The organism is Sinorhizobium sp. BJ1, from assembly GCF_002531555.1.
GTDB classification, from domain to species: Bacteria; Pseudomonadota; Alphaproteobacteria; order Rhizobiales; family Rhizobiaceae; genus Sinorhizobium; species Sinorhizobium fredii_B.
Genome location: NZ_NWTH01000013.1, coordinates 1 through 57,671 on the forward strand (window position 1 = coordinate 1; position 57,671 = coordinate 57,671).

51 protein-coding genes (1 of these 51 running past the window's edge) are annotated in these 57,671 nt (G+C 58.5%); 32 read left to right on the top strand and 19 right to left on the bottom strand.

Translation table 11 applies throughout. The features are described from left to right. Positions 1–1,091, top strand: a 1,091-nt coding sequence (gene dinB, locus CO676_RS17765) for a DNA polymerase IV (protein ID WP_144340147.1), incomplete at its 5' end; no start/stop codon positions are given. On the opposite strand, the gene CO676_RS17770 is transcribed toward dinB, so the two are convergent. Continuing rightward, entirely contained in the window at positions 1,088–1,585 is a 498-nt protein-coding gene (locus tag CO676_RS17770; protein ID WP_179875529.1) for an SOS response-associated peptidase, read from the bottom strand. The genes dinB and CO676_RS17770 overlap by 4 nt on opposite strands. Before the next feature lie 57 nt (positions 1,586–1,642). Between CO676_RS17770 and CO676_RS17775 the strand changes: the two genes are divergently transcribed. The 11 genes from CO676_RS17775 (at position 1,643) to CO676_RS17825 (ending at position 10,947) form a co-directional block, all read left to right on the top strand. Beyond that, the gene (locus CO676_RS17775) at positions 1,643–2,233 is read left to right on the top strand and encodes an SOS response-associated peptidase (RefSeq protein WP_097522072.1); all 591 of its coding nucleotides are present in this window, start codon (positions 1,643–1,645) and stop codon (positions 2,231–2,233) included. 348 nt (positions 2,234–2,581) lie between these two features. Then, positions 2,582–3,442, top strand: coding sequence for a hypothetical protein (locus CO676_RS17780; RefSeq protein WP_144340148.1), 861 nt, complete (start codon positions 2,582–2,584; stop codon positions 3,440–3,442). Further along, the gene (gene dbpB, locus CO676_RS17785; protein WP_097522074.1) at positions 3,439–4,560 is read left to right on the top strand and encodes a DGQHR domain-containing protein DpdB; all 1,122 of its coding nucleotides are present in this window, start codon (positions 3,439–3,441) and stop codon (positions 4,558–4,560) included. Before CO676_RS17780 ends, dbpB (CO676_RS17785) begins: the two co-directional genes overlap by 4 nt. Further along, positions 4,557–5,924 (top strand): tRNA-guanine transglycosylase DpdA, encoded by a 1,368-nt coding sequence (dpdA, locus tag CO676_RS17790; protein WP_097522075.1) that lies wholly within the window; start codon positions 4,557–4,559, stop codon positions 5,922–5,924. Before dbpB (CO676_RS17785) ends, dpdA begins: the two co-directional genes overlap by 4 nt. Next, a complete protein-coding gene (gene dbpB, locus CO676_RS17795; protein ID WP_097522076.1) occupies positions 5,842–6,960 on the top strand; it encodes a DGQHR domain-containing protein DpdB in 1,119 nt (372 codons plus the stop codon). Before dpdA ends, dbpB (CO676_RS17795) begins: the two co-directional genes overlap by 83 nt. Continuing rightward, positions 6,957–7,589, top strand: coding sequence for a 7-carboxy-7-deazaguanine synthase (gene queE, locus CO676_RS17800; protein WP_097522077.1), 633 nt, complete (start codon positions 6,957–6,959; stop codon positions 7,587–7,589). Before dbpB (CO676_RS17795) ends, queE begins: the two co-directional genes overlap by 4 nt. Beyond that, positions 7,586–7,942, top strand: a complete 357-nt coding sequence (queD, locus tag CO676_RS17805) for a 6-carboxytetrahydropterin synthase QueD (protein ID WP_097522078.1) — start codon at positions 7,586–7,588, stop codon at positions 7,940–7,942. The genes queE and queD overlap by 4 nt, the downstream gene beginning before the upstream one ends. 14 nt (positions 7,943–7,956) lie before the next feature. Then, the gene (gene queC, locus CO676_RS17810) at positions 7,957–8,658 is read left to right on the top strand and encodes a 7-cyano-7-deazaguanine synthase QueC (RefSeq protein ID WP_097522079.1); all 702 of its coding nucleotides are present in this window, start codon (positions 7,957–7,959) and stop codon (positions 8,656–8,658) included. Positions 8,659–8,673: 15 nt separating this feature from the next. Continuing rightward, a complete protein-coding gene (locus CO676_RS17815; protein WP_097522080.1) occupies positions 8,674–9,237 on the top strand; it encodes a VUT family protein in 564 nt (187 codons plus the stop codon). Next, positions 9,234–10,151 (top strand): hypothetical protein, encoded by a 918-nt coding sequence (locus tag CO676_RS17820; RefSeq protein WP_097522081.1) that lies wholly within the window; start codon positions 9,234–9,236, stop codon positions 10,149–10,151. Before CO676_RS17815 ends, CO676_RS17820 begins: the two co-directional genes overlap by 4 nt. After that, positions 10,105–10,947, top strand: a complete 843-nt coding sequence (locus CO676_RS17825) for an HAD family hydrolase (RefSeq protein WP_097522082.1) — start codon at positions 10,105–10,107, stop codon at positions 10,945–10,947. Before CO676_RS17820 ends, CO676_RS17825 begins: the two co-directional genes overlap by 47 nt. A 2-nt stretch (positions 10,948–10,949) precedes the next feature. On the opposite strand, the gene CO676_RS35285 is transcribed toward CO676_RS17825, so the two are convergent. Continuing rightward, a complete protein-coding gene (locus CO676_RS35285) occupies positions 10,950–11,246 on the bottom strand; it encodes a DUF736 domain-containing protein (protein ID WP_179875531.1) in 297 nt (98 codons plus the stop codon). A gap of 215 nt (positions 11,247–11,461) precedes the next feature. After that, positions 11,462–12,664 (bottom strand): DNA sulfur modification protein DndB, encoded by a 1,203-nt coding sequence (locus CO676_RS17835; RefSeq protein ID WP_097522084.1) that lies wholly within the window; start codon positions 12,662–12,664, stop codon positions 11,462–11,464. A gap of 385 nt (positions 12,665–13,049) precedes the next feature. On the opposite strand from CO676_RS17835, the gene CO676_RS35710 reads away from it, so the two are divergent. Both CO676_RS35710 and CO676_RS17840 read left to right on the top strand, forming a co-directional pair. Then, positions 13,050–15,383 carry a hypothetical protein gene (locus CO676_RS35710; RefSeq protein ID WP_144340150.1) on the top strand — a complete coding sequence of 778 codons (2,334 nt, stop codon included), beginning with the start codon at positions 13,050–13,052 and terminating at the stop codon, positions 15,381–15,383. Next, positions 15,380–21,715, top strand: a complete 6,336-nt coding sequence (locus CO676_RS17840) for an AAA domain-containing protein (protein WP_210202621.1) — start codon at positions 15,380–15,382, stop codon at positions 21,713–21,715. The genes CO676_RS35710 and CO676_RS17840 overlap by 4 nt, the downstream gene beginning before the upstream one ends. 4 nt (positions 21,716–21,719) lie before the next feature. On the opposite strand, the gene CO676_RS17845 is transcribed toward CO676_RS17840, so the two are convergent. The 4 genes from CO676_RS17845 to CO676_RS17860 are packed head-to-tail and all read right to left on the bottom strand — an operon-like array spanning position 21,720 to position 29,092. Continuing rightward, complete coding sequence (locus CO676_RS17845; RefSeq protein ID WP_097522086.1) at positions 21,720–22,418, bottom strand: hypothetical protein; 699 nt, start codon at positions 22,416–22,418, stop codon at positions 21,720–21,722. After that, positions 22,411–25,680: an ATP-binding protein gene (locus tag CO676_RS17850; protein ID WP_144340152.1), complete on the bottom strand. Its 3,270-nt coding sequence runs from the start codon at positions 25,678–25,680 to the stop codon at positions 22,411–22,413. The genes CO676_RS17845 and CO676_RS17850 overlap by 8 nt, the downstream gene beginning before the upstream one ends. After that, positions 25,677–26,573: a hypothetical protein gene (locus CO676_RS17855; RefSeq protein ID WP_097522088.1), complete on the bottom strand. Its 897-nt coding sequence runs from the start codon at positions 26,571–26,573 to the stop codon at positions 25,677–25,679. Before CO676_RS17855 ends, CO676_RS17850 begins: the two co-directional genes overlap by 4 nt. Further along, on the bottom strand, positions 26,570–29,092 hold the full coding sequence (locus CO676_RS17860; protein ID WP_097522089.1) for a DEAD/DEAH box helicase: 2,523 nt from the start codon (positions 29,090–29,092) through the stop codon (positions 26,570–26,572). The genes CO676_RS17855 and CO676_RS17860 overlap by 4 nt, the downstream gene beginning before the upstream one ends. Before the next feature lie 247 nt (positions 29,093–29,339). On the opposite strand from CO676_RS17860, the gene CO676_RS17865 reads away from it, so the two are divergent. Beyond that, positions 29,340–30,302 carry an FRG domain-containing protein gene (locus CO676_RS17865; protein ID WP_097522090.1) on the top strand — a complete coding sequence of 321 codons (963 nt, stop codon included), beginning with the start codon at positions 29,340–29,342 and terminating at the stop codon, positions 30,300–30,302. A 127-nt stretch (positions 30,303–30,429) separates the two neighbouring features. Here the strand turns inward: CO676_RS17865 and CO676_RS17870 are convergent, their stop codons facing one another. Then, the gene (locus CO676_RS17870; RefSeq protein ID WP_097522091.1) at positions 30,430–31,569 is read right to left on the bottom strand and encodes an RHE_PE00001 family protein; all 1,140 of its coding nucleotides are present in this window, start codon (positions 31,567–31,569) and stop codon (positions 30,430–30,432) included. A 198-nt stretch (positions 31,570–31,767) separates the two neighbouring features. On the opposite strand from CO676_RS17870, the gene CO676_RS17875 reads away from it, so the two are divergent. Next, positions 31,768–32,919, top strand: coding sequence for a site-specific integrase (locus tag CO676_RS17875; protein ID WP_245424346.1), 1,152 nt, complete (start codon positions 31,768–31,770; stop codon positions 32,917–32,919). A 92-nt stretch (positions 32,920–33,011) separates the two neighbouring features. Here CO676_RS17875 and CO676_RS17880 read toward each other — a convergent pair whose 3' ends face one another. From CO676_RS17880 to repA, 5 genes are all read right to left on the bottom strand, one after another. Then, positions 33,012–33,686, bottom strand: coding sequence for a hypothetical protein (locus CO676_RS17880; RefSeq protein WP_097522093.1), 675 nt, complete (start codon positions 33,684–33,686; stop codon positions 33,012–33,014). A 4-nt stretch (positions 33,687–33,690) separates the two neighbouring features. Further along, a complete protein-coding gene (locus CO676_RS17885; RefSeq protein ID WP_097522094.1) occupies positions 33,691–35,844 on the bottom strand; it encodes a DNA/RNA non-specific endonuclease in 2,154 nt (717 codons plus the stop codon). A 699-nt stretch (positions 35,845–36,543) separates the two neighbouring features. Then, positions 36,544–37,758 (bottom strand): plasmid replication protein RepC, encoded by a 1,215-nt coding sequence (repC, locus tag CO676_RS17895; protein WP_097522096.1) that lies wholly within the window; start codon positions 37,756–37,758, stop codon positions 36,544–36,546. A gap of 202 nt (positions 37,759–37,960) precedes the next feature. Next, entirely contained in the window at positions 37,961–38,983 is a 1,023-nt protein-coding gene (repB, locus tag CO676_RS17900) for a plasmid partitioning protein RepB (RefSeq protein ID WP_179875532.1), read from the bottom strand. Then, the gene (gene repA, locus CO676_RS17905; protein WP_097522097.1) at positions 38,980–40,263 is read right to left on the bottom strand and encodes a plasmid partitioning protein RepA; all 1,284 of its coding nucleotides are present in this window, start codon (positions 40,261–40,263) and stop codon (positions 38,980–38,982) included. The genes repB and repA overlap by 4 nt, the downstream gene beginning before the upstream one ends. 291 nt (positions 40,264–40,554) lie before the next feature. Between repA and CO676_RS17910 the strand changes: the two genes are divergently transcribed. The 13 genes from CO676_RS17910 to CO676_RS17970 all read left to right on the top strand — a co-directional run bounded on the left by CO676_RS17910 (position 40,555) and on the right by CO676_RS17970 (position 51,728). Next, positions 40,555–41,178, top strand: a complete 624-nt coding sequence (locus tag CO676_RS17910; protein WP_097522098.1) for an acyl-homoserine-lactone synthase — start codon at positions 40,555–40,557, stop codon at positions 41,176–41,178. 10 nt (positions 41,179–41,188) lie between these two features. Continuing rightward, positions 41,189–42,166 carry a P-type conjugative transfer ATPase TrbB gene (gene trbB, locus CO676_RS17915; RefSeq protein ID WP_097522099.1) on the top strand — a complete coding sequence of 326 codons (978 nt, stop codon included), beginning with the start codon at positions 41,189–41,191 and terminating at the stop codon, positions 42,164–42,166. Further along, the gene (locus CO676_RS17920; protein ID WP_097522100.1) at positions 42,156–42,545 is read left to right on the top strand and encodes a TrbC/VirB2 family protein; all 390 of its coding nucleotides are present in this window, start codon (positions 42,156–42,158) and stop codon (positions 42,543–42,545) included. Before trbB ends, CO676_RS17920 begins: the two co-directional genes overlap by 11 nt. Continuing rightward, complete coding sequence (locus tag CO676_RS17925; protein WP_097522101.1) at positions 42,538–42,837, top strand: conjugal transfer protein TrbD; 300 nt, start codon at positions 42,538–42,540, stop codon at positions 42,835–42,837. The genes CO676_RS17920 and CO676_RS17925 overlap by 8 nt, the downstream gene beginning before the upstream one ends. 10 nt (positions 42,838–42,847) lie before the next feature. Next, the gene (locus CO676_RS17930; protein WP_097522102.1) at positions 42,848–45,301 is read left to right on the top strand and encodes a conjugal transfer protein TrbE; all 2,454 of its coding nucleotides are present in this window, start codon (positions 42,848–42,850) and stop codon (positions 45,299–45,301) included. Positions 45,302–45,329: 28 nt separating this feature from the next. Continuing rightward, positions 45,330–46,076 carry a P-type conjugative transfer protein TrbJ gene (gene trbJ / locus CO676_RS17935; protein ID WP_245424352.1) on the top strand — a complete coding sequence of 249 codons (747 nt, stop codon included), beginning with the start codon at positions 45,330–45,332 and terminating at the stop codon, positions 46,074–46,076. Further along, entirely contained in the window at positions 46,073–46,273 is a 201-nt protein-coding gene (trbK, locus tag CO676_RS17940) for an entry exclusion protein TrbK (RefSeq protein ID WP_097522104.1), read from the top strand. The genes trbJ and trbK overlap by 4 nt, the downstream gene beginning before the upstream one ends. Next, entirely contained in the window at positions 46,267–47,442 is a 1,176-nt protein-coding gene (gene trbL, locus CO676_RS17945) for a P-type conjugative transfer protein TrbL (protein ID WP_097522105.1), read from the top strand. The genes trbK and trbL overlap by 7 nt, the downstream gene beginning before the upstream one ends. A 23-nt stretch (positions 47,443–47,465) precedes the next feature. Further along, positions 47,466–48,128, top strand: coding sequence for a conjugal transfer protein TrbF (locus CO676_RS17950; protein ID WP_097522106.1), 663 nt, complete (start codon positions 47,466–47,468; stop codon positions 48,126–48,128). A gap of 17 nt (positions 48,129–48,145) precedes the next feature. Continuing rightward, complete coding sequence (gene trbG / locus CO676_RS17955) at positions 48,146–48,958, top strand: P-type conjugative transfer protein TrbG (RefSeq protein WP_097522107.1); 813 nt, start codon at positions 48,146–48,148, stop codon at positions 48,956–48,958. A 3-nt stretch (positions 48,959–48,961) separates the two neighbouring features. Beyond that, entirely contained in the window at positions 48,962–49,399 is a 438-nt protein-coding gene (trbH, locus tag CO676_RS17960) for a conjugal transfer protein TrbH (RefSeq protein ID WP_097522108.1), read from the top strand. Positions 49,400–49,411: 12 nt separating this feature from the next. Beyond that, the gene (trbI, locus tag CO676_RS17965) at positions 49,412–50,710 is read left to right on the top strand and encodes an IncP-type conjugal transfer protein TrbI (RefSeq protein WP_097522109.1); all 1,299 of its coding nucleotides are present in this window, start codon (positions 49,412–49,414) and stop codon (positions 50,708–50,710) included. A 313-nt stretch (positions 50,711–51,023) separates the two neighbouring features. Then, positions 51,024–51,728, top strand: a complete 705-nt coding sequence (locus CO676_RS17970) for an autoinducer binding domain-containing protein (protein ID WP_179875533.1) — start codon at positions 51,024–51,026, stop codon at positions 51,726–51,728. 3 nt (positions 51,729–51,731) lie between these two features. On the opposite strand, the gene CO676_RS17975 is transcribed toward CO676_RS17970, so the two are convergent. After that, positions 51,732–52,049 carry a transcriptional repressor TraM gene (locus CO676_RS17975; protein ID WP_097522167.1) on the bottom strand — a complete coding sequence of 106 codons (318 nt, stop codon included), beginning with the start codon at positions 52,047–52,049 and terminating at the stop codon, positions 51,732–51,734. Between the two features lie 204 nt (positions 52,050–52,253). Between CO676_RS17975 and CO676_RS17980 the strand changes: the two genes are divergently transcribed. After that, positions 52,254–52,472 (top strand): helix-turn-helix transcriptional regulator, encoded by a 219-nt coding sequence (locus tag CO676_RS17980; protein WP_097522111.1) that lies wholly within the window; start codon positions 52,254–52,256, stop codon positions 52,470–52,472. 30 nt (positions 52,473–52,502) lie between these two features. On the opposite strand, the gene CO676_RS17985 is transcribed toward CO676_RS17980, so the two are convergent. Together CO676_RS17985 and CO676_RS17990 are read right to left on the bottom strand one after the other, a co-directional pair. Continuing rightward, the gene (locus CO676_RS17985; protein ID WP_097522112.1) at positions 52,503–53,612 is read right to left on the bottom strand and encodes a nucleotidyl transferase AbiEii/AbiGii toxin family protein; all 1,110 of its coding nucleotides are present in this window, start codon (positions 53,610–53,612) and stop codon (positions 52,503–52,505) included. Then, the gene (locus CO676_RS17990; RefSeq protein ID WP_097522113.1) at positions 53,593–54,309 is read right to left on the bottom strand and encodes a DUF6088 family protein; all 717 of its coding nucleotides are present in this window, start codon (positions 54,307–54,309) and stop codon (positions 53,593–53,595) included. Before CO676_RS17990 ends, CO676_RS17985 begins: the two co-directional genes overlap by 20 nt. A gap of 249 nt (positions 54,310–54,558) precedes the next feature. Between CO676_RS17990 and CO676_RS17995 the strand changes: the two genes are divergently transcribed. Beyond that, complete coding sequence (locus CO676_RS17995) at positions 54,559–55,188, top strand: DUF433 domain-containing protein (protein WP_097522114.1); 630 nt, start codon at positions 54,559–54,561, stop codon at positions 55,186–55,188. Then, positions 55,185–55,559 carry a DUF5615 family PIN-like protein gene (locus tag CO676_RS18000; protein WP_097522115.1) on the top strand — a complete coding sequence of 125 codons (375 nt, stop codon included), beginning with the start codon at positions 55,185–55,187 and terminating at the stop codon, positions 55,557–55,559. The genes CO676_RS17995 and CO676_RS18000 overlap by 4 nt, the downstream gene beginning before the upstream one ends. Positions 55,560–55,565: 6 nt before the next feature. Here the strand turns inward: CO676_RS18000 and CO676_RS18005 are convergent, their stop codons facing one another. The 3 genes in view from CO676_RS18005 to traF are tightly spaced (at most 16 nt apart) and all read right to left on the bottom strand, a layout consistent with a single transcriptional unit that may run on beyond the window. After that, on the bottom strand, positions 55,566–56,174 hold the full coding sequence (locus CO676_RS18005) for a TraH family protein (protein WP_097522116.1): 609 nt from the start codon (positions 56,172–56,174) through the stop codon (positions 55,566–55,568). A gap of 16 nt (positions 56,175–56,190) precedes the next feature. Continuing rightward, positions 56,191–57,354, bottom strand: coding sequence for a conjugal transfer protein TraB (locus CO676_RS18010; protein ID WP_097522117.1), 1,164 nt, complete (start codon positions 57,352–57,354; stop codon positions 56,191–56,193). Next, on the bottom strand, positions 57,344–57,671 hold the 3' portion of the coding sequence (traF, locus tag CO676_RS18015; protein WP_097522118.1) for a conjugative transfer signal peptidase TraF. The gene runs 239 nt beyond the window's last position; only the last 328 of its 567 coding nucleotides appear in the window; the start codon falls outside the window, past its right edge — the gene reads right to left on this strand; the stop codon is at positions 57,344–57,346. The genes CO676_RS18010 and traF overlap by 11 nt, the downstream gene beginning before the upstream one ends.

Consider the following 57,671-nt stretch of genomic DNA (forward strand, 5'->3'; position numbering starts at 1 on the left):
GAGGCGGTGAGAAACCGCCCGCCGCGAGGCGGGTTAGGCGCTCACCGCCTACTCTACCCTTCTATGCATCAGTCGAGCAGCGCGACAATCCGGAACTCAGGGGCCTGCCGGTTGCCGTCGGCTATCCTGCTGCCCGCGGCGTCGTCGCGGCCGCCAGCTACGAGGCCCGCAAGTTCGGCGTTCATTCGGCAATGCCTTCGGTGACCGCCAAGCGCAAATGCCCCGAGCTTATCTTCGTCAAACCGCGCTTTGACGTCTACAAGGCCGTCTCGTTGCAGATCCGCGCGATCTTCGCGGAATATACGCCGTTGATCGAGCCGCTCTCGCTCGACGAGGCCTATCTCGACGTCACCGAAAACCTGAAGGGCATGGAGATCGCCACCGAGATCGCCGCGGAGATCAGGGCGAAGATCAAGCAGGTCACCGGCCTCAATGCGTCGGCCGGGATTTCCTACAACAAGTTCCTCGCCAAGATGGCATCCGACCTGAACAAGCCCAATGGTCAGGCTGTCATTACGCCGAAGAACGGGCCGGCCTTCGTCGAGGCCCTCCCCGTCAAGAAATTCCATGGCGTAGGCCCCGCAACGGCCGAAAAGATGCATAGGCTCGGCATCGAGACGGGCGCAGACCTCAAGGACAAGACGCTCGAATTCCTGGTCGAACACTTCGGGAAGTCAGGCCCGTATTTCTATGGAATTGCCCGCGGCATCGACAATCGCCAGGTCAAACCGGACCGGGTGCGCAAATCCGTCGGGGCCGAAGACACGTTCTCCGAGGACATCCACTCCTACGGCCCGGCGCGCGAAGGTCTTCAGCCGCTGATCGAAAAGGTGTGGGCTTACTGCGAGGCCAATGAAATCGGCGCCAAGACCGTGACGCTCAAGGTCAAATATGCCGACTTCACCCAGATCACCCGCAGCAAGACGGTTACGGCACCTCTGCAAACGATCGGCGACCTTGAGGAGGTGGTCGGCCTGCTTCTCGAGCCGATCTTTCCGCCGCCCAAGGGAATCCGCCTGCTCGGCGTCACGCTGTCATCATTGGAACGGCAGACCTCTGGAGCGAGGCCGCAGTTGCGGCTGGCGTTTTAGACCGCCAGCGTCGGCTGGACGGGATCGATCGAATGGCGCTTGACCCGAAATGTCCCTGCTGGCAGCGGGCGAAGGATTTCATCTTCAGGCACAACTCCGTCGAGCCAGGCCATGCGTTGATCGCGTGTCAACACCGCCATCTGCCGATCGTGAAACGGCGCGAGATCGGCATTCGCCTCGATTGTCAGAATGGCGTAAGCCTCCGGCCAGTCCCCGATCGCCGGCCGCCAGACCCCCCCGAAATAGAACCAGTCGCCGTTCGCGAGCGAGAAGCTAAAGCTCCTATGGCGAAACTCCGAGGCCGGCACCAGACAGCGGTGGCTCGGAAACGTCCTTCCTTCCGATCGAACGACGTTCACGGCACGCGCATCGCCGTCGCGCGGGCGCAGGCCCCACGGCAGTTCCACCATCTCCACATCGCCGTCATGGCGCCTTATGATCACGCGGCGCTCATCAAGCGGGGCGTCGGACTGGAAAACGGTCGCACTTGTCATAGTTAGAACATAGCAGGAACAATATCCCCACACAACCAGACCTGAGTTGGAGGACGCATGTGCAATGATTATCGGCTGATGGTGGATGTCGCCTCGATCGTCGAGGACTTCGCCGAGCTCAAGATCAAGATCCGCTTCGGCGAAGGCGCGCCGAACCTTGAAGCGCGCGAGGACATCAAGATCACCGATATCGGTCCAATCGTCAGAACGATCGACGGCGCCCGCGATGAGGCTGAGCTCGTGCAGCGGCGCTGGAGCTGGCCCGGGCAGAACAAGCGGCCGGTCTATAATTTCCGGTCTGAGGGACGCGAGTTCAATTCCAACCGTTGCCTGATCATCGCCGATGGCTTTTACGAGTTTACCGATCCGAAGGATCCAACAAAGAAACGCAAGGACAAGTGGCTGTTCACGAAGAAGGACGAGCCGATCTTCTGCATTGCCGGCATCTGGCGAGAGACGCCGGAGGTGGGCCAAGCCTTCACCATGCTGACGATGGAGCCCGGACCGGATATGGCGCCGTATCACGACCGGCAGATCGTCATCCTGGACCGTAATGACTGGTCCCGCTGGCTTGATCCGACGGTTTCTGCGAAGTCGCTGATCAAGCCGCTGCCGGCGGGGACATTGGCGGTCGAGCAGGTCGGCTAATTGCCTGCTCGAAAGCGGCATGCTCAAGTTTTATCCATTACCCTGAGTAGGGCAATCTCTCCGCTCAAGCCTGATTTCGAGCTGTTGTCCCCTACGTCAACGCGGATTTCGAGTGATAGCAGAGGGCGTTTCCAGAATACTGCACGACACCCCGGTGTACGATTGCAGTTTTCTGGGGAGCCAAATCAAGCGCCTGCAGTTTCTGTATTGACCAAAACATCCTCAGGCAGTTATTTGGCGTACAGTTTCGGTTGCTCCAGAAAGTGGGTGACGGCCACAGAGGCAATCATTATGCACCTACTTCTCACCGCTTGCACTCAGAGAAAGCGCTCCGTCCCCAGTCCAGAATTGAGCGCTCGCAACCTGCCGATCGGCAGCGCGCAAGCTGTTAATGCAGAGTGGGCTTCGCGGATTTCTGCGGTTCAACCGGCAGGCAGCGCGGGCGACGTCTACTGTGGACGATCGATCGTTGAGGCAAGCAGTGCCACTCGGGCGGCCGCGGGTAACCTCTGCGTCGTTTCTGCCGGACTAGGGCTCGTCTGCATCGAGGAGACCATTCCCTCATATAATCTCACCGTCACCAAAGGTGGTCCGGACTACATCGTCGAAAAATTCAGCGCTGGCGAAACCAGTGCCGACTGGTGGCGTCTAATGAGTAACCGCAGATCTTTGTCTGAACTGAGTGATCGTTTCGACGGCCTTATCCTTGTTGCTCTTCCCTCGCCATATCTGCGCATGATCGCGCACGAACTGACGGAACTCCGGGAAAGCTCGCTTGAACGCGTTCGCATCCTCAGTGGGTCCGACAATGGCGTTCTTCCGGCCCGGTTGTCTGCTCAGGTTATCCCTTACGACGGTCGGCTCGACGGACCCCAGAGCCCGATACGCGGAACCAAATCAGATTTCGCTTCTCGGGCGCTTCGCCATTTCGTTGAGGCGATTCTACCGGATGCCCCGCGAGCCGAGGCTGCTTCCCATGCAAAGAAACTTGAGTCGGTCATGGCAACTTGGGACCGTCATGAGGTGCGGCCGGGAACTCGCATGTCCGACACTGAGATCAAGACTATCGCGCGGGACAACTGGGCCCGCGTGGGAGGGAGCTCAACCAAGCTCCTGAGGCTCCTGCGGGACGAATTGAACATCGCGTGCGAGCAAAAGCGCTTTGCGCGACTTGCCGCTGAGGTGCGTGACGAGAGGGCCTCGCAATGACGGCCCAGGAAAATCTCGTCGTTCGAGCCGTGAAGACACAGCAAGGGGACGGCATCGACGTCTATGCGTTTTTCCTCCATGGCTCCGACTTGACGCGAATTGCCGACATTAGTCGCATTCATCGCAACGAGAAGGACCTGAAAGGGTTTCAGCGAAAGGAAATTCGCAGCCACGTTAAAGCGATCGTCGATTTTCTCGATAGCGGCCCGGTTCTGTTTCCAAACGCGATCACGCTTGCGCTGTCTCCGGAAATCACCTTCGATGTGTCGCGAGGCCCAAAACCAAAGGGTCTGGCTGAAGTCGGCGTTTCAGGTACGCTGACCATTCCCCTTCGTATAGAGGGCGAGCGCGCCGCTTGGATTGTGGACGGTCAGCAGCGGTCACTGGCGCTGGCAAGGGCGAAGAACAGCCAGATCCCCGTACCAGTCATCGGCTTTGTATCTCGCGACCTCCAGGTTCATCGTGAACAGTTCATACTGGTGAACAAGGTCAAGGCCTTGGATGTCCGGCTCATCAACGAACTTCTTCCAGAAGTCGGTTCAATTCTTCCGAAGGATCTGGCTGCGAACCGCCTTCCCAGTGAACTATGCAATCTGCTGAACCGGCAGGCGAAGTCTCCGTTCTACCGTCTTATCAGGCGCGCCTCGGATACCGGCGATGAAGAAAGCATCGTTAGTGATACCGCACTGATTGCGGCAATAAAGCAGAATCTTCGCCCCCCCTACGGCGCGCTTAGCCAGTACAAGCAATCGGCGGAATCCTCCGATCCCGACGCGATGTATGAAGCGCTGGTGCTTTATTGGTCGGCTGTGCGTGACACGTTTCCCGACGCCTGGGGCAAGACACCATCAGAAAGCCGGTTGATGCACTCGGCCGGCATCAAGGCTATGGGAGCGCTGATGGATCAGGTCATGCTCCGAGCGGACAGTTCTGCGACGCCAGAGGCGGAAGTTCGGGAGGCGCTCCGACGACTGGCGCCCTATTGCTGCTGGACCGAAGGAACATGGGAGGGGCTCGGCTGGGCCTGGAATGAGATCCAAGGCACCCCGCAGCATATCTCCAAGCTCTCTGATCACCTGATACAACTGGACCGAAAATTGTCGAGGCCGGCGCGATGAAGTTCATTTTTGCTGACAGTCTCGACCACGTCGATCCGGGTTACGATTTCATCAGAGATCGTTACTCGGAGGGAAGAACGCCCTACTGGGACGACGCCTACCCTCATGAGATCATGGGTTACGCACCCTATAAGGGAATGCTCGTCTCCAGGGGGATCGTAGGCGGCGCTGCCATCGGCGGGAAATATACAGAAGCACAAGCCATGCGTTTCCGACGGGTGGGGGCCAGGGAGTTTCTTCGCCTCGACAAACCGCAGTTCGCACATCTGCCAATCTTCGGGGATTGCGGGGCTTTCACCTATCATAAGGAAGACAGGCCACCCTATACGCCGGATGACACTGCTGAATTCTATGATGACGCGCGCTTCACCCATGGCTGCTCGGTCGACCACATCATCTTTGACTTCGACGAGAGCTTGAGGGGCCTTGAAGGCGGCACGGAAGAGGCGCGCCGGCGGTTTGAGATCACCCTCGAAAACGCCGACGCATTCCGGGTTGCCACGCGACACATGTCCAGCCGATTTACCCCGCTTGGGGTCATACAGGGGTGGTCACCAGGCAGCATGGCTGAAGGGGCACGCCGCCTCGTCGCCATGGGCTACGATTACCTTGCTCTCGGAGGTACCGTTCCCCTTAAAGCCTCTCAAATCAAATCCTGCCTCGTTGCCATCCGCGATGTGATTCCACAGGCGACCCGACTTCACATTCTTGGCTTTGCGAAGGCCGATGAAATCGACACATTCGGATCATTCAACATCACGAGCTTTGATACGACCTCACCTCTGATCCGCGCATTCAAGGATGCAAAGTCCAACTATTACCTGCCGACCAAGACAGGCAAACTCGAGTACTTTACCGCGATCAGGGTGCCGCAAGCGCTTGAGAACCCAAAACTCATGCGCCTTGCTAAGCGAGGAGCGCTCAATCAAGAGCAACTTGTCTCCATGGAGAAAAGTGCGCTTGCTGCCCTGCGGCAATATGATCGGGACGAGGTTGGGCTCGAAGAGACGCTCGACACGGTGCTCGCTTACGCAACGCCCGCTGTGACCGGATCGACCATCGACGAACTGCCCGGCGCCAAAGCGGTGAAGGATTTGCGCGAGCGCTACAAACGGACCTTGGCCGAACGGCCCTGGAGGAACTGCTCCTGCGCCATCTGCAGCGCCCTTTCCATCGAAGTCGTAATCTTCCGCGCGAGCAACAGAAACAAGCGGCGCGGCATTCACAATTTGGGCGTCTACGACGCCTTGGTCGACCAACTTCCAAACAATAGTGGCCGTAATGACGATACTGAATTTTCCAGCGATCAGAGCCAGGCAGAGCGAAGCGCACACAGTTCTTTCCTTTGCAGCGCTAGCGTCTGATCTTCAAAAGTTCGCCCTGATCGAACGGGTCGCGCGTGATGCCGAAGGTGTATTGAGCGGCTTTCAGCGACCGCAGATCGCCGGCCATATTCGCGAAATTCGCGATTACCTCGAAAAACCTGAGGCGATCCTTCCCAATCCGATCGTGGTGGCGTTCACCGAGAATGTCCGGATTGTTGAAGAGCAACCGGACGGACGCTGCGAAGTCGAAATTGATACCTCCGGAGGGGCGCCCGGTCTCGTCGTCGATGGCCAGCAGAGACTGACAGCTCTCGGTCAGGTGGAGGAGAAGGACTTTCAGGTCTTCGTGTCCGCAATCATTTGCCGGGACGAAGAGGAATTGCGTCGACAGTTCGTCCTGATCAACAATACGCGGCCGCTTCCGAAATCGTTGATCTACGAACTCCTTCCGACGGTCACCGGGCTCCCGCGCCGCCTCGGCGACCGTTCCGTGGCTGCCGACATCGCTGCACGCCTCAACTATGATGAGACATCATCTCTGAAGGGGATGATCTACCAACATACCAATCCAAGCGGCATCATACGCGACACGGCCATCCAACGCGTTATCATCAATTCGATGAGCGACGGTGTGATGCGTGAAATGATGCGCGAACCGGACGGCGCCGATCTGAGCTTCCGTTTGGTGAGCGAGTTTTACCGGGCCGTGAAGTTCGTGTTCCGCAACGAATGGGAAGATCACACGCCTAAGACATCTCGGCTGGTTCACGGCGCCGGCATTATGGCAATGGGCTACGTGATGGAAATCTTGGCGCTCTTGGACGGTGCACGTACGTGGGATGATTTCTCGAAAGGGCTCGCCTGCCTCGTTGACAATACAGCATGGACCTCGGGCGAGTGGAACTTCGGGGAAGGCGACAAACGCCATTGGAAGTCCGTTCAGAACGTCAATCGCGACATTGTTTCCCTTGCCCAGTACCTTATCGGCATTGTTCGCGTGGACGTTAAACGGCGACGCAGTCAGGAAGCCACCGTATCCGAGGAAGCGGCTCCAAAGGTCGCCAACATGAAATGAGCTACGCAGTCAAAGAACTGTTCAAGACGCTTCAAGGCGAAGGTGCCCAGGCCGGGCGCGTCGCCGTTTTTTGCAGGTTTGCAGGCTGTAACCTCTGGTCGGGCCGGGAAGAGGATCGGCATGACGCGATCTGCAAGTTCTGCGACACCGACTTCGTCGGCATGGACGGGACTGGCGGCGGCAGATTCCACGACGCTGGTATTTTGGCAAAAGCGATCGCAAAAACCTGGGGAGATGGAGCGACCAATCGCTATGTCGTGTTTACGGGTGGCGAGCCGCTCCTGCAGCTGGATACCGCTCTTGTTGATGCGGTCCACCTGGAAGGTTTTGAGATCGCAATCGAGACAAATGGAACGGTCGAGCCGCCGTCAGGCATCGACTGGGTCTGCGTCAGCCCGAAGGGTGGAGCTCCTCTGAAGCTTCGATCCGGAAGTGAGCTTAAACTCGTTTACCCTCAACCTGCCCTGCTCCCGGACGACCTCACCGACGTTCAGTTCGACCATTATTTCCTTCAGCCTATGGACGGGCCTGACCGGATTAAGAACACCGAAGCTGTCACCGCGTTCTGTCTTCAAAATCCACGCTGGCGGCTCAGCCTGCAGACTCACAAAATGATTGGGATCCCATGAAAATCACTCAGGCTTTTACCTTCGAGGCCGCCCATCGGCTGCCCCACGTCCCTGCGACGCACAAGTGCCATCGAATGCACGGGCACTCATACCGGATAGAGCTTCAGTTGGAGGGTCCCGTCGACCCGCACACCGGCTTCGTCATCGACTTCTTTGACGTGGAAAAGGTGTTTGGGCCGGTGTTGGAACAACTCGATCATCATACCCTTAACGACATTGCTGGCCTCGAGAACCCGACGGCCGAGAACATCGCGGTGTGGATTTGGCAAAGGGTAAAGCCCCTCTTGGGTGAGGTGAGCCTGATCAAGGTGTTCGAGACGCCCCTCTCCTGGGCTGAGTATGACGGGAAGTGACTCGGAGGGCTGAGATGACCGGGACTGCACTGGTTCTATTTTCTGGCGGGCAAGACTCGACCACTTGCTTGGCTTGGGCGCTCGAACGTTATGCGCATGTCGAAACTGTTGGCTTCGACTATGGACAGAGGCACAAGATCGAACTCGAATGCAGGGACACGCTTCGTAAGAAACTGCGGCAACTGAAACCGGCTTGGGCGGAACGCCTCTGCCAGGACCATACGATATCGCTTGCGGCGCTGGGCGAGATCTCCAACACCGCCCTGACCAGTTCCATGGCAATCGAGATGGAGAACACCGGGCTACCAAACACCTTTGTTCCCGGGCGCAATCTGATTTTCCTGACATTCGCGGCAGCGCTTGCCTATCGAAGGGGCTTAAAACACATCGTCGGTGGGATGTGCGAAACCGACTTTTCTGGCTATCCGGATTGCCGTGATGACACGATCAAGGCGCTACAGGTTGCGCTCAATCTCGGCATGGAAAAGCGGTTCGTTCTTGAGACGCCATTGATGTGGATTGACAAGGCGCAGACCTGGCAACTCGCTAAGGATCTTGGAGGTCAAGAGTTTGTGGAGGTTATCGTCGAGGATAGCCACACCTGCTATCTGGGAAATCGTGGAGACCTGCACGAATGGGGCTATGGGTGTGAAAACTGCCCGGCCTGCGACCTGAGGAAAAAGGGATATCAAAAATTCGTCGCGGAAGCAGCGTGAGCCAAGGAGAGTGGGATGAATCTACGGAGCAGGCAACTGATTGAAGGCGGAATATTCCTGATTGGCTTTGCAGCCTGCATTCCGCTCGCAAACTATATGATTGGGCACGTTGGCACAGTCTGCGTGCCGAATGGTCCGTGCCTCATACCGGTGGCCCCAGGATTGACCGCTCCCAGCGGCGTCCTCCTGGTTGGGCTCGCACTCGTGCTGCGTGACCTCGTGCAACGCCGGCTCGGGCTCATGTGGGCAATCGGTGCCATCATCGTCGGCGCATTTCTTTCTACGACATTCACGCCACCGTCGCTCGCTTTGGCATCTGCCGCTGCCTTTCTCAGTTCAGAACTAACTGATCTTGTCGTGTTCACACCTTTGCAGAAGAAGGGCCTTGTAAAGGCCGCCTTCTTCAGCAGCATCGCAGGTCTTGTCGTCGATAGCGTTGCGTTCCTCTGGCTGGCCTTTGGATCGCTTGACTTCCTCGCGGGCCAGGTGGTCGGAAAAGCCATCATGGTGGTCGCAGCCCTCCCAATTCTGTTCTGGATTCGCAATCGTGACCGACGTCTCGGGCTGATGCCAGCATGAAAAAAGAAGCCGATGAAAAACTGGGGGTCTTTCGGGCTATCTTCGAATCGCTCCGGGATCGCGACATTTCGTTTTTCCCGAGGGTGAAGGAGCACGATGGGAGCCTCGTCGCGCTCGATACTGACACCGTCATCGCCAAAATTGCGAAGGAGCTCGGCGGCATCGTGCCAAGCCAACAAGCAGATGATCTTGAAGAGCTGCTGAAGTTGGCGCGTCAATCGCTTGACGAGGTGACGTCCCAAACCGAGTATCAGGATGGCAAGGCCACCCGGCTCTTGACTATCCTCACATTTATGTCGGCATTTTCCGGCTTGCTGTTTAACCGACTGGCTGATTCCTATCCAGTTTCCAGTCTGGGATGGACCGATCCAGGCGCGATCTTCAGAAGCGCCGGCATCGTCATTTGCTACGCCTTGTTTTGCGTCTTTGCGCTCTCAGCAGTGGCTGGGGCACTTGTGACCTTCCACGCCATTAGGGCCCGGTTTCGGTATTCGAAAGAGCCTGCCGAAGACAAGGGACCGAAATCCCTCGTGTTTTATATGCCTATGTCCCGCACTCAGCCGGACCGATGGGGAAAGGCGTTCATAAATAAATCCGATCCCGACAAATTCGACGGCGATCTGAAGGTTGAATATCTCAAGAACTATATTATCGAGTCGTATCTCGTTGCCGTGAAAGTCGCTGACAAGATGCGCTTCCTCGAACCGGCACAGCGGCTTCAGTCTTGGGCGATCAAAGCTCTTCTGGCGTGGCTTATTTTCTTCGTATTGGTCTTTGCTTTTGCCACGCCGGCGAAAAAAGAGTCTAATCCTGTGATTCGCGCGGTCGTTAGCCCCAATTCGAGCTCATGCATTATTGGTGAAGGCGATGCCTCTGCAGACCAATTTGCGAAAGACTATCGTGTCTCTCGATAAAAACGAGGTTCCTGCGCCCTTGGTGCTTGTCGATGCAGACAACACGCTTTGGGACACGGATGGGGTATTCGCCGACGCGCAGCTTAAGTTGCTCAACGCTGTCGAGGAAGCGACAGGTTTGCTGGGGCCGGAGGCGGACCGACTTTCGTTCGTACGCGCCTTCGACCAGGAGATCGCTAAGCAACATCATCAGGGATTACGCTATCCACCGCGCTTGCTGATCGATGCTCTTGTGTTTGGGCTCCACGGTGCTCCAGTTTCTCAAGCGGTTCGCCAAGCGTGGCGGCAGGGCGAACAGTCAGGCCTTGATCGTGCGTTGGTTGCTCGTGTTGAAAAAGAGTTCTTCGAAGCGATCGGAAAACAGCCTGCCTTGCTGGACGGTGTGGAAACGGGTTTGCGCATGCTCTCCTTCGCGGGCGTGGCAGTGATCATATTGACCGAGGGAAGCCGGAAGCGCGTTGCGCGCAGCCTTGAGTTTCATCAACTGGCTGGTTTCGTCGATCGGGTTTTCGAAGCCCCTAAGAACCGAAGAATGTTTGGACGGATAAAGGCGCTGGCGGCTGCTGACCAGATGACCTTTGTTGTTGGTGATCAACTTACGCGCGACATCCAGCCAGCAAACGATGCGGGTCTCGAAACGATATTTGTCCCCGGTAGATTTCAGCCTTTGTGGGAGCGCGAGACTGGGATTCGCCCCTCTTTTCAAGCGCCCTCTTTTGACGCGGCCGCAGCCTACATACTGCATTTCATTGCGCCGCAACGAGCCGGGACCGCAGTAGCAGCGAAGCGGCCGTAGCTCTACCGCGTCCAGAACAGGACGTAGCTTTCGCCCTCCGGGACGAGCCTGCATTGAATGGGCTGGGAAAATGCCGGATCGTCGAGGGTCACGACGAGATAGCGCTGACCCTCTCGATTTTTCTTTCGCCAGGCGGCGCCGACCTCCGCTTCGCCGCGGAACACTCGATAATCGGGCGCCAAGCTGTTCGGTTTCGCTTGCACCGGCTGAATCCGGACCTTCGCGGCTGCAGTGGTGATGCTTTCGATCGTTCCTTCAAATCCGCCTTCGGCCTTCTTGAATTTTCCCAAGGTTGCCATTGCCTTTGCTCCTTTCACCCCCGCGACATGCGGGGCGACGCTTTCCAGAAAGGAACCGGCGGGGGCCGATGTCACCGCAACGCGGGGAACGGCGATTTTGGGGGCGGGAGCAAAGCGGGAAAATCGCCGTTGACCATCGGACGCCGGCGGGTCCATCAACAAGAAGGGCGGCCAATGGCCGCCCTTCCAATTCGGATGTTTAACTCATAAATGCGTCATGCGGCTTCAGGGGCTGCCGCCATGAGGGAGTTCACCGCCGGACCCGGGCCGCTGATCGAGCCTTCACGAAGGATGTATCCTGCCGTTGCCTTAATTCCAGGGCCTGTGTTGTTGACCCGATCACCGACCATGGCAATGCCATGCCAGTGATCACCCTTCCTCCAGTTAACCGCGCGCAAGCAATGGGCGAGATCCTCCGACCAGTCGTCGCGTTCATCCTTGATGAGAGCAGCGGCCGCCATAGCGATCGCCTGCCAACCGATGCCGAAGGCAAAAACGTAGCCGGGCGTTCCGGTCGACTCGTCTCCCTCGCGGAGTTCTCGAGCCTGGGCCTTACCATTGAGAATGAGATCCCACTCGACGATGTTCTCGATCACGACCTCCCAGACGTCCTGCAATTTTTGTGCGACCGTTTCGACCTTCTCATCGCTAGGATCGAGTTGGCGAAGAGCCGTAATTTCGGCGTTGTCCTTGTATTTCGGACCATAGAAGGCCTCGAGCAGGATATGGTGCGCCTGAACGAGTGTTCCCATCGTGATGACGTCCGGCGACTTTTTCGCAAGCGAGTTCGACAATTCATTGACTCGCTTATTGAACAGCGGAACGTCCTTCATGATCCGCTTGGTTACGATTACGATAGGATCGCGACTTTCAAACGCATAGCCGATCGACTGCGAGACGGGCTTGGCGTTGAGATTTAGATCACTGAAATGCTGCCGAAGCTTGTCTTTGTCAAAGTAGGGCAACAACACAACAGGGACTTCCTGCGGCGTCATGCGTGACCGGTCCTGCTTCAAAGCATCGATTATTGCCGCGGTCCTGTGCTGGCCATCGGCCGGAAACATGTCCACGCTCTCATCGATTTCCAGCATGCCGACCTTGCCCTCCGCTGCGGTTGGGAGGAATTTGTAGTCAGAACCCTCCTGCAGCGGTTTGCCACTTGCCGGAACGAGGATGAGTGCAAGCGATGAGAAGAAAGCGTCATCGCTCTTGAGCAGGTATGGGACAATTTCGTTGGTGACGCGGGTCTTGTTGAGCTTGCGTTGCGCCTCTTGTTCGCCCTTGCCGCCAAAAACGTCGTCCCAGTCGGAGTTTTCCGGCAGTTTCACATACTTGGCAATGGCGGAGAACGAGAGGCTTCCCAACCAGTATTCGGTTGAAAGCGTCTTTCCCTTGACGACAGGAATCTGAATCGCCATGATGTAGGAGTTCCTTTCCAGTAAAGGTACGATATCGGGGGCCGAGAACAGTGTGCGCTGTTTCTCGGCCTTTTCTGTTTGCGCATCTCACTCCGGCAACCGTTGCGCATTATTCGGCGCCGGCGAGGCTATTATTTTCATGACCGCTCCTCTCTGGTGATCCTGGCGAATACCGCTAAGTCGACCTGGTCGATTTGTAAGCGCGGAAGGTATATCTGTCAACAGCCTCTGTGTAAATATACCGCGCTCCATTCCAAATGTACCTGCAAACTTGGCAAATATACTCGCACAAGTTGGCGGATCGCGGCGGTTGCGAAGGTGATTTTGCGAATGAAAGCAAGAACTTGCGCGCAAGGCCTCATGACGGCAAGGTCACAGCTCGGGGATGAATCGCAAGCGCGGGTTGAGCATGGCGAAGGGTTTTAGCGCGAGCACAATCAAATCATGGTTCCAGTATCGCTGCGAGCGCAAGGTGCGCTACGAGTTATCTACCGACATCGAGCTTGCCGCGATCCCCGTCGTCAAGGATGTGCGCGAACGCCCCTGGGCAGTGTTGGGAAACCAATTTGAGGAACGCGTTGTTCGCCGACTTGGTCGACAGGACAAAGTTCTGCGCCCGACAATCGGTGACAATGCGCTGAGCGAAGCGCTCTCCGGCGCATTTTTGCGTGGGAACCGTCAGGAAACCTATGCGGCCCAAATCAATCTGCGTCCCAGCGGTCCAGTGTCTTTCCTCCGCGACACCGGGCTTTATCTCAATCGGAACCTGGCCGATCTCGTGCGACGGGTGCGCTCTCGCGCGCGACCGGATATGTTTGAGCTGACGATCATCGACGTGAAGGCGACGCGTCGAGCGACCGCTTTTCACAAGACACAGGTCGCCTTCTATGCACGAGTTCTCGAAGCACTGATTCGCGAAATGGGTATCGGTGATACCGAGATCAGCCGAACTGGCGAGATTTGGCGGATCAGGGACGACAGTTCATCCGACTCGGACGAATGGCAGGTAGAAGAATTCGCCCTCGATCCCTACCTCAGGCTGGTCGATGATTTTTGCGCCAACCAGCTGCCCGAGATAGCCGGCAAACAGGTCGGCGCAGGTGTCGATCGAACCTTCTTTCACATCTATTTCAAATGCGAGCAATGCAGCTTCCTCGAGCATTGCCGATCCAGCATCGATGAGGATTTGCCTGCAGCAAAGCGAGACGTTTCCGCAGTCCCAGGTCTCACCCACGAAGCCAAACGTTCTCTGCATCGACTCGGTGTCAAGTCGGTCCAGGCGCTTGCGGGTGCGGAAGGGTTGGCCCAAGCGCCTGGAGTGAGCTGGTCTCTGTCTCGGCGCGCCGGGCTGCTGATCGATAGAGCAACGGCACTTGCAACGGGCTCTATCCGGCGGACAGAGGAATTGCACACCTACCTGATGCCGCCGCGCATCGATACGGCGCTCCTCCTGTCGATCGACCACGACCCCGTGGACGATCGACTTTGCGCCATCGGCTACCGGCGTGTCGACAACGGCAAGACAACGAGGGAGCTCATTCGCATCCCGCAAACCGGGCAAGCCCGCGACGAGGTTGCCGCAATTCTTGACGTCTTGGCTGCGCTGATCGACGATCTGACCTCAATCGATGCCCACAATTCGTCGATCGACGACGGCGGCGATGGCGATCCAATCTATTCCCACATACTCTTCTACGAACCCTCAGAGGTTCTGAACCTTCAGGCTGCTATAGGCAGGCACCTCGAACATGAGCTCATTCGAACCGGCCTGCTTCATCTTGTGCGCTTGTTCCCTCCGGATGACATTGTACCGGAGCCTGAATTTCGCGGGGTCCACCACCTTCCGGCCACGGCGGTGCGGACGGTCATCGAGCAGCTTTGGGCGTTACCGGTCGCGGTCGCTTACGACTTGCGCCAAGTCTCGCAAGCCATTTTCGGCAAAAGCGATCAAAGCGCCTATCGCCCGGCCACTGGTTTCGAGCGGCCGTTTTCATCATTGCTCTCCATCGACGTCATTCGCGATTTCCGCGAGAATGCTGAGACCAAAATACAGCGCACCGACATCGAGCACGATGTATCCCAAAGGCTGTCGTCACTTCAGACCCTCGTTCGGTGGGCACTGGAGCAAAACAGCCGAGCGGCTCTTCATGCCGCTCCATTGCTGCGCCTGGCCAAGCGACCGTTCCGTTTCCAGGCCACCTTCGATCCGCTAAACGCAGTGGACCTCGACGTCCTTCTGGCTTGCGAATTGCTGGAAAATCGCGCCGGCATGCTCGAGGCGCTTATCAATCTTGCCCGGCCCGCCCGTCGCAGACGGGATGCCGGCAAATGCTTCGCGAACTTGTATCTCCGGCGCTTTGACAGAAATGGCGGCAAGGTTTTCTTGCAGTTTGACGTTCCGATCGAAAGTCAGGCAGCCGAACTGAGTGTTGGCGATTTCGACCTGATTTTGACCGACGACGATGCGGACAATCGTTTGAACCCAGCGCTCTGGCAAGCATTCAGTTGTCGGATAAGACCGCCTGCAGGCTCCGTCTCGCTGAATGGGAGCACACTTCACCTCGAGATGAACCGCCAGGTCTTCGATGGACCTCTCTTTCAAGGACTGTTGCAGACCAACCGGCGAGACAACTGGTTCGTCGACAAGGCCTTCTTCGACGTCAACACGGACCGGGCGGCGCAGTTTCTCACTTATCTTTCTGCCGGAGACGTAAGGTGACCATCCGCAACCAGATCCTTTCCTTCCTGAGGAATCCGGCATCCACAGCGCAGGACGCCGAAGACCCTGAAGTCTGGCTGTCCGGTCTGGACGATTTTGCCGCGCCACTTCTTTCCCGACCCGGGCAATATCCACTTCGACCGGCGCAAATTGCCGCTTGGCGGGGCCTTGCCCCTGCAAGGACCGGCCTCATTCTCGGTCCGCCTGGTACCGGCAAGACGCACCTCTTGAACTGGCTGATCCTTGGCTACATCAACGCCCGACGCGCGGCCGGACTTAGAGCACGCGTGCTGGTGACGGCGTTCACACGCAACGCCATCGGCAATGTCGTGGATGCAGTTGCAAAAAGCGCAAGCGAGCACTGTCGAGGTGCGTTTGACATCCGGTATTTTGGAAACGGCCCGGCCAATGGCCTGCACAGGGACGTTCTGCACAGGCAGGCCATCACCAATCAGACGGTGGGCGGCGCGCTCAACGATCTCAATGCGAATGCATTTGTTCTGGGTGCCTCGGTATGGACAGTGTATCGTCTGCTCCGGGCGAGCCCGCAGGGCGACGGCTACACAGCGGATCTGTTCGACCTTGTGTGCATCGACGAAGCATCGCAGATGGTTCTTGCGCACGGTCTGATCGCAAACGGCGGTCTGCGACCGGGAGGCCGGCTTGTTGTTGCCGGCGACGACCGGCAATTGCCGCCAATCCGTTCCGGGCGTGAGATCAAGATGGGTGAGCGCCAGTTGGGTGGCTCGCTCTATGGCTTTCTGAAGTCGGCCCAGGTGCCGGAATTTGCCCTTGATGAGACATTCCGGCTCAACCAGCCTCTTGCATCTTTTCCGGAGCGCAAGTTCTACCCCGGCGCCTATCGATCAGCCGTGCCGGAGTCTCGAATAGAGTATAGGCCCGATTGGCAACGAGGCTTGGAGGACTGGGAGGTTGCCGCCCTTCATCCCGATCATCCCATCGTGATCTTGCTGCATGACGGGCCGACCGCCGCCAACACCAACAGTTTTGAAGCTCATATTGTCTCGCGACTGGCCGAGAAGATATCCGAACGTCTCGGTGCAAGGCAGCCGAACGGGGCCCTGGAGCCTGGCTTCTGGTCCGATCGCCTGGCAATCGTTAGTCCGCACCGCGCGCAGAACGCGGCGATCAGAAACACCTTGGCGCCGGGACTGCGACCAGACGCATTCGTCGAGACTGTCGACCGAATCCAGGGCAAGGAAAGGGACGCTATTCTGCTCTCCTACTGCGTGGCGGACCCGGAATTCGCGGTCGCGGAAGCGGAATTCATCTTCGCCCCTGAGCGTTTGAACGTCGCTGTAACCCGCGCGCGCAAGAAACTTATCGTGGTGATCAGCCGCCGCCTGCTCGATGCGGTGCCAACCGAGCAAGAGCAAATGGACAAAGCAGAACTTCTGCGCGAGTTCGTCTTTGCCGGCTCGGTCCGCGGCACCGCTGTTATCTCAGACGCACAGGAGGCCGCCGTCCCCATCGAGGTCCGTTCCGTCGGGTTCGATGACACGCCTCCCATTCAACCTTTCGAAGCCGCTCCAACCACCGAAAACACGTCTGACACTGACCTTGGCACCGAACTGCAAACGCTTCTTGACGCCGTGCGGCAGGTGTCTTTAGCCAGTCCTCATGGAAGCGCGACACTTGCGCGGATCGAACGCGCACTTGCCGCGAGCAGGGATATATTTCCTGGTCTTGCACGCCTGCATGCCTTGGGCTGGATCAATCTCGATCACCGATCCGGTCCGCATGGCTACTTCTGGATCGCAAAGCCGTTTGATCGGCGTCGCAAGATCTTCGATCTGGACATCGAGACGCTACGGCGAACACTTAAGGATGTCATCGCGCGCCGACGGGCCGGACGAGCGCATGCATTCTACGAAGACGTGCGGCGGCCCTATGCGTGGATGGATGGGAGCCGGACAGACTTTCTCAAACCCTTGATCGATGTTCTGCAAGAAGAGGGACTCGTATCCTGGCGCATCACCTCAAACACCAGGATGCTGGAATGGGTCGAAACCGGGGCCGAGGACAATCGGACGGTCCTCCAAGACCCGCCGCGTCTGCTCGACGCGGATTTCGCCCTGTTGAACACTTTGGAGGAGATCGAGGCAAAGCGTATCAACTTCGGGGTCTTTGAAGGTTGGGTTTCTATAGCGGGTTTGGCAGAGGCATCTGGTCGTCCGAGACAGGCGGTAGCGACAGCCTTGCCGAAACTCATCGCCAACGGCTGGGTGATGAGCGCAGAGGATGGCCGCGTTCGCTCACGCATGGCTGAACTGGCGCGCGAACTGCGCTATGTCAAGCAGCGCTTCGATAAGGACGATGCCGATGACCGCCCCTATCTTGTTCGTAGCCTCAAGGTCGAACTTCGCGATCGAGACAAGCCTGAGCGGAACAAATCGCTAATTGCGGCGATCGACAGCGTGGCGACCGGATTGGACGCTTCGCATGCCGGTGCGCTCCGTGCGCTTCAGGAAATGTTGGTCGAAATGTGGGGACCGGATCCGCAGATCGCAGGGTTTCAACAGCGAAGCTTGAAGCAACTGTCTGACCTTTGGGCCAAGAGCGAAGGGGCTGCCGTCGCCATTGCCGCCGATACGGGCTCTGGGAAGACAGAAGCCGCAGTTCTGCCTCTTATTGCCGCTGCGGCGGCAGACTACGCGGCCGCCAAGAGAGGCACGAGAGCTATTCTCGCCTATCCTCGGGTGCGGCTTGCCACGAACCAGGCCCAGCGAATTGCAAGCTATCTTGCAGCTTTCAATCAGTTAGACATCATGCCTACGCTCACGCTCGGGGTCCAGATCGCGCAGGTTCCGCGAAGTTTCTCCAATCTTCGGGAATATGACCGGACTGCCGGTTGGGCTGAACTCGGGGCGGGCGACTTTGCCTTCCCGCTGTTCAACTGTCCCCGGTGCGCTTGCGACCTGACGCTTCGGGTCGATGATGGCAAGTCCGGCGCGGATCGCATCGCCTGCACGCGGTGCGATTGGCGGTTCGATGGCTGGATTGGGTCAAAGGAAAAGCTGCAACGAACGCCTCCGACATTTTTTCTGCCGACGACAGACTCCCTTCATCAGTGGATGCATGATCGAACCTACGGCAGGATTTTCGGCGACGATTCAGGCTGGTCTGCCCCCAGGGCCCTGGTCGCGGACGAAATTCATCTATACTCGCACGTTCACGGCGCGCAGGTCGGCTACACCTTCCAGCGCCTGGCTGGCCGCGTCGCTTTTAACAGTCCATCGGAGCCCCTTCTCTTGATCGGGATGAGCGCAACGCTGGGCGACCCCGGCGCAGCCTGGGCGAAATTGATCGGACAAGCCTCACCCGCTGATTTGATCACTCCGGCCGATGGCGAACGGAAGGTAAATCCAAAAGGACGCGAATACTTCTATTTCGTTCAGCCCGAGGTCGAGTCTCGCGGCAAGGACATTGCTGGAGCGTCCACATCCATTCAATCGATCATGTGCCTTGCGCACGGCATGCGGCGCCGGACAGGCAAGGAGGGTGGTTTTCGAAGTCTCGTGTTCCTCGATTCCATCGATAAGGTCCGTCGTTTACATGCCGCTTACGAGGATGCTGAGAACCAGGCGCTGGCAAAGCTTCGCATTGCCGAGTTTCCGGATGATCCTGTCACCGGCGCGGAGCGTACATCATGTTGCGGCGAACCGCACGGATGCGACGCCTTCCGAAAAGGTGAATGCTGGTTCTTCGCGGCCAACGATCAAGCGCAGGAGGCCGCCGCCGGCCGCAAAGTCCCGGGCACTCCGCTTGCCGTTGCCAATCAGCCTGTTTTTTCTGGCGCCACCGGCCGGGTCGAAAATCTGATCCGTTCGTCGGACGTCGTCTTTTCGACTTCGTCGCTCGAGGTCGGATACGATGATCCAGACATCACGATGGTCTATCAGCATTACGCGCCGGCGAACCTTGCAAGCTTCATCCAACGCAAGGGCCGAGGTGGCCGGGGCGCCGACGACCGACCGACGACGGCTGTCACTCTCTCAATCTACTCCAATCGCGACACATGGTGGTTCCAGAAGCCGCGCGACATGATCGAACCGTCGGGATTTGAGACGCCAATGAATCCGGGCAATTATTTCGTTCGCCGCGGTCAAGTTCTCTCTGCGATGCTCGACGCCATGACGAGACGGCAAAGAAAGACGGGAGTGCCCTTCGACCTTTGGGCTCCTCCGGCAAAAGCGATTGACGACGCATCTCAATTTGTCGAAGCGATCTTTGGAAAGGCGGCTTGGAAGGAATTTGGTCATGACAGCCTCGCCTCTCTCTGGCGTGATGCGGTTGATAAATCGACAGAGCAATCGCCGAGCGACAAGGCGAGTTCGGTGCGTGAGAAATGCGACTGGATCCCCAATCTCCTGTTCGACACGATCAATCTGCCGCGGCTAGCCCTCGATGTCGGGATGGAGGAACCGCGGATCGAAGACGTGATCATCGGGTTGAACACCCTTGCTCCAGGAAACGCGACGCGGCGTTACGATGGCGCCTCCGTGATGTGGATTCCTCCGGTCAACGGACAGGCGCCCTGGTTCGCCGAAGATGACTATGGCAAAGGATTCCGATCGAGGCCATTTGGAGACAACCCGCAGGCGTGGCTCGATCGTCTGCCGGACGACGCTGGCGACCTATTGGCTGGGCTTTCTGCCGATTACTTCCGACCGACAATCGTCAAGGCGTCGCGCTTGGGTCAAATGTTCGGAGCCGCTTGGCAGTCGGATTGGCACATGGACGGCACAACAGCCCGGCAGTCTCCTCCAAGTACCGAACGGGCCAGGCGCATCCGGCATGATTCAAGGAGCACGCTGCGCGGATTTCCAATCGTGAAAAAGCAGGACGAGTTTGCTGAATCGCTGGAACTCGGGTCGCTTGCTCCGTGGCTCGACAGAATACAGTACTTTCGCGGGGACGGCCTAGGCGGCCAGCGGACCGGGCTCGCACTTGCCAAGGTCTTTTGGGGAGCAGATGCGGAGGCAAAGCTGGAGGATCTCAGATTGGATCCGGTCCCGCTCACGCAAATCTTCACGTCCCCCGGCGAGAAACGCCCCATGCTGCACGGCTATCATGTTCAGACGGAGGGGCTAAGTTTCAAGCTGAACGCAAGCGTGGTTGAGCATGTCGTCGATGCAGAAATTTCAGATCTTGAGCGAGACGCCAAAATGAAGCGCTGGCGTTCCGGCCAGATGCTTAGGTTTCTGATCGAGAACAAGGCGACCTTCGCTGGGGTCAACGCTTACGAAGCGATGCGGGGAGCAGAGATCGTCGTCAGCGCCGCCGCAGATCCCGAACTGCGTCGCAAACTGAATCGTCTTCGCACATTCTGGGGAGCAAAACCTCTGGAGGAACTGTTCGAGGAGACGCGCTCGGCCTTTCTTTCGCAGCACCCGCTTCTCACAGTCACGCGCGTAAAAGCGGTAGCAGCCTCTCTTTCAGACCAGCGGTTCCAGAAGATCTTCCAGGATGCGATCGCAGCTGTCAGCGACGAAGCCGCGTTTCGTCGCTACCTTACGAGTACGCTCGTCCACAGCCTAACGAGCCGCATTAAGGCATCGTTTGCGAATTTTGGCGGTGGGGACGAGCGCAGAGTCGTGGGCCACACACTGCTGCCGGTCCAGTTCAAGTCTCAGCCGGAACTCGAAATAACAGTCTGCGAAGCTGGCGCATTCGGGGACGGTACGGCTCGGTCGTTCGTGTCGAATTTCGCAAAGTTCCGTAACGCATGGATCAACGAGCTCGGTGAGTGTCCGAATGCAGACGAAGATGCAGCATGCGAGAGGTTCTTTGAAAACGGTGCCTTCCACGATGAGTGGGCAGAGCTGGATCCATTTGACGCCCGTTCGTTGCGACAAATTTCGTCTCACATTGGGCTCGGTGACAGGCCACTTCCGGCAACCATCATAAGGATCCTTTTCGGAACCGAGACTATCGGAGCCGAAAGGTTCTCCCTTTATGATTTGGCGCTCGCGGTCCGAGAGGTGAAAGCCGCTTTCACCGATCGAGTCGAGAGGCGCCCGACGGTGTGGGAGCTCGCAAGCGCCGCGGTCGCTCGGGCCAGGCAAGAGCCTGAGGGCGCTTTGGGCAAGCTTCTGGCCGCGTATGATGCGCTGGAGGAGGCGATGCTCGAGGAAGCATTGAGCCCGGAGGGCCGGCTCGCCGACCAGGTCCTGCGCATGAATTCCACACTCTGTTTCGACGGATGTCGAGCATGCGTTCACCAATCAAGCGATATGATGAGCGACAATATGGTCGAATCCTCGACGAGCAGGACGCTGCTGCGCCGCTTCTTGTGTGCGGAGGTGTAGAACGTCAGGGCGTTGGTCTTACCTCGAAAAGGTCAAGCGCGTCATGTTCGGCAAGCCATCGAAGGACTGCGGGAGTAACCGATTCCAGTTTGGCAGAGCCTTTGGCAAGGCTGCCTAGAAAGAGCTCGACCTCGTTATCCGCCGTAAAGGACGTCCTTTCCTTGTCAATCTCAGCGCGTCTTTGCAGCAGACGAGAGATGGCCGCCTTGAACTGATCCACTTGAACCGTCGAAAGCGTTGCAGTGGCTTCGTCGCTCAGTTGGACCATTCTTTTGCCAAGAGCGCTCGTGTCTTCGATTTTCGAGAGCAATGATCCGAGGGAATGGAACGGCCGATATTCAGTTTGCACCTGTGATCGCCATCGCTGCTTGATGGCGCCAAGTGTGTTGCCCAAAGACGTTCTGAGAAGGGGGACCTGCTCCTCGATCTCTTGAAGCGACTTGACATCGTCAGCCTGCGTCAAAAGCGATGTGAGGAGATTGGCGTCGTATAAGAGGTTATCCAGCTTTTCAGCCTCTTCGGGTGACTGCCCGAAACCCGTCATGTCGGAAACATCCAGCAAGTCGGAGAGGCGTTGAGCCATCGCTCTTAACTCACCTAACTGCAACGCAACGCGCGACAGGCTCTCGCCAAGCGCGCGCCGCTGCAGGGCCGACGGCAGGTCGGGAAGGAGGGTTTCGAGGTCTTCGAGAACATCAGTCATTTGATTTGACATGCTTCTTCATGACGGCCTCAAAGCCGTGCCCCACGTCGTGGATCTGATCCAGCGAGAATGTACCGGACCCATCGCTGATACAGTCGCGCACATGCCCAAGCAGTTGGCTGGCTACCGAGTCGCCGAGCTTTGCCGTGTCGAGAAACACGCTCAGATCCTTCGACGGGGCTTGGCTGAGCCTCGCGAATCCGAGTGTGGTACCTGCTTCACGATGATCAGCAACAAGCATGATGAAGTCCTCTGCAATCCGATCGCCCTCGACCTCAAAGCGTCCCGCCGCCTTGGTATATTCAGTCTTCCATGCGGTCACACTTTCGGGCGCAGCGCGCGGAAGCAGCTTCGAGACCTCCGTGACGATCCGGTCAACCCTCGCTAAGTGATCCTGAATAGTTCTTCCCCGCAGGAGGTCTTGCAGGCTTGCTGCACGCGATTCCAGTTGCTGGCGCTCGGTGCGGAGGATTGAGGAGAGACTTCCTTTGAAATGGGTTGCAATGTCCCTGATTGTTTCGAATTCGGATACGCCGCTGCCCCCTTCTCCCGCGGGAAGTTCGTCGAACCTCTGTGTGCGACGCAATCGCATAATGGCACCCGCCACCGAAGATACGTCCGCCAGCCCAAATCCCGGTGAGCCTCCCTGCGGCATGGCAATCATCGCCCTCAAGGCGTCGCGAAGCGTCGCATGATGGGCGCGCGTTTTGTTGAGAAACTCCTGCCAAGGCGAGCACCGGGTTGTAGGGTCGCTCTCCGCAGTTGGTTCGTCGGACAGAATCGCCTTCAACTGTTCAGGAAATGGATCGTCCGGACTGACGGTGGCACGAAGCCACGCTCGCGCGACGAGGATCTGTGCCGTGAGCGGCGCCGGGGTCCAACGCTCTCCGTCTACGCTTCCCAAGCGGCGGTCTGCGTACTCCGCCAACAAGGCCTGCAGTCTTCGAGTGAGTACGGTCAGCGAATGGCGGTGGAATGCCTCGTCGTCATAGGACATGCCTTTATCGAGTTGAAGGCTGACGAAACCCTCTAGACCTCGCCAAAGCCACTCGACGCGCGGTACGGTCAAATATGAGCGTTGCGCCGGACCCGTTCCCTCGATTTTGACCTGCTGCTCCGTCAAGATTCGCCGTTTGGTATGGGGATCAAGCCCGACCCGGCGATGATCGATGTCAGACAATAGCTCGTAGATAACAGAGTTGTATGCATATTGGGACTGAGCTTCGCCTGTTGCTTCCCAGGTCCGGATCTCGTCGAGGCGCGCCTGCAGACTGGATTTTGCGATAATCCTCTTCGCCGATGGTGGTTGTGGAATTCGTGTCTGCTGGGGCGCAGATTGGGTGAGGATAGCGCGCGCAACAGCGGGCTTTGGCTCGGTAGGCGCGTTGACCGGCTCCTCGATCGGAGGCTCTTCCTGGACTCGCGCTTGTGGGGTCGGCTGCATTTGCTGTTCCGATGGATCGGAGCCGATCCACGGGAGATTGAAGGCTTCGACAACCGGCTTCGGCACGCCGGCAAAATGAGGCGTTCCGGCCTCGTCCAACACCGTATCTGCACGTTCTTTGTCGCCCCAGTAGGCGATGAGGCGGCGCATTCTCGCTAAATCGACAGCCTGATCCGACAACTGGTTGCTCAGCACAGCGGCCACTCGCCTGCCGAGGTTCAGGCTTTCGGCCACGAGAGCAGCGTTCTCGGTCACCGCAGTCGGAAACTGCCCTTCATCAATTGCCCGCGTCTGAAGCAGGTTCGGGCTAAGCACCGCTTGCAGCAGACCACGTGGCGTCTTCCAGGTCATGCCATTGTCATGGTCGTTCAGGGCGTCGAAGAAATGATGGAGCGCTGTTCGCGTGAATGGAAAAAATCCAACCCCGTTCAGTTCTCCGAACGCGGCGTGGCAATGCACTCTGGCATCGCAGTTACAGCACTTGTTTGGAGCAGCCGCAGTTTGATCCGTCCAGAGTTGTTCGCGCCATCTGGCCAGTGCGTCGGGACCAGACCTGACCGCGGATAAATACCGGCTGACAAAGGCGAGGCGGTCGTCACGTCGTCGCAGTGTGGCGACGTCTTGGAGTTCGCCGTCTTGTTGCGCCGCTCCCAAATTGACTTCATGGGTGATGCGGGCGCGATAGTTGCCGTGCAATTTCTTATAATAGCCTGGCGTCACGCCAACCACTGATATGAGCGGGCACATATCTGCAGCACCGTCGGCGCCGCGGGTATCGGCATTCGTGACGAGGACATCGATGAGGCTGTCGTCGATGCCTTCCCAACTCGTGATGTCCTCGAGGAGCAAGACCAGCCTTTGGCCACGCTCAGCGAGCGCCACGCGGATCTGGCGAAACAGCGTCTTCAATCCTTCCGCAGATACGCCGAGAAGATTTTGAACTGCGTCGTTGCGGCGCCGATTAAGCGCGCTGACCAATTTCATCGTCACCGGGATGCGATGGCTTTGGTCGGCGGCGATCTCATCAGCCGTCCAGCCGGCTTCTCGCAGTTCCGCGATCGTGGCAGCCTCGTCGATCAGCTTGCGGGCCAATCGCTCTGTTACGCCGAAAGCTCCACTGTTGAATACGCCGCCGCAATGACTGGCCAACTCCTCGATATCGAAGGCGTCGAAGCTTGCCGATTGGGAGTTTCGCTCGGAACCGTCATCCCCTCCCTTTCCCTCCATCAGGGACAATATGCGCGAAGGTCCGCGCCAAGCATGCTTGATGGCCGGTAGATCGATAAGATCGCCCGGACGCACTGACCGACACCACTCGGCATCTTCAAGCGGCGGGTCAAAATGATCCGGATGCAATGCATTTGCGAGATTGCTGAGCAAAATGTTTGCCCGGCCTCGATCTGTGGCGCGATGGCGTCTGCCCATTTTGTCGAAGAGGTCCCGGAATTCCGCTGGCAGACGCTCACGCATCTGTCCGAGTGCGCCTTCCAGACTGCCATCGGCGCGCTGAAGCAGCAATTTTACGTCGCTGTTCTGAGGCCAGTTTATAGATAGCCACCGGATAAGATGGGATTTTCCGGAACCGGGTTCGCCTTGCACGACACAGAACGCATGCTGGCGGCTTCCATTCGATAATACATCGAGGAGTGCCGCTTCATCGCGCCCCTGAATCTCACCGCCGTGACTGCCCGAGACGTGAAAATCGTTGATCGGCGTATGGGTTGCCAGGAAAATGCCTTCGTGACCCTCAAGCGCCTCGTTGCTAATGATCGCGGTGGCGTCTTCAGAGCGCCAGCAAGCCTTCATGGGAGCGTTCATTTCGCATCCCCTTCTTTTATCGAAACGGCATAGAAGGAACTGATCTTGTGAGCAGGATCCGGAGCCAGCCGGACGTTTGCTGCCACATCGCCGAGGACTTCAAGCTCAATCGTTCCATCATCGTGGAGGTCGCGCATCGCCTGGGAGAGGATCGGCGACAATTGAATTGGATCGGTCGCAAAACCTATGCGCCGTGCAGCGTCGGAGTACATCCAGCCACCGTCAACAAACGGCATTCTCTGCCGTAGAGCCTTGAAGAACGTTTCAGCAGCGATCGGCACGTTCCTAACAATCTCGAGCCGCGCGATTTCTCGCTTAAGGCGGCGACCTATGTCGACCTGATATGGTGGATTTGCTTTGATCTCCTCGGTGAGACCCAAAAAAACCAGCCATCGGCGCCAGTACGGCAATTTGACGGTATTGATCCGGCGGTCCCCGTCGTCGTCCGCGCCGGGCGGAAGCGATGCTTCAGCTGCGTCGGCGAATTCGGCATTGTTGTACTCAAGGAGCCAACTGACGTTCTTGCGCTTAGCAGACTCGCATCCCACCCATGCGAGGAGTTCCAAGAGGACAGCGTCCTTTTCTTCTGGTGCAAGCTGAATGAGACGATCATAGACCCAGTCAGAGAAGATCGTATAGCTGGGCGCCGAAAGGTCGGAGTTGAGATGCAACTCGTTACCAACGGTTTCGACGGCTCCAATGCTGGTCGCAGCTCCGAGAACTTGCTGAAACGCGACAGGCTTTTCGGCAACCGTTTGATCGTCTTTTCTGAACCCGGGATTAAGCCAGGCAGCAGCGTCGGCGCGGCTGAGCGTACCGTCGTTCTCACGTAGAAGGGCGACCAGTGCCCAGACACGATCAGGAGTCCCGAGCGTGGATGACAGGATACTCATGCCGCAGGCTCCAGCATCGCAAAGTTATCAAGCGCGTCTTCGTGGTACGGAGCGCGTGCCGACATAGTTTGGTCGATGCGCCGGCCGTCGAATGTCAGGCTGGGGTTGGCAACCAGAAGCAGCGGATCGGGAAGTGCATCCCTGTTTCTACACTCCCATACAACTGACAACACGTTGCCTGTCGCGAGCTCATTCGGCCGTAGTAGCAGAGCGCTTGGGACCAAAGCGATGGCACGCCTATTCCGCAGGAAACTGCTATGCGTCACCACGAAACCCCGCTTGGCCGCCGACTGCGCAAACGCTTCAGCGCAGGATATCGCGATTTCGTCCGGCGCGATCAGTTGCTCCACTCCCGTCTGTGCCAACCGATGGATCAGCGAGGAAAGATCCCCTGAGAAGGTAGGGTTCCTCGGCGCGATGAGAGTTATACCAGTTGGCAATTTCATCGCCGCCGACCGCGGGACCCTGGGCCAGGCTTCGGCCGTCAATCGGGGTACGTAGGCATGCGGAGGCACTTGATGTCTCGTGCGGCAGCCGGGGCACCTTCCACAAGCCGGCAAGTCGCCGTCAGCGCTCTCCTGAAGGAGCTCGAAGACGTCGCGCAGTACGCATGTGGTCTCGGCTCGCTTCATCAACCGAACGAATTGCCTCGCTTCTTCTCGCGCCCTGGCCTGTTCACGGTCGCGAAGTGCAAAAACACGGTCCCAAACTTCACTTGTATTCTCGGCGAGGAGGGACGGTTCATTGATTTCGACGGCCCAAGTGGGGTGCTCTGCATCCTGGGCGCATGAGATGACCTCAAGCGTTCGGGCGCGCTGAAGCAGATTCATTATGCTCATATTCCAGCGCCTGTTGTAGTCGGTCGACACCTTGATCCCGGGCCGCATCGAATCAAGCTTGATTGTCATCGCTTGCTTCGCTCCGGTCCATCGGATGTCAAATGCGGAATGAACCATAGCCTCCCAACGCGGTACGGCCTTGTCCCTGGTGATCCAGGAACTCGTAGCCATTGACAACGCTTGGTTCGCGTCATCTTTGACATCATCCCTTGTCGCGTCGGTGAAGAGACAGATCGCAATCCCTTGTCGCCCATCGCGCGCCGACCGCCCGATCTCTTGGTACCACCGGGACGGACTGTCTGGCAGGCATGCGTGTATGACCGTTCTCACATTTGATTTGTCGACGCCCATTCCAAAGGCGGACGTTGCAACGACAATGTCGATCTTGTTATCGGCCCAGTCCTGTACGATCCGGCTTCGCTCGGTGTTCGAGGATATCTCACCACTGAAAAGAGCGATCCTTTCGTATCCTCGTTCTTTCAATCTCTCGAAAATCTCCGCCGCGCTGACGCGCAGATCACGCGGTCCGCGTTCTTCGTCCTCATCTCCTGCAAGGGTCGTATAGACTATCATCGGTCTGGGCGCTCGATCGATAACGAAATCGAGCGCCTGCACGCGCTCCTCCGAGGTCTTGTAAGACTGGACGACAATGTCGAATTCGGTGCGAGGAGATGCCGCATCGACTTCGCTCCAGCCCCGCTCAGAGCGGTAGGAGGAACGAAGAACATCCCGCGCGGCAGGTGGGAGCGTTGCTGAAAGCAATATACATTTTAGGTCCGGGTTGCCGCCCCTCAATTCCTGTACGAGACCAGGAAGCCGCTGAAAATCTGGCCGGAACGATCTGCCCCAGTTTTCAATGATGTGAGCCTCGTCGATGAAGACCGCAGCAAGGTGCGCACCCAATGTTGAAAGTTTGCTCTCTGGGCTTTTAGCTGCTTCGACCAATTGCTCCCTTGCCGATCCAAGTGCGATCTCGGGTGACATGAGGAGGACGGGGACTTCGCCTCGTCGGAAGGAATCCAGAAGCTCTGTCCGTTCAATCGGGCTCATTCCTCCGACTAGAGCACGGCTTCGCTCGAGCCCCGGTATCGCCGAGAGCGTTCGCTGATGGTCGAGCGCTAATGATACGGTCGGCGTGATGACCAGAACGCACTTGCCCAGCACTTCTTCTCGCAATTGTACGGCCATTATTTGAAAGAGCAGGCTCTTACCGGAGCCCGTCGGCAGGCAAACCATCAGCGCTGAACCGCTCGGCATCGTGAACAGTGAGCGAACCGCCGCTTTCTGTCCTTCCGATCGGAAATCGCGGTGGCTACTATGCCTGAGAAGCAGCGCGTCAGGTGGCAGATGTTCATGACAACGCCTAAGAGAAGAGTCAGGGCTTTGAGCGTCCCAGTACCCTTTGGGAGCCACGCCAGTCTGCTCATCTATCAGCCGTATCACCGAGTTTGATATCGCCATGCCAAAGCGAGGAGCGGCTGCTATTTCGACTTCTGTGAGTGGAATTGCGAGTTCAGAACGTTCAAGCCGCCCACCGGCAAGTCGCACCAGCGACCGCAACATTGCGAGCTTATCCGCGGCGGAGCGCGCTTCCTGGAGGCAGGCAGTTAAGCTCCTTACCTCGCTAGCAACCCACTCTTGGTTAGTTAAGGCACCATCAACGGACATTGCGGCGAACATCGCATTTTTCTGCTACTTCCGAGTTAATCGAAATAGCATTTTCAATTGTTCCGCCACAACAACACATATTTCAATCCCCACAGTAGCTACTGGTCGCCTCATTTAAAATCGCAGAGCAGGCTTAAGTCGCACGCCATTGTCGAATTTCGGCGCCCATGGTCTGGCGGACGGCCGAGGGTCTAAACGCCTTCTCGACCTCGGAGAGCCTGCTTTATAAGAGCGTCTTTGATTCTATGTAGGTGGAGCCATGACTGACATACAGCGGCGCGTCGCGCAGTCCGTCTCGGAGTATCTGGAGGTTGTCGAAGATATTGTCCCGACGACGTTCGCCGGCCTATGGTATCGCGGGCAGCCCAGCGCTCAGTACCAACTCATGCCAAATGTGCTACGGGATGTAACCTTCACAACCGACGGTAGAGGGCAACCCATTCGTCAGGATCAAATCATCCGGGCAAGTGGTAGCGCGGTTGCCGGGATACACCCGGAACGCATGCTCGACGATTTCAAACGCCGCGCCCGACCATTCCTTGAGCGTGAACTGAAGAACGATTTCGAGTGGATGTTTCTGGCCCAGCACCATGGGCTACCGACGCGTCTGCTTGACTGGACCACCAACGCTCTCGTGGCGCTCTACTTCGCAGCCTCGGGAGCGCGAGACGACACAGGGGATGCGGATGAAGCCTGCGCGGATTATCTTGATGAGAAAGGCGCAGAGCACCGCGACGACGGCTTTGCAGTTTTTGTCATCGATCCTGGCATGATCAATTCGATCATTTGCGACATCAGCGATCCGATCGACATCGCCGCCGCGCCGGAGAGATGGGCGCACTATCTCAGACCCACTGACGACATGATAAAGTCATATGCCCCGATCTGTGTAACGGCACCCCACATATCCCCCCGGCTCCGGTCTCAGTCCGGCACCTTCACTTTGCATGGAGCGAACATTCATCCCCTGGACTGGTATAATGTGACGCGTCCGCATATCACCAAGATCTTCCTTCCTAATTCCGTGGCTCGCAAGATCATGGAAAGCCTTCGGCGCGCCGGTGTCACGCAGAGCTTTATCTATCCAGGCCTTGATAGCATCGCCGCGGATATCAAAGTGGACGAAACGGTCCGCTATCAGGCCGAACTCCGAGCGTATTTTGAACTGACCGCCTCGAAGGACCCTAGCCTCCTCGAAGAAACGCACGCCAAAGAAGCATGAATAACCCACAGAAAATCACGGCAGCGGGCTTTATCCTCGATGAGCGGGACTATGCTCATTTCCTGATTTGGACACTCGATATTGATTCACAGAAGACTACCCACCTCCTGCAAAGTCGTGGAGAAACCTAGATTATCCCCCATGCTCGAAACCTCCCCCTCCCCGTCATCTCGCGCAGGCCGAGCTCCAAAACAATCCGCCGCGCCGCCTGCGGTGTGACGTTCAGCGTCTCAGCGACCATGCCGGCCGACACCAGCGGTTTTGCGATGACCAATTCGACCAGTTCCGGCAGTTTTGACGAGGCGCGGCGCCCCTCCAGTTTTCGATCCATCATCGTTTTCGCGAGCGCCAGCCGGTCATGCTCCTTCAGGCCGATCTCGGCGGCCGCCATCAGCCCCTGGGCAATGGCGAGCAGCCGGGTCTCGCGATCGCGATGCCGACGCCGATCGACGGGGACCGACTTCAGGCCGAGATTGAAGGCGGCGAGGTGCGCGGCGGTGGTGACCCCGGCCTGGCGGAGGATCGAGGCGCAAAACAGCCGGCCGAGCCAGGGCGCATGCTGAAGCACCGAGATCTCGTTCCAGGCGTCCAATGCGGCGATGGCCTGCAGCACCGCCGGCAGATCTTGCGCCTGCCGAAGGACGCCACGCCATTCCTCTAGGCGTTCGTCCTCGTTCCAGTCGAGATCGTAGACCAGCGGATCTCGTTCGCGAGTGTCGGCGAGGCTGGGCGCTCTTGCTTGTTCAATGGCAGCATCGGAACGAGCGAGCACCGCATCGATGGCGGCGAATTCTTCCGCAAGCGGACCGGCATCATCGTCCTCCTCCCCCTCCCCTCCTCCGACCGTCCCAACATCCGGCGCGCCGTCGTCGATCGCGACAGTGCGGTCGGCGCCATGCGACGCTGCAGGCGGTGCCTGCCCGCGGAGGCTGCGGAGGCCTTCGGGGCTGAGCGGCCAACCGGGTGGCTGCGCCGCAATGCGCCGGCGGGTTTTCAGGACATCGCGGGCGATAGTGAGTTCGTGGGTCGGGGTGCGGACATCCTTTGTGGCGTCGTGGAGAACGAGGTCTTCGAGATGGACCAGTTCGCCATCGATCCACAGCGAGGCGCAGGCATCGGCGAAGTGCATGCGCTCGAGGAAGCCCACGCCGACCGGCGAGCGGCCAATACGCTCGTCGAGCCGAGCGAGTGCGATGCCCGCGTCCGAAATCGGTCGCAGCAGGCTCGATATGGGCAACTTGGCGAGATCATAAACCATTGAAATGATGGTAAATGATTTGCTAAACGAACTCTATCTCAAAGTTAGCATTCCTCACTGCAGATGGTTGCCGGTCGGCGCACTCACCTCCGATAAGTAATGCTTATCGGAAGTGATTGCCACGCTGCCGAAAATCAGCGAAAACAGCATCATTGGGCGGCCGAAGCGCCGTTCCGACAGGCTGTTTTCGCCGCTCGAGGAGGCTCTTTGGACATTCTTGGCCCGACCACAGACGCCATCGCCCGCCGCGCCGAGGCGCTCGACACCATTGCCGCCGTGCTGCCGATCGACCGGCGCGACAAGCTCGCCGAGCTCCTGACCGACGCCGACGTCGAAACCCTGCGGCATCTGGTCAACGAGGGCATGGGCGCTAATACCTTGCGGGCCTTGACCTCCGATCTCGCTTACCTGGAGGTCTGGGCAATGGCGGCAACCGAAAGTCCCCTGCCCTGGCCGGCGCCGGAAGCGCTGCTGCTGAAATTCGTCGCCCATCATCTGTGGGATCCGCAACGCCGCGAAACCGATCCCGAGCACGGCATGCCGGCCGACGTCGCCGACGCATTGCGCCGAGTTGGCGTTCTCAGGACGGCCGGCCCGCATGCGCCAGACACCGTCCGCCGGCGGCTGGCCAACTGGTCGACGCTGACGAAGTGGCGTGGCCTCGACGGAGCGTTCGCCTCCCCTGCCCTGAAGTCTGCTATTCGTCTCGCCGTTCGCGCCGTGCCGCGGCCACGCCGCCGTAAGAGCGCCAAGGCGGTTACCGGCGACGTGCTGGCCAAACTGCTCGCGACGTGTAGCGGCGACAGCCTGCGCGATCTCCGTGACCGCGCGATCCTGATGGTCGCCTTTGCCTCCGGCGGCCGCCGCCGCAGCGAGGTCGCCGGCCTACGCAAGGAACAACTGACGATCGAGGCGCCGGTCACCGTTGAGGATGGAAGCCCCCTCCCCTCGCTCTCCATCCATCTCGGCCGCACTAAAAATTCCGGCGCGAGGCAGGATGAGGTGGTCTATCTCACCGGCCGGCCGGTCGAGGCGCTGAACGCCTGGCTGACGACGGCGAAGATCGACAGTGGCAGTGTTTTTCGGGCGATCGATCGCTGGGGCAACGTTTCCCGCCGGGCGCTCGATCCGAAGGCGGTCAATGATATCGTCAAGCGGCGGGTTGCTGAAGCCGGGCTGGAGCCGGGGGAGTTTTCGGCGCACGGGTTGCGATCTGGCTTTCTGACTGAGGCGGCGATACGCAACATCCCTCTCCTCGAGGCGATGGACCAGTCCCGGCATCGTTCCGTTCAGCAAGCCTCGAGCTATTACAACGATGCCTCGCGAAAGACTGGACGAGCCGCACAACTATTGTCTTAGGGGCCAGCAATCGCTCCCCATCGCGACTCGAATTTGTCGCCTGACAGACTGAATAGTTGCCGGCCCTCACGTCAATCTTAGCATCTCGAGGCTTAGAAGGGAGGCCGCTGTGAGAGTTTGACTGTGACGCCGTCTGCAGCACTTCCGAGCCTCCAAACTCCCGCATCTCGGTACCATGCCATCAGCACTTCTCGCGTGCCGATGCATTTCGCGGCCGCTTCGACATAGATGCGATCAGCGATCGCTACTCCGGCGTTCCTGGGAATCTTGGCCATGAGTTCCTGTCGTAGGCCGAAAACCGCGCGTTCTATGAAATCGACAGCCTCAACGTCGAGCCAGATCCGAAGCGGAACGACCGATTCTTCCATTTCTCGAAAGCTCGAGTGAACCGCGGTGATGCGAGCCTCTTCCGGAAACCGTGTACCAATCTGCTTGTAGGCTGCAAGGACACTAATGCGAGGCGGCTCTCGGACGAACGACCAAGTAAGCTCGCTCCGTCCTCCGCTAAGATCCAATGCGTCGCAATACGCGCCGACCTTCTCGATGTGGCCGACAAAAGCTGCATTCCTTTCGTTTGCCGACAGTGCCTCTCTCGACAATCGTGCCTGCTCTCCAGCATAGAATGCTGCCAGTGCCGACGCTATTGTCGAGGCGATCCCCACAACGATAGCGACGAGGATGCCTGTTTTCTCCAGGTTCCAACGCCCTCGCCTACCGGATTTCATCGCCCCTGCATCTTCACCGTAAGCCGCCCTCAATTGGTCCATGAACCTAGAGGCCCCTCATATCCCGCACGTCAGCCAGTTCCGTTGCCGGCTGCCCCCTCATCGTGTCGGCGGTCAGTAGCAACTGGTCGAACCTTAGGCCTGTTGCGTTTCCAATCGCCTCAAGCGACACTTGGTATTTCTTGAACCGGCCTGGCCGGAAACGTTCGATCCCAAAACGCTGCACGACGTCCGACTGGTTGAGGATGAAGCCGAACGCTTTGAGATCGTCTTGTGTATCGCCTTCCGCGACGCATATGATTTTCCAGAAGCGCAGCGGATACTTGATATCGCCCAGTCCGAAATTTGCGGATGGATCATTCTCGGCGAGAATTGGGCCTGATAAGATACAAGCTCTGGTATCGCCGTTTTTTCGGCTCTGCTGGATGTGGTTTTCGAACGCCCCCCATATCCCTTCCATGCCGGTGTAGGTTTTGTCGTTTCGACCCGGAGCGGATTGATTGAATGCCTCGTGCTGCGGAGTGCAATTCGTCCAGTGAAACGTGTCCGAGTTCGCATACTCCATCTCGGCATCGTCATCGCCCCACTCATTGTCTTCGCGCCGAACAATGTGTCCCCGGTCGATATTGCCGGCGGGCTTATAGAAGTCGGCATCGAATATCTGCGCCTTAGCCGGAATGCGTGGATCGGGGATCCAGCGGTCGCTGCCCCACATGTTCCGCTCACCCTCCTTCTTTCGCGACGTCGAATAGTCGACATTCACCGCTGACCACGCCTGAAGTCGCCGTTTCTTGTTCATCACGAGCTCGAAATGATGGTATTTCAGAATGAGAGGAGCGCCGTCGTCGCCTGGTAGCAAATCCCCGCGTATTTCGTCGGGCATCAGCGGGATCGGAACATTGATCCGCCGATTATCCTGCAGGAAGAGAGGATCATAGCCGTCGCGATTGTCATAATCCGGGTCGAACCTGATCGACTTCTCGACCGCAATGACGGTTGCGGTCTTTTCCTCAACAACCGGCTCGGCAGCATCGGGGGCGGCGGCGGTTACGTTGATGGTGACCGGTCCAGTGAACGTGAAATTAACGCCTGACATATCCGCGGTTTCTCCAACAATCGTTCTTGTGCGTTGCGCTTGCCCGATTGGGCTCATTTCGGTCGCTCCAATTGCGCCGAAAGCCTCCGCCACAGGGTCACCGGTTGAGGCGATCAGGGATTTCAGAATCTCTGCCTCAAAGGGATTTTCAGACTTCATCGCCCTTAGACGCCTGACCAGCTCGCTCACTCGTATGCCCTCGTTGGCAACCCATTTGACACGATCGTCTCCCATGTCCTCGGACCAGAGCGTGCCATCGGTCGCGATGACCTGACCATCTCGCATCTGAGGGATGCCGGCGTGGTGAAGGGCAACGAGTTCCCAGTTGGAACTGAACGCAGGAGAGCCGGACGAGCCTTCAAGGGTGTCGGTCTCATAGTGCAGAAATCCCTCATCCAGAATGTCGACGAGGCGATTTTGAGCCACCGCATACTGTTTAGGTCCGCCCTCCGGGTACTGGATGATATTGACCGCCTCTCCCTTGAGGATCTTCGGTACCGCCTCGATCAGAGCGATCTGCCCCATTTCCGACAAAGCTCGATCCGCCGCGATCTGTCTCACCGCGACGATCGCGAAGTCCAGCTTTTCGTCGGATATGTAGAAGCGACCGGGATCGAGCTCGAACGAGACTCCAATCTGCGTTCCGAGTTCGCTCTTTTCGTAGAGGAAGTTTGCAGCACACCCGTTGGCATTGGAGCGATGAGGGAAGACATGCCAGTTTGTGAGAAGGAGGTCCGGTGCTACGAGGAAGCCGGTGGCGAAGCCTTCGGGCTCGATTCCCGGCCCGCGGTACTCCACTAGACGGGCAACCGGCTTGCCGGCCTTTCGTGCAATTTCGTTCGGTGCGACCAGCACAGGATCCCACGGACCGATCTTTCGCTCGATGCCGAAGGGCAATTTGGGAGCGGTCGCTCTAAGGCTTCTGAGGCCCTCGATTCGTCTTCGGTAGTTCTCCTGGCGCTCTTTGCTATCGGCGGCGCCAGGTCCGTTCTCGGCGATGAGTGCCTTGTTGTGCGCGCGTTCGTCGGTTCTCGCTTTAAAGCGCGCGACTGCTGCAGCCTGAGCTTCCTTTCGCGCGAGGCGCATATCCTCGAGCCGTGACATGTGCCGACCCCTCCCCCTAAAGCCGAAACAAGTCACTACTATAACTTGAGATCAAGACGGTTTTACAATGAAGGTTGGCCTGGCGCAAATTACTCCGTCAGCCAAATCCGTTGTTGAGGCTGGTTGGCATGGTCGTCGGTCTTGGCCGGGATTTCGAACTCAGCTCCCTGTCGGAGTCGGCACTCAGGTTCTGGCGTCTCGGTGTGATGCACCAGGATTTCCGCGCGTGCATTTCCGTCTTAGAGGGAGCGGAGTGGCCCCTCGCACTGGTCGACACTGTTCAAGCTGTTGGCGCAACGATCGGCGCCAATAGGTGTGCCTTCACTCCTTGCAGCGACCAGCAGAAACTCTTCACCCCACAATCCTGTCAGCTGACAGGTTTTTGCAGCAACCCGAACTCCTCCACCGCTGAGCTATATCCGCCCTTCCGAAAGTCGGCTGAGATCAAGCAGTCATCCCCCCGCTGCAATTTTTGAAACATCGAGACAATCGGCGCGACGGTAGTTCATGATCAGAGGCCTGCCCGGCGTTATGAACCATGACCTCGCGTCATCGCGATCCGGGTCGAGTTAAACCAGAGTCCTGTCAGCTGACAGGATTCCCCTTCGGAAGCTTGCATCTCACTTCAAAGCCACGAAACAACTTGCCGCTCAACTCGGCACCCCGAACGAACAGCGCTCCTGCCGAGCCTTAACAATTCTATCCCACCCGTCGATCGTCGCTTCCATGCGCTCTTAACAGCGCCATCAACATAGGGCCGAGCGAAAATTCGCCCCTCGCCGCCTTGCGCGTCAGATCTCGGAGATATCCGCCCGGCGAGTTGATGTGCCCGTGCCGCTCGAGGATACAAGCGATCGCTACGGCAGCGTTTTCCGATCCCATTACCTCGCAAGCCTCCTGGTATGCCGACGGGCTCACCTTCAACATCGAGCGGACGACGACTGCGGCCGACATCATCTCGCGCCAGCCGTCAATCGCCCCACCTGGACCGTACATTGCGATTTCAGGGCACGCCCTCAACACCATACCAAGCGGAAAACTCCGGATCGGCTGTCGCTTCGTTCGATCATCATCCACCCGCTTCGCCCCCTGCTCATTTCTAGAGCTAGGTTCAAATTCATGGATGGATTCGGTTTTTGAATTCTGTATATGCCGCTCACTCTGAGCAGCATTGGTGCTAATATCTTCGTCTTTTTGTTGTGTTTCCAAAGTCTTGAGGATCTTCTTCTGTAGAAGCTCCATCTCATCCAGGACTGACCCGACGCTGCGGAGTGTCGGAGACCGAGGAATCCTGCTCACCAAGTCGATATAGGTCTCTTCGATGGCTTCCCAATCGCCAGCCGCGCCTTCTTCGATCGCGGCAGTAATGAGCTTACGAACGTCGCGCCGGCAAATCGTCAGGCTCTCCTTGGCTCTCCGGAAGGCTGCCCGATCCGCTGCAACCTGCTGCGCCATGGCGGCGAGTTCTTCCGAGCGCAACAGAAGTGGTGAGATGTCAAAGCCAAAAGCGCTCTCGATCTCACCTGCCCTGTCTTTTCTGGCATACCGCTTACCATTGGCGCTGTCTCTCCGCACGATCAGGCCCGCCTCGACGAGCAGGGCGAGATGCCTGCGGAGCGTCGCGCCAGCTATACCATGGGCACGGAGTGTCAACTGCGCATTTGATGGGAAGACAATGAGCTGAGCCTCCTGGCGTAGCTCATTGTCAGGGTAGAAACTCAGGAGCGCGTCAAGCACAGCCAGGCTGCGATCCGCCAAGCCAAGCAATTCCCTCGCTTCCGAGGCGTCCCGAAAAACTTTCCATTTGTCTGCTGACTTGCCGGGCTTGATCTCGGTCGTCGCCATCTGTCTTCGAACCAAGGCAAGCGTCATCGGCCGCCGCCCGAAAGGCGTCGTCACATTTCCACTCTGCATTTTCCTTCACCTTCAAACAGGCAAAAGAAATCCGCTCGCCCGAAACGGCGCCAAAGACTCTTGACTAGGATTCGTGGAAATGCGATTCTCGAGGTGCTAAATCAGAGAGAGGCTTCCACGACGGCAACGTTTGGGGGCCTTTTTCTTTTGCTACGCTTCCTTTCTTCACCTGCTTCGAAATCCCGACAGCTGTCAGAGTTTCTTATTCCTCGCGCTGGCGGATAAAGCGCTCAGCCAGGCTTGGCAGCTCCGCCTCAACAAACTTCAAGAACTCGATCCCAAGTGATCCCTCGGCGGAAATGCGAACCTCTTTCGGAGACATTACCAAGGCGCCAAGCTTCGTCCCGTTGCCATCCGAAATCGAAGTTGGTTCGACACCTGTTTTGACGACCGGTTTGATCGCATTTAGTACACGCTGAAATCTCTGGTCAGAGGTTTCAGCGCCGTCGCTTTTCCTGCCCAACGCAGCCCGAATAGACTCGAGAGTAGCTGGGTCGCCAGCAATTGCCTTGGCAAGATCGAGCCAACGGGGCCTACCTACCTTAGGCGCGCGACCAATTGCTTCGATCACGTCGGTCGGAACCGATCGGTAGACGCTGCGCATCTTCGCGAGCTCCGCGTCATCGATTGATAGCGCCGCGTATATGTCACGGGGCTTGATTCCTGCGTCATCCATTCGTGATGCGAACAGCGCGCGTTCAATCCATGTGAGATCCTGTCGGCTCGCATTTTCAATGCCCTGCGCAACGACAAGGTCCAGATCTGAAATCTCTACCTCGAGGGCGCGTACCGGGATCCCCAGCTGCTGAGCAGCGAGCCAACGCCGGTGACCGTAGACGATTTGATAGCGACCAGGTGAGGTAGGGTGTTTCCGGACCTGGACGGGAACCTTTTGGCCTTCAGTCTGGATCGATCGCTTAAACGCTTCAAAATCTGTCCTGTCATCGTCCGGGAGTCTGTCCGGGAAAGGGGAGGGGTCGATGAGGGAAGGATCTAGCTCGCGAACTGCGCCACCGCCCGACTCAAGGAGAGCCCTCAGTTCATCGCGCTCTGATCGGATGTCATCGATCGCCCGGTGGGCCGCGCCGATGACACCAGCCCCGACACGCTTACCCGCGGATTGAACAGGAGGTGTCGGCTGCTCATCGCTTTCCAACCTGTTCTCCAGCTCTGCGGAAAGCATCCCGAAGCTTGCAACAATGGACTTGCGAGGGTTTTTGCTCATGTCCGCCCCCAACTGTCGTTGATGAGGCGGACAATCGCCTCGTTAACGGCATCCACCGCTTCGCGGGCACGCTTGTGCGTATCGCGACCGATCTGGCCCAGTTCAAGCTCGTATATCGATCGTTTCGCTAGGCCAGCGGCCTCCACGGCTGTGCTCTCGATGGCCGTCGGCAACAAGACGTCGGAACCAAATAAATGGCGAAGCATCGCAACGACTTGCGACTGCGGCGCATCATTGGGGTCGTGCCGTGTGACCAGATAGCGGATGAAGTCCTGGTTCAACTGAGCACCGCTCTCATTCAGAACACTGATCAGGTCGCCCATCATCAGAAGGAACTGGCTCATAGATGCAACGTCGAGCATGGCCGGATGTACCGTAATAATCATGCTTGTTGCCGCGTACATCGCGCTCAATGTCAGAAAGCCGAGCGACGGCGGAGTGTCTAGGATAACGACGTCGTAGTCCGCCTCGACTTCCGCAAGCGCCAGCTTCAGTCGCTCGAAGAAGATTGCGCCGGAGCTCGACTTGTTCGCCAAGACGCGTGGAGTTTCGTGTTCATACTCCATCACTTCCAGATTGCCTGGAATTAGATCGATACCTTCGAAATATGTCCTACGGATAATGTCGCGGATTGGACGACGTTCGGCTTCGTCGTATCGCAAAGCAGCATAAATCGTTTCATTCGGCCCGACATCAATCTCGGGCTGGGCGCCGAACAAAGCAGACAAGGATGCTTGAGGGTCCAGGTCCAGTGCGAGGACGCGATAGCCTTGAAGGGCCAAATAGTGCGAAAGGTGGACGCAGGTGGTGGTCTTCGCGCTGCCGCCCTTGAAATTGGCTATTGCAAGAACCTGAAGGTGCTCGCCGGCACGACGGCGAGGGAGGAAACGCAAGGCTTCTGACGGCTTCTGCTTCGCGAACAATTCACGCAGCTCATTGATCTGGGCCAGCGTGTAGACGCGATGGTTGTTCTCAAGTCTGCTGGGCACCGGGCCACGTCCTTCGGTGGACATGAGCTTCAGCGTGGAATCGGGTATGGATGTCAGCTTTGACACCTCGTTCGTCAAAAACGGACGCAGAGCTTTTTCCGACTTTGGCGGATACATGCGAGTTCTGAGCTGCTGCAATTGCCCGGACAGGAGCCCTGCGTGGCGCATGATCTTGCTGCCGGCATCTTCCTTGGTCCCGACAACTGATTCTACTCGATTTGCTATCGCCATCTTTCCCTCTTGGCGGCCTTCCGCCGGTTTACCGGCCATTGCTCGCCAAAGGTAGAACATGATTCTCCCTGACCGGTCCAGAAGTTTAGGGTTAACAGACGGTTAACGGCCCCGGCGGATCCCCAAGAGGATTCCTGCTTTTTGTGTTTTCAATCCGAGGTTTAGCCTAACGCCTCCACCAACTTGATCCACAATTGTTCTCCTGTGAATCCTACAAATGGGGACGGACACGCAAACCGTCTCCACACACAAGGCGCGACTCACCCGGCTTGGCTTTGTAGGATTCTACAACTGCCCACCGATTCCGATCCGTGCTGATTTCGCCGCCGACCAACAACGACGGAGAAATTCATGCAGATTCTCGCGATCTCGAAGCCCCGGAATGTCGAAGAGGCCCGGCTTCTCCACAATCATCACCAGCTGCGCGCCCGGATCTTTTCCGACCGATTAGGCTGGGAGGTTCACGTTATTGACGGTCGGGAGTCAGACACCTTTGACACCCTGACGCCAACCTACATCCTCGCAATTTCCAACAGCGGCGAAGTGGCAGGGTGCGCGAGGCTGCTGCCGGCGCTTGGCCCGACCATGGTTACGGACGTCTTTCACTCCCTTCTTCCGAATGGACAGCTCAACGCGCACTCCGCGATGATCGAAAGCTCCCGCTTCTGCGTCGATACTAGTCTGGGGGAGGGCAGGGGAGCCGGCTCGGTTCATGAGGCTACTCTGACCATGTTCGCGGGTATCATCGAATGGTGCATGTCGAACAGCTTCGCCGAAATCGTGACGGTCACTGACCTCCGCTTCGAGCGGATCCTCGCGCGTGTGGGCTGGCCGCTTCAGCGGCTGGCCGAACCCAAGAAGATCGGCGTGACTATGGCCGTGGCGGGGATCCTGTCCGCCGATGCCGGCACTTTCCAGAAGCTTCGCCCTTCCAACTACCGATCTGATTTCGACCCAATCAGCAAGGCAGCGTAAGGAGAAATCCGTGAACCAGCTTCGCTCACACCCCCGGCTTGTCCGCAAACTTCAGGAGGCGCTCGGCGATCAGCTCTGCGTGGCGCTGGACGACGCGACCGTTGTCGAGATCATGCTCAATCCGGACGGGAAGCTCTTCATCGAGCGGCTCGGGCATGGTGTCGCTCCCGCCGGCGAGATGTCCGCCTCGGCGGCCGAAATGGTGATCGGTACCGTTGCGCATGCGCTTCAGTCCGAAGTCGACACGGAACAGCCTATCATCTCCGGCGAGCTTCCGATTGGCGGCCACCGGTTCGAGGGTCTGTTGCCCCCGGTGGTCGCCAAGCCTGCGTTCACGATTCGCCGTCGCGCTTCGCGTCTGATCCCGCTCGACGATTATGTGCGCTCCGGCGTGATGACAGAGTATCAATCTTCGACGATCCGGAGCGCAATTTCCTCACGGCTCAATATCATCATCTCCGGGGGCACGGGTTCCGGCAAGACCACTCTCGCGAATGCCGTGATCAACGAGATCGTGAAGAGCGCCCCGGAAGATCGCCTCGTCATTCTTGAGGATACCGCCGAAATCCAATGCGCGGCCGAGAACGCCGTTCTTCTGCATACGAGCGATACAGTCGATATGGCGCGGCTGCTGAAGAGCACCATGCGTCTGCGTCCCGACAGGATCGTCGTGGGGGAGGTTCGCGACGGGGCGGCTCTGACGCTACTTAAGGCTTGGAACACCGGCCACCCCGGTGGCGTGGCAACCATTCACTCGAACACCGCGATGTCGGCGCTGCGCCGTCTTGAGCAACTCACCGCCGAAGCCAGCCAGCAGCCGATGCACGAGGTTATCGGAGAAGCCGTCGATCTCATTGTCTCCATCGAGCGGACTCCACGGGGTCGACGCGTTCGCGACGTCATCCAGGTCGAGCGCTTCGTCAACGGCCAGTACGAGATCGAATCCGACCAGCTCACCGAAGAACAGGAGACGCGCAATGTCGCGTAAGTATGCACTCATCGCCGTCGTGCTCATCGCAGCGCCCAGCTTTTTTGCCTCTGTGGCGCCGGCGCTGGGCAGTTCCGGCGGTGGTGGTCTCCCGTGGGAGGGGCCACTACAGCAAATCCAGGAGTCGATTACCGGTCCGGTTGCTGGCGCCATCGCCCTGGCGGCGGTCGCAATCGCAGGCGGCATGTTGATCTTCGGCGGCGAGCTCAACGATTTCGCGCGGCGGCTCATGTATATCGTCCTCGTCGCCGGTATCCTGCTAGGCGCTACTAACATCGTCGGCCTGTTCGGCGCGACGGGCGCCTCGATCGGCCTCCCAGTCGAGCAGTTCACATCGAGTGGGCAGCAAAATGCAGAAGGGGAGGGGGCTGATGGCTGAGTCCCGGTCCGCCCTCCAGCGCAACCGCATCCACCGTGCGCTCTCCCGTCCCAACCTCCTGATGGGCGCCGACCGGGAGCTGGTGCTGCTTACGGGTCTCGCTGCCATCATCCTGATTTTCGTGGTGCTGACCCTCTATTCGGCGCTGTTCGGCGTCGCCGTCTGGATCGTCATTGTCGGGCTGCTTCGGATGATGGCGAAGTCGGACCCGCTCATGCGGCAGGTCTATATCAGGCACATCTCCTACAGGCATTACTACAAAGCGACCACGTCTCCGTGGCGGCGCTATTGAGGAGGCTGACATGGTCGCTCTCAAGCGCTTCCGGGCCACCGGGCCCTCCTTCGCGGATCTCGTTCCCTATGCCGGCCTGGTCGACAACGGCGTACTCCTGCTCAAGGACGGCAGCCTGATGGCCGGCTGGTATTTTGCAGGGCCGGATTCCGAAAGCGCCACCGATCTCGAGCGCAACGAACTGTCACGCCAGATCAACTCCATCCTGTCGCGGCTCGGGAGCGGTTGGATGATCCAGGTAGAGGCTGTTCGTATTCCGACGTTCGACTATCCCTCGGAAGACCGCTGTCATTTCCCGGATGCTGCCACGCGCGCGATCGACGCGGAGCGCCGGGCACATTTCGCGCGCGAGCGGGGACACTTCGAGAGCAAGCACGCGCTGATCCTCACCTACCGGCCGATCGAATCCAAAAAGACGGCGCTCAGCAGATACATCTACTCGGACGAGGAGAGCCGTAAGAGGACCTATGCCGACACGGTGCTCTTCATCTTCAAGAACGCAATCCGCGAGATCGAGCAATATTTCGCAAACACGCTTTCGATCCGGCGGATGGAGACACGCGAGGTCGCTGAGAGGGGAGGGGAGCGCGTCGCCCGCTATGACGAACTTCTTCAGTTTGTCCGGTTTTGCATCACCGGCGAAAACCATCCGATCCGACTGCCGGACGCGCCCATGTATCTCGACTGGATTGCGACCGCTGAACTCGAACACGGGCTGACGCCGAAGGTCGAGAACCGGTTCCTCGCTGTTGTGGCGATCGATGGGCTGCCGGCGGAGAGCTGGCCGGGAATCCTCAACAGCCTCGATCTGATGCCGCTCACCTATCGCTGGTCGTCGCGCTTCATCTTCCTCGATGCTGAAGAGGCGCGTCAAAAGCTGGAACGGACGCGCAAGAAGTGGCAGCAGAAAGTTCGTCCGTTCTTCGACCAGCTTTTCCAGACGCAAAGCCGGTCGGTCGATCAGGACGCGATGACGATGGTGGCGGAGACGGAGGATGCGATTGCGCAAGCATCGTCGCAACTTGTCGCCTACGGCTACTACACGCCCGTAATCATTCTCTTCGACAGTGACCGGGAAGCATTGCAGGAAAAGGCCGAGGCGATCCGCCGGCTGATCCAGGCTGAGGGATTTGGGGCGAGGATCGAGACGCTCAACGCAACCGACGCTTATCTCGGTAGCCTACCGGGCAACTGGTACTGCAATATCCGCGAACCGCTGATCAACACCAGCAACCTCGCGGACCTTATACCGCTCAATTCGGTCTGGTCAGGGAACCCGAGCGCACCTTGCCCTTTCTATCCTCCCAATTCCCCACCGCTGATGCAGGTCGCGAGCGGCTCGACGCCGTTCCGGCTGAATTTGCACGTCGACGACGTCGGCCACACACTGATATTCGGGCCAACCGGCTCAGGCAAATCGACACTTCTCGCACTGATCGCGGCACAGTTCCGACGCTATAACCAAGCCCAGATTTTCGCCTTCGACAAAGGAAGCTCGCTCCTACCGCTGACGCTGGCTGCCGGCGGCGATCATTACGAGATCGGCGGCGATGTGCAGGAAGCTGGACCAGCACTCGCGTTCTGCCCGCTCGCGGAACTCGCCACCGAGGCAGACCGGGCCTGGGCGACGGAGTGGATTGAGATGCTGGTCGCGCTGCAGGGCGTCAGCGTCACCCCCGATCACCGCAACGCAATCTCACGGCAGGTTGGCCTGATGGCCAACGCGCCAGGCCGATCGCTTTCCGATTTCGTGAGCGGCGTGCAGATGCGCGAGATCAAGGACGCACTGCATCATTATACAGTCGACGGCCCAATGGGTCAGCTTCTCGACGCCGAGGAGGATGGTCTCACCCTCGGCGCTTTCCAGACCTTCGAAATTGAGCATCTCATGAACATGGGCGAACGGAACCTTGTCCCGGTGCTGACCTATCTGTTTCGGCGCATCGAAAAGCGCCTCGATGGATCTCCGAGCCTGATCTTGCTCGATGAGGCCTGGCTGATGCTCGGCCATCCAATCTTTCGCAGCAAGATCCGGGAGTGGCTGAAGGTACTGCGCAAGGCGAATTGCGCTGTCGTGCTTGCCACCCAGTCGATTTCGGATGCCGAGCGGTCCGGTATCATCGATGTCTTGAAGGAGTCCTGCCCGACCAAGATTTGCCTCCCGAACGGCGCGGCTCGAGAGCCGGGGACACGGGAATTCTACGAGCGGATTGGTTTCAACGAACGCCAAATCGAGATCGTCTCAACCGCGACCCCTAAGCGCGAATACTACATTGCCACCCCGGAAGGTCGCCGCCTCTTCGACATGTCGCTTGGCCCCATTGCGCTGAGCTTCGCCGGAGCGTCCGGCAAGGAAGATCTGAAGCGCATCCGCGCGCTCAAATCCGAACACGGCCACGCCTGGCCGATCCACTGGCTTCAAACGAGAGGAGTTCACGATGCTGCAACGCTGCTCAGAGTTTAGTTGGCTCGCCCGCCTCACGGCCGCCGCCATGACAATGGCCGCCATCCTGCCTGCACACGCCGGCACCGCGACTGGCGCGGCAACCGAGTGGACGCAGGTGCTCAACAATGGCGAATTGGTGTCCCTCGTCGGCCAGTCTGGAGAGCAGATCCAGAACCAGCTCACCCAGATCAGCCAGCTCGCCCAACAGATTGAGACCCAGCTGAACATCTACCAGAACCTGCTCCAGAACACCGCGACCCTCCCGTCGCACATGTGGGGACAGGTCAAGAGCGATCTCAATCAGCTCCGCAGCATCGTCGACCAGGGTCAGAGCATCGCTTTCTCGATGGGCAATGCCGACGATGTGCTTCAGCAGCGCTTCCAGAGCTATTCCGATCTCAGGGCCAACCTTCCGAGCAATCAGACATTCTCAACCACCTATCAGTCCTGGTCCGACACGAACCGCGACACCATCGCCAGCACGTTGAAGGCGGCCAATCTGACTGCGGATCAGTTCGACAGTGAAGAATCCACCATGTCGTCTCTCCGAAGCATGTCGGAAACCGCGGACGGCCAGATGAAGGCCCTGCAGGTCGGACACCAGATCGCCACTCAGCAGGTTGCGCAGATGCAGAAACTTCGCGGTCTCGTCTCGCAACAAATGACCATGATGGGAACCTGGCTTCAGACGGAACAGACCGACAAGGACCTGGCGCAGGCGCGGCGGGAAAAGTTCTTTAACGCCGAGGTCAAGAGCATCCCGGAAGGTCAGAAAATGGAGCCTCGCTGGTGAACCGCGCCATCCTCATTGCCGTGCTTCTCGCTGTCGCCGCTGCATCGTCTGCCGCCACAGTACTGATCGTCAATGCCAGAACCACGGGCAAACCGGCGCTCACCGAAGAGCAGCGGGCTGCCCGGGAAAAGTTCTTGGGCTCCGGCAACGAGCTGCCGCCGATTAAGGACGGCCAGGAGATGCGCCCGAGATGGTGAAGGCATCTGTTAAACGGGCAACCCAAATTGCTGGGCTTCTTTGCCTCGCCTATGCCGCACCCGCCTTCGCTCAGGAGGGGCAGGTTCTCACGGAACTCGAAAATCAGGTCTCGTCCGCCGCCAAGGGGTGGGAGACCACCATAATGGACGCGGCGAAATCGTTGTTTTGGATTCTCGCGACCATCGAAATCGGCATCGCGGCCGTCTGGCTTGCGCTCCAAGCCGCATCCCTAAACAGCTGGTTTGCCGAGCTGGTCCGGCGGATCATGTTCATCGGGTTTTTTGCCTTCGTTCTGACACAGGGTCCGACCTTCGCGCGAGCCGTAGTTGACAGCCTGTTTCAGATCGGCGCTGGCGGCGGATCGGCGTCGCCCGCCGAAATCTTCGACGCCGGCATTCGGGTCGCCTCGCAAATGTCGCAGCAAGCACAATTCGGCGTCTTCGAGGACAATGCTCTGGCGATCGCCGCGGTGCTGGCGATGGGCGTCGTTGTCATCTGCTTTTCGCTGGTTGCTGCGATTTTCGTATCGGTCATGGTGGAAATGTATGTCGGCCTGCTCGCCGGCATGATCATGCTTGGGCTGGGCGGCTCCTCTTTCACGAAAGATTTCGCCGTTCGCTATCTCGTCTACGCCTTTGGCGTAGGCATGAAGCTGATGGCGCTGGTGATGATCGCAAAGATTGGATCGCAGGTCCTGTTGGGCCTGGCGAATGCTCCGACCGCGTCCTCCGATCAATTTGTCACAACGCTGGCGATCGCGGGTATCTCCGTGGTGGTGTTCATCATCGCCATGTACGTGCCGAACATCATCCAAGGTGTGGTCCAGGGCGCCTCATTTTCCGGAGGGATGGAAGCGATCCGTCACGGCGGTCAGGCGGCATCCTTCGCCGCGGGCGCCGGGTTTCTCGCGAGTGGTGCCGCTCGAGCCGGTTTTACAGCAGGTCAGTCCGCCCGAGCGGCAGGTTCCTCACTCGCCGGTGCGGCACTTCGTGGTTTTGGCGCAGGCATCGGATCCGCCAGCAGTGCCACTGGATCCGCCGCGAAGGAGAAGATGATCGGCTCTCCCGGCGCCTATGCCGGATCGATCCTCGGCCTCGCCAACGCCAAGCTCGATGAGAGCCGGGGCGGTCACAGCCGACACACGCCACCTCCCGAACGCAACGACTAACAGCAATCAGAAAGTGATGGACGATGGCAGCGAACCGCGCCCCCGAGAACCCGTATCTTGCCGCGCGGCAAGAATGGACGGAACGATACGGATCCTATGTGCAGGCGGCCGCTGCATGGCGGATGGTGGGCATACTGGGCCTGACTATGGCTGTGATCGGCTTCGGTTATTCGATGTACCTCAGCACGCAGGTCAAGCTCGTGCCTTACATCGTTGAGGTCGACAAGCTTGGAACCGCAGTAACCGCCGGCTTCCCCGAACAGATCGAATATGCAGACGTGCGGGTGGTGCGCTCCACGCTCGGAAATTTTGTGACGAGCTTCCGTTCGATCACGCCCGATGCGGTGGTCCAAAAGCAATATATCGATCGAACCTATGCACTTCTTCGCACCTCCGATCCCTCGACAGAGAAGATCAATACCTGGTTCCGGACCAATTCGCCGTTTGAGAAAGCGAAAACCGCAACGGTCGCCATCGAGGTCAACAACATCGTCGCACTTTCGAACCAGACCTATCAGATCGACTGGACCGAATACGAACGGGACCGCAAGGGCAAGGAAACCGGCACTCGGCGGTTCCGGGGGATTGCGACCGTCGCACTGACCGCACCGCAGGACGAGGCGACGATACGCCTCAACCCGATCGGTCTCTACGTCCGGGATTTCGACTGGACAGCACAGCTTTAAGGCCAGGGGAGTTTTCAATGCACAGAACAGGATTGATCGCAGCCGCCGGCTGCATGGCCGGACTCGTCTTTGCGACGGGCGCTCACGCGCAAAGCATGACGACAAACGAGGTAAGGGGCACCAAGCTGTCAAGTAAGTGGCGCGGCAGGCCGGGCCTTGTGACCACAGGCCCCGACGGAAAGGTGATCTTCCTGTTTGGCCAAACCCAGCCCTCCGTCGTCTGCTCACCGCTTCAGGTCTGCGACATTGAACTGCAAGGTGGGGAGATCGTTCGCGACGTCCTGGTCGGCGACACCGTTCGCTGGAAGGTCGAACCGGCGACATCAGGCGCGACCGGCGGCCAGGCAATCCACCTGATCGTGAAGCCATCGGAGTCAGGTCTCGTCACTTCGATGGTAGTGACGACGTCGCGGCGCACCTATCACATCCAGCTCAAGTCCCATCCGAGCCAGTATATGGCGCGTGTCGGTTTCGAGTATCCAGAGGACGCGTCGACGAGGCTCGCCGACATCAATGCCCGCCTTGAGACTGGCGGCATTCCGGGTGCTGCGCCCGACAAGCTAAACTTCTCGTATTCAATCAGTGGCAGTGCACCGTGGAAGCCAAAGCGGGTCTATTCCGACGGTACGAAAACCTACATCCAGTTTTCCAGGTCGGTCGCAGGCCAAGATGCACCCATGCTCTTCGTCGTCTCCGGCGGTCAAAATCGCATCGTCAACTATCGCATGAAGAACGACATGATGATTGTCGACTACGCAGTGGACAAGGCGATCCTCGTTTCCGGTGTTGGCTGGCGACAGCAGAAGGTCACCATCCGGAGGGGAGGTTGAACGATGCGGAAGCTTCTCGCCTTCATACTTGCTACGGCAGTTCTTTCCGGTTGCCAAACGGCTGACGACGAATTGAACACCAGCTCTACTCCGGTCGCGGTCACCGGATCTGCTGCGAGTGCCATTGCCGGCGATATGGCAAGCCGGCTCGCCGAACAGATTGGTTCCGCGGGCACAACAACCATCAAGATGGAGAAGGACAATTCGGAATTCGCGACCGCGCTCGAGGCCGCGTTGAAGGGATGGGGCTACGCGGTCATCACCGACGGGAAAGTCGGAAAAGACCTCAAGCCGGTCGAACTTGCCTACTGGATCGATGGCGTCGACGGTCAAGTACTCGCACGACTTTCGACGCCGTCGATTGCTCTTGGTCGGGCCTACACGGCGACGCCCGCAGGTGCTGTACCGGCAAGTCCGCTTTCGATCATGCAACGGAAGTGATGGAGGAGATACATGGTCCAGTCGCTGCAGCTCGGCGCTTCGAGCCAGGCCGACGATCAGAAGGGCATGCGTCGCCTCAATCGTCTGCCGATCATCCTCGCCATCATTGTCATCGTCCTCTTCATCGGCATCGTCGTGATCGGCTTGTCGTGGCGCGGGCTCTACTTCAACCGCAGCAATGATATCGAAAGCGTGTCGAACACGCCCGCCACCAGTTTTGGCGACCAACTCAAACGCGGCGTGACGGATGGAATTATCGGCGAGCCGGTCGAACGCCAGACCTTCCAGCCGACGCCGGTCACCGAGCAGAAGGTCGAGAAACAGGAGCCGGTTATCGAGCGCCGCGCCGCGGAACGGGAGGTACGACGGCCCCGGCTCGAGTCCGAAGAGGAGTGGAAGGCCCGGCTGAAGCGCGAGCAGGACGAGCAGTATATCCGCGAGGCCCAGCGCCAGAGAATGGCGCGCCTTCAGGCCCGTGCGACAGCGCTCGATTCACCGCTGAAGGTTGACGTCTCGGATGTCGAGACGACGGCGAAGGCGACGGATCCCAGCCGACAGAATGCGACAGCGACAGCAAACAACACATCGGACCTCTACGCAGCAGCGATGAAATCCGGGCTCATGGGACAGAATGTCGATCAGAACGGCCAGACCTCGAAGGAGGACTTCTTTAACCAGGATATCAAGGATCTCGGCTACCTGCCGAACCAGGTCGTGCCGCAGATGTCGCCCTATGAACTGAAGCGCGGCTCGGTCATCCCGGCGACATTGATCACCGGCCTCAACTCCGACCTGCCTGGACGCATCACGGCGCAGGTCAGCCAGAACGTCTATGACAGCGCGACGGGCTATCGACTGCTCATCCCGCAAGGCACGAAGCTGTTCGGCCGATATGACTCGAAGGTATCCTTCGGTCAGGAGCGGGTGCTGGTCGTCTGGACCGATCTCATTTTTCCAAACGGGTCAACCCTGCAGATCGGCGGCATGGCCGGCACGGACGCCGAAGGTTATGGCGGCTTCGCTGACAAGGTCGACCGTCATCTCTGGCGGACCTTCGGATCGGCGGCGCTGATCGCCTTGATCGGAACCGGGATCGACATGTCCCTGCCGCAGAGCTCGACCCTCGCGACACAGGAGACGGCGTCCGACGCCGCCAGACGCAATTTCGCCGAGAGTTTTGGTCGCGTCGCGGAACAGACAATCTCGAAGAACCTGAACGTTCAGCCGACGATTCGCATTCGACCAGGTTACAAATTCAATGTGCTCGTCGATCAGGACATTATCTTTCCGTCCGCCTATCGGGGAAATTGACGACATAGGGACCAAACCGTCGATTATCGCGCCTGCCACCGGTTGACGGGCGGTGTGGCATTGCAACCACTGAAGTGTAAAAACTTTACATCCTCTATCATGTTTTAGGCCAGCTCAGCTTGAAAGATCGTGTCCTGCCGGTAGTGCTAACATACCGCGGTTTGAGGGTCTGCTTCGCATGGGCAGAGCGCCGGGCCGCGGATTCTATAAGAAATCGTAGTCATGACCCAGCCGTGGCGCGGGATGCCGGTTCCGCATGGCAAGATCGTTCCACCAAGGGGCGCCCCCGGGTCAAGAAGACAGGAGAGAGGCCGTGCATCGAGAAGTTCGCTCGCTCATCGATATGCTGGAAGCAGCGCAAGATGAGCAGATGATCAAGAGTGCTCTTAGAAACTTCGCACATGCCTGTGGGTATGACCGGTTTGCCTACCTGCAGAAAGAAGCCTTCCAGGTAAAAACCTTCAATTCCTACCCCGGATCTTGGGAAGGCATTTATCTCGGGAGCGATTATTCCAGTATCGATCCCGTTGTGACGGAGGCAAAGCGCAGGGGGGACGTTTTTTTCTGGACGGCAGACGACTGGCCTGCCCGGGGATCTTCGCCTCTTCGGCGCTTTCGCGACGAGGCGATCGATCACGGCATTCGCTGCGGCGTCACGATGCCCGTCGAGGGGAGTTACGGGTCCGCGATGATGTTGACCTTCGCATCGCCGGAACGCAACATTGACATCTCGGGAGCGCTCGATCCGAAAAAAGCGATCCAAATGGTGATGACGGTCCATTACCGGTTGAAGATGATTGCGGCGAAAACCGCAGTCAATCCCAAGCAAATGTTGTCACCGCGGGAAATGCTTTGCCTGGTATGGGCCACGAGGGGAAAGACAGCGCCGGAAACGGCGATGCTCACCGGGATCAATGCCAGAACCGTGCAGCACTATCTGGATAAAGCGCGTGCAAAGCTTGGTGCGGAATCGGTGCCGCAACTCGTTGCCATTGCCAAGGACCGCGGCCTGGTCTGAGTTCTAATTACCGTCGTCGAAACGCACATCGGGCACGAAACCGAGTGCGTCGAGCATGTCCGAGAGCTCCTCTTGCTGGGCCTCGGACCTTTTTTGCCGTTTGAGATACTCATTCTGGAGCGTCTGCAGAACCGAGCCGGAGATCGACGGATCTTCACTAGCGCGCAGCCACTCCTCGTAAACGGTTTGATCCGCTTCCAGAAGCCGGCGGTGTTCAGCGATCGCGGAAACTGCCAACGCCTCCAGCTCCGACTTTTGCATGGAATCGTAGCGAGACTGCTTTTCGCTTCCCACCGCCTCAGATGAGCTTTCGTCGTTCATCCGCTTCTTCTCTTTCATTCCTTCACCGTCAGAACGGACGCCTGAGCTCGGCATACACCTTTTAGACCGCAACTGCACGGCGTCTGTTGCCCACGACCATGGCCATAGACATCGTGCTCTGCCTGAGAAAGGGAAGGCGCTCACGGTCTGCTTTACATACTTTAGTTGATAAACTTAAAATGTGTAAACCGCGATCTTCCGCGCATGGATATGCGCAAACTCGTGGGGAGAAATTTCGCCCGCCTGCGTCGGGAGCAGGGCTTGACCCAGGAGGACGTCGAAGCTCGTTCAGGGTTCAGTCAGCAATATATCAGCGGCTTGGAGCGCGGGCGGCGCAATCCGACGATTATCACCCTCTATGAGCTTGCCCAGGCGCTCGGCGTAAGCCACGAGGAACTCCTCAAGTCGAGGCAAGACAGTTAGAGCCTTGTTTTCACGGCAATCGGCTGGGTATCAGTCGCGGCGCGAGGCCATATCCACATTCAGAAACTGTTCCAGCTCGCCGATGCTTGTCATGACCGCATCGAATGCGGGTGGGTCGCCAAAAATCATGGCCGACATTCGCGCGTAGTCGGCTGCGAGCTTCTTCATCATATCGGAAGTTGGCAGGAGCCGGAACGTGCCGGGTACCGCTCGATCATAGCGATGGTCCGGCGCGCGGAACATAAGTTCCTTGTGCTGACGGCAGGCTTCGGCGAGATCGAGCATGGACGCAGTGGCTTTTCCATAGTCCGCGTCCGTCCAAATCTGGTGAACATCGTAATAGTGCCGGGAATACCGATTGAGGTCGGGCACTTTCCGCTCAGGGTCATCTTCGAGGCTGCGCTTCTCGGTCATCTCCGTCATCGCGTGCAGGATGAGGACCTTCTCCCAAAACGTGCGCTCGGGCTTGACGGTCATCACATTGGGAACAGACAGATCGAAGCCCGCTTTCATTTCCGAGGCTATGTAGGGCGTTATTTCCCGCCGTTCGACCGGAATGGGATCCGGCCGCGCTCCGCCTTCAATGCGCACGGCTGCCTCGACATAGCCGCCGCTCATGTCGAACACGCTTTGGTATCGGAGGACCAGAATGTCGAGCGCTTCCTTCTTCCGATAGGCGTCGTAACCGAAGTCCAGCGTGAAATGCCCGCGCTGTCCGGTCTCTTTCTCAACGTCGGCAAGTTCCATGCTCAACGAGTCACGAAGTGGACCTGCAATGTATTGGCGGGCGGCCTCGTCGACCTGCTCGGCAAGAGCTTTCTGTTGCTGGTTGACGGAGGGAAGAGCGGCAATGTCGGCCTCCAGCGGTGCATGCAGGTCGGCCTTGTAAATGCCGATGTCGATATCTTCTGAGAAACGGCGGATCAGGCCATAGGCTTTGCTGAGACTGGTGCCGCCCTTGAAATATAGGCGAACAGGGTCGGTCGGGCGCCGATTGAACAGGAAGTCGAGCACCCAACCGACATAGAGGTCCTTTTCGATGTTCTCAGCCCGGGTTTCCATGTTGGAAGCCCCGGCTGAGAAAAGAGCCCTGCGCTCATCCACGGAGGATCTGAGAATTTCAATGAACGCCTGTTTCATGTTCCAGTGCTTTCGGGGATGAGACGAGGGAGGCGCGGATGATGTTGCTCACGGCCGAATACATCCAGGCGGGAATGGCATGGATGTTTTCGCGCAGATCCTCGATGATCGCTTCCCTGTGCGGGTTCTGCGCCAGATGACGCACGATACCCTCGACAACGGTATCCAGGTTGGGCCGCTCGTCCCGGAACCAATTGAGCGCCTGAATCACGCGCATTGCCGGACGTCCCGCCCAGAAGGCCGTCTTCGCGGAAATGCGCTTGAAATCCAATATGTAAATAACCGGTTTCGTTGCCTTCGGATCACCTGCGTTGGCTTCGATTTCGATCGTCCGCGGGTAGGTGTCAGCATGGATTGTCGAACGCGCGGGGACGGCTGTGGTCAAGCCCAGATCGTTGGCGGCGGTCATTCCGTCGACCAGGACCCGCAGCTTGTCGCGCCGGGCAATGGCATCGATGAATGAGGCGCGTGGCGGAAAGACCATCTTTCCCGTCAAGCCGCTCGTGGTTGGCTTGTCGTATAGGCCACGGTACGGGCGACGAATTTCGCCGCGGTTGGCAAGCCGCTGGAGGGCCTTTTCGACGGCGTTGGGCGTTCCGATATCGAGAAAATCGGCACGCGACCAGACCCCGGCGGGTGCGGCTTGGGAGATTCGGGCGTGAATGCGCTCCAGTGTATCGGATCTCGGGTCAGGCATGTCGACAACGTCCTCTGACTAAAAAATATATACAAATTTTGGTCAGACGCAAGCGCGTAGCGATTACTGACCAAAAATTATACGGAAAAAATGGTCAGAATGGCGCCCGCCACACCGGGATCGGATGAAGATTTGTCTCAGATGGCTAACATGCAACGGCGGCCAGCTCGCGATAGACGGGTTGAAACCGCGGTCAGCCTTTACGTCTGAAGTCATCTGTATTATATATTCTCCACAAGGAGAATGATTATGGCCACTGCTTCCCGCGCCTACACACCCGCCGAAGCCGCAGCTCTCAGTGAGGTTGCTGTAAAGTCGGTGCACAATGCAATCGATAAGCGGATCATCGAGGCCCATTTCGGACGTGAGGGCCGAGAACTTACAGACGAGGATCTACTGCGCCTGAAGCTCTGGTATGGCGTGGGATCGATCCTCTCCGCCGAACGTCGCAAGCGCTTGTTCGACACCATCGACGAAAATCCCGATGCGGATACGGTGAGGGCAGACGATTATCTGATCGTCGATGTGGCGCGGGCGAGGGAGCAACTCGCCGCGCGGGCCGAGGCGCTTCGAGAAGCCGAGCAAAAGATCGAGTCTATGAAGGGCACCGTGGGCGGAGAGCCGGTTTTCAAGGGAACCCGGGTTCCGGTGCGCATGATTGCCGCGATGAAACAGCAAGGCGCCAGCAGTGCGGAAATCGTTGACGGCTATCCATCCGTCACGGCGCGCATGGTGGAACTCGCCGAAATCTGGACGGCAGCTCACCCAGCCCGCGGTCGTCCTAAAAAACTTTCGGAACAGGGACTAAAGGTGAAGTCGGAGAAGCGTCTGCCTCTCTCCAAGGCTGGTTCCCGAAAGGCCTCGGGCACCGCTTCGTGAAGTTCCTCATCGATGAATGCCTGCACACATCGCTCGTGGCCGTGGCTCAAAACCATGGCCACGACTGTTTTCATGTCAATTGGCTTGGCCTGAGCGGTGAGACCGACTGGGATCTGATGCCGCGCATCGTCGCGGACGATTTCACCTTCGTGACGAACAACGCGCGCGACTTCAGAAAACTCTACGCAAAACAGGAGCTGCACGCCGGCCTGGTCATCATCGTTCCGCAGGTCCTGCCGGCACTGCAGCGGGAGTTGTTTCTAGCCGTCCTGCAGGAACTCGGCGATGCCCAGGACATGGTGAACGAGGTGGTCGAGATTGCTATCGAAGACGGCGAGGCCGTCCTGACGCGCTATGCGCTTCCGGAATGACGGTTCTCAATTCCCGCCGATGCGGGAGAGATCGATCCGAATTCCCGCCCGCTCTACATCCTCATTCGCCTCCGCCTGTTTCTCAGGCGTCGCCACTGCTGCTTCCTCGCCATCCGTCGAGTGCACTTCATCTGGCTGCGGCAACTCAACTGAATCTCCTGGATCCTGAGCCTGAAACACACTGACACCCTCGAATTCGCCGGTTTTCCAAGCATGGACCGCATCCTCGAATATCTGCGGGAAGACGTCTTCGGCCTTGGGATTGCCATACCACTTGGCGACGATCCGCAGAATTTTGGCAAACATCGAAGTTCCCTTGCGAAGGTTTTCGCAGGCATCAACCAGGTCGGGCTTTAGGTCCGCGGCGTTCTTCACGTCGACGCCAGCCGGAAATTGCGTCAGGCCAACGCGAACCACCGCCTGTCCTGCATATTGACGGACGATCGTCATCGCTTCGTCGGCCGACCGTGCCTTCGGCACCAGGACCAACCGGCCGCCCGACTTGACGGTCACGGCGAGCGGGTCCGTCGAACCGGCAGCCGCGACAAACTGCTCGACGATCGCGGGCTTCAAGGACGGATCGGCGCATTCTTTGATCAGGGCAGCGTCCAGCACGACGTCTCCTCGGGTTTCAGGTGTTGAAGGAAAGGACAAGCGGTTTCGCGAACAGCTTTGCCCAGGCGATCGCGCTGGCTCGCTGGATCGCGACGATGGATGTCCCTTTGGTCCACCATCCGTTTCCGACAGCAAGGATCAGGTCCGGATCGTAGAGCATCGATTGCAGAACGGGCCAGACGACGAGTTGCTCGTAGCAAATGAGCGGGACGACCCGGCTATGGCCTACGATCACAATAGGGTTGGCGAAGAAGTGCGCACGCGCACCGCCGCTCTCGCCGAGCCACGACCGCCACGGCTGCCACATCGAGCCCGGCACCGGCATTCGCTCGCGATAAAGAACCTTGCCGCCGTCGGCGGAGAGAGCGACGAGAACATTGTCATATCCGCCTGTATCGACCCTGGCCGCGCCAGCGATCACGGAAACATCTGTCCCCTTCAGAGATCTCGCCCAGAGCCGTTCGATCGTCGGCGTCCAAAACCCTAAGGCGCTCTCGGGCAGGACTACACTTCGGATCCCGCCTGGCGCACGATCCCTCACCGTGGCAATCAGATCACGGTGCCGTTGAATGCTGGTGTCGCGGCCGAGCGATGACCCCATTTGCAGGTCGACCCCCTGCCAGCCCTCCGGTAGTGTCGGATCGGTCCAGTTTGCGGCGGACCAAAGCCAGAAGCCTGTAAAGGCGATCGCAACAGCCGGCCACATGCGAGTAACGAGGCCCATGAGGCCGGCTGTGATCGCCATCAGTCCCTGCCATCCCCATCCGGGAAACAGAACGCCGGCCGCCGTGACAGGATGTGCCCAGCCCGTAATGCCCATTGGCGGTACAGCCATAAGCGCAGCCGCCAAGAGATAGCGAACCGGTCGACGGTCAGGGCGCTTGGTCCAGAGCACGGTGTGAACGGCAACAAAACTCACCGACGCGCAAAGCCATAGCAACAGACCGGGCCAGAGGTTCGATGAATAAAAGGCGGCGACACCCTGCGGCAGACCACGGGATGCCGCCAGGAAATATCCGGCCGAAACAAGCGCCGCCACGGATCTTCCTCGCGCACGCGACCAGACGACCGGGAAGACGAGCGCCACCGGAAGAAGCAGGACGTAGCCACTCCACCCGATGGCTCCGGCGGCAATCGCAGCGGTAAACAGCAGTACCGGCTGGAGGCGATCATGGCGCATAGGTCAGCACCTCTTGCGCCAGGCCGAGAATGCCCGCAGCCGGAATCGGACCGAAATAGCGGGAGTCGTAGGAGCCGGCGAAAGCCGAGTGCAGGAACACGTAATCGGCCGGCACGATCCCGCCCGAGAACGGGGTCATTTGCCGACCCCACGCGTCTCGCTGCGCTAGGGTGGAGGAGGGAACCAGACGGCCGTTCACGGAGACGCTAGTACCAACGTCGACGCGCTGCCCTGCAACGGCCACGACCGACTTGATGAGCGGCGCAACGCCGGCCGGGCACAGGCCGGAGCGCAGGTAACCGCGCATACGTGCCTCC

Bases quoted from the DNA above. Each gene is read 5' to 3' on its own strand.
- CO676_RS17995 (WP_097522114.1), top strand. From the start codon at position 54,559: ATGGCCACTGCTTCCCGCGCCTACACACCCGCCGAAGCCGCAGCTCTC.
- queD (WP_097522078.1), top strand. From the start codon at position 7,586: ATGAAAATCACTCAGGCTTTTACCTTCGAGGCCGCCCATCGGCTGCCC.
- CO676_RS17865 (WP_097522090.1), top strand. From the start codon at position 29,340: ATGACTGACATACAGCGGCGCGTCGCGCAGTCCGTCTCGGAGTATCTG.
- CO676_RS17820 (WP_097522081.1), top strand. From the start codon at position 9,234: ATGAAAAAAGAAGCCGATGAAAAACTGGGGGTCTTTCGGGCTATCTTC.
- dbpB (WP_097522074.1), top strand. From the start codon at position 3,439: ATGACGGCCCAGGAAAATCTCGTCGTTCGAGCCGTGAAGACACAGCAA.
- CO676_RS17925 (WP_097522101.1), top strand. From the start codon at position 42,538: ATGGCTGAGTCCCGGTCCGCCCTCCAGCGCAACCGCATCCACCGTGCG.
- repB (WP_179875532.1), bottom strand. From the start codon at position 38,983: ATGAGCAAAAACCCTCGCAAGTCCATTGTTGCAAGCTTCGGGATGCTT.
- CO676_RS17950 (WP_097522106.1), top strand. From the start codon at position 47,466: ATGGCAGCGAACCGCGCCCCCGAGAACCCGTATCTTGCCGCGCGGCAA.
- CO676_RS17975 (WP_097522167.1), bottom strand. From the start codon at position 52,049: ATGAACGACGAAAGCTCATCTGAGGCGGTGGGAAGCGAAAAGCAGTCT.
- CO676_RS17825 (WP_097522082.1), top strand. From the start codon at position 10,105: ATGCCTCTGCAGACCAATTTGCGAAAGACTATCGTGTCTCTCGATAAA.
- queC (WP_097522079.1), top strand. From the start codon at position 7,957: ATGACCGGGACTGCACTGGTTCTATTTTCTGGCGGGCAAGACTCGACC.
- CO676_RS17920 (WP_097522100.1), top strand. From the start codon at position 42,156: ATGTCGCGTAAGTATGCACTCATCGCCGTCGTGCTCATCGCAGCGCCC.
- trbJ (WP_245424352.1), top strand. From the start codon at position 45,330: ATGACAATGGCCGCCATCCTGCCTGCACACGCCGGCACCGCGACTGGC.
- trbH (WP_097522108.1), top strand. From the start codon at position 48,962: ATGCGGAAGCTTCTCGCCTTCATACTTGCTACGGCAGTTCTTTCCGGT.
- CO676_RS18010 (WP_097522117.1), bottom strand. From the start codon at position 57,354: ATGCGCCATGATCGCCTCCAGCCGGTACTGCTGTTTACCGCTGCGATT.
- dpdA (WP_097522075.1), top strand. From the start codon at position 4,557: ATGAAGTTCATTTTTGCTGACAGTCTCGACCACGTCGATCCGGGTTAC.
- CO676_RS17980 (WP_097522111.1), top strand. From the start codon at position 52,254: ATGGATATGCGCAAACTCGTGGGGAGAAATTTCGCCCGCCTGCGTCGG.
- CO676_RS35710 (WP_144340150.1), top strand. From the start codon at position 13,050: ATGAATCGCAAGCGCGGGTTGAGCATGGCGAAGGGTTTTAGCGCGAGC.
- CO676_RS17990 (WP_097522113.1), bottom strand. From the start codon at position 54,309: ATGCCTGACCCGAGATCCGATACACTGGAGCGCATTCACGCCCGAATC.
- CO676_RS17775 (WP_097522072.1), top strand. From the start codon at position 1,643: ATGTGCAATGATTATCGGCTGATGGTGGATGTCGCCTCGATCGTCGAG.
- CO676_RS17880 (WP_097522093.1), bottom strand. From the start codon at position 33,686: ATGGACCAATTGAGGGCGGCTTACGGTGAAGATGCAGGGGCGATGAAA.
- CO676_RS17855 (WP_097522088.1), bottom strand. From the start codon at position 26,573: ATGAGTATCCTGTCATCCACGCTCGGGACTCCTGATCGTGTCTGGGCA.
- trbI (WP_097522109.1), top strand. From the start codon at position 49,412: ATGGTCCAGTCGCTGCAGCTCGGCGCTTCGAGCCAGGCCGACGATCAG.
- trbL (WP_097522105.1), top strand. From the start codon at position 46,267: ATGGTGAAGGCATCTGTTAAACGGGCAACCCAAATTGCTGGGCTTCTT.
- CO676_RS17860 (WP_097522089.1), bottom strand. From the start codon at position 29,092: ATGTTCGCCGCAATGTCCGTTGATGGTGCCTTAACTAACCAAGAGTGG.
- CO676_RS17835 (WP_097522084.1), bottom strand. From the start codon at position 12,664: ATGGCGATTCAGATTCCTGTCGTCAAGGGAAAGACGCTTTCAACCGAA.
- trbG (WP_097522107.1), top strand. From the start codon at position 48,146: ATGCACAGAACAGGATTGATCGCAGCCGCCGGCTGCATGGCCGGACTC.
- CO676_RS17815 (WP_097522080.1), top strand. From the start codon at position 8,674: ATGAATCTACGGAGCAGGCAACTGATTGAAGGCGGAATATTCCTGATT.
- repA (WP_097522097.1), bottom strand. From the start codon at position 40,263: ATGTTCTACCTTTGGCGAGCAATGGCCGGTAAACCGGCGGAAGGCCGC.
- CO676_RS17770 (WP_179875529.1), bottom strand. From the start codon at position 1,585: ATGACAAGTGCGACCGTTTTCCAGTCCGACGCCCCGCTTGATGAGCGC.
- queE (WP_097522077.1), top strand. From the start codon at position 6,957: ATGAGCTACGCAGTCAAAGAACTGTTCAAGACGCTTCAAGGCGAAGGT.
- CO676_RS17985 (WP_097522112.1), bottom strand. From the start codon at position 53,612: ATGAAACAGGCGTTCATTGAAATTCTCAGATCCTCCGTGGATGAGCGC.
- CO676_RS17885 (WP_097522094.1), bottom strand. From the start codon at position 35,844: ATGTCACGGCTCGAGGATATGCGCCTCGCGCGAAAGGAAGCTCAGGCT.
- CO676_RS35285 (WP_179875531.1), bottom strand. From the start codon at position 11,246: ATGGCAACCTTGGGAAAATTCAAGAAGGCCGAAGGCGGATTTGAAGGA.
- CO676_RS17845 (WP_097522086.1), bottom strand. From the start codon at position 22,418: ATGACTGATGTTCTCGAAGACCTCGAAACCCTCCTTCCCGACCTGCCG.
- CO676_RS17930 (WP_097522102.1), top strand. From the start codon at position 42,848: ATGGTCGCTCTCAAGCGCTTCCGGGCCACCGGGCCCTCCTTCGCGGAT.
- dbpB (WP_097522076.1), top strand. From the start codon at position 5,842: ATGACGATACTGAATTTTCCAGCGATCAGAGCCAGGCAGAGCGAAGCG.
- CO676_RS17850 (WP_144340152.1), bottom strand. From the start codon at position 25,680: ATGAACGCTCCCATGAAGGCTTGCTGGCGCTCTGAAGACGCCACCGCG.
- CO676_RS17910 (WP_097522098.1), top strand. From the start codon at position 40,555: ATGCAGATTCTCGCGATCTCGAAGCCCCGGAATGTCGAAGAGGCCCGG.
- repC (WP_097522096.1), bottom strand. From the start codon at position 37,758: ATGCAGAGTGGAAATGTGACGACGCCTTTCGGGCGGCGGCCGATGACG.